This is a genomic window from Marinilactibacillus psychrotolerans (assembly GCF_900101525.1).
GTDB lineage: Bacteria > Bacillota > Bacilli > Lactobacillales > Carnobacteriaceae_A > Marinilactibacillus > Marinilactibacillus psychrotolerans.
Window position 1 is genome coordinate 57672 of sequence record NZ_FMZD01000002.1, and the last position, 57671, is coordinate 115342.

General features: G+C 35.8%; 53 protein-coding genes, 1 pseudogene and 1 other annotated feature (2 of these 55 cut by a window edge). Of the genes and pseudogenes, 38 read left to right on the plus strand and 16 right to left on the minus strand.

What is annotated here, in order from left to right; genetic code table 11:
• Window positions 1-418, minus strand: partial view of a metal-dependent transcriptional regulator gene (locus BLT22_RS01365; RefSeq protein WP_087059443.1) — the 5' portion only. 236 nt of this gene lie to the left of the window's left edge; the window shows 418 of its 654 coding nt (coding positions 1-418); the start codon lies at window positions 416-418; the stop codon falls past the left edge of the window.
• A gap of 317 nt (window positions 419-735) precedes the next feature.
• Between BLT22_RS01365 and BLT22_RS01370 the strand changes: the two genes are divergently transcribed.
• Genes BLT22_RS01370 through BLT22_RS01385 form a run of 4 tightly spaced genes read left to right on the plus strand, consistent with a single transcriptional unit; the run spans window position 736 to window position 4303 of the window.
• Window positions 736-1677, plus strand: a complete 942-nt coding sequence (locus tag BLT22_RS01370) for a metal ABC transporter solute-binding protein, Zn/Mn family (RefSeq protein WP_091759835.1) — start codon at window positions 736-738, stop codon at window positions 1675-1677.
• Window positions 1678-1713: 36 nt separating this feature from the next.
• A complete protein-coding gene (locus tag BLT22_RS01375) occupies window positions 1714-2469 on the plus strand; it encodes a metal ABC transporter ATP-binding protein (RefSeq protein WP_087059439.1) in 756 nt (251 codons plus the stop codon).
• Complete coding sequence (locus tag BLT22_RS01380; protein WP_091759837.1) at window positions 2469-3398, plus strand: metal ABC transporter permease; 930 nt, start codon at window positions 2469-2471, stop codon at window positions 3396-3398. Before BLT22_RS01375 ends, BLT22_RS01380 begins: the two co-directional genes overlap by 1 nt.
• The gene (locus BLT22_RS01385) at window positions 3395-4303 is read left to right on the plus strand and encodes a metal ABC transporter permease (RefSeq protein WP_091759839.1); all 909 of its coding nucleotides are present in this window, start codon (window positions 3395-3397) and stop codon (window positions 4301-4303) included. The genes BLT22_RS01380 and BLT22_RS01385 overlap by 4 nt, the downstream gene beginning before the upstream one ends.
• Before the next feature lie 58 nt (window positions 4304-4361).
• Here the strand turns inward: BLT22_RS01385 and BLT22_RS01390 are convergent, their stop codons facing one another.
• The 3 genes from BLT22_RS01390 to BLT22_RS01400 all read right to left on the minus strand — a co-directional run bounded on the left by BLT22_RS01390 (window position 4362) and on the right by BLT22_RS01400 (window position 9083).
• Window positions 4362-5336 (minus strand): LacI family DNA-binding transcriptional regulator, encoded by a 975-nt coding sequence (locus BLT22_RS01390; RefSeq protein WP_091759842.1) that lies wholly within the window; start codon window positions 5334-5336, stop codon window positions 4362-4364.
• Between the two features lie 102 nt (window positions 5337-5438).
• Window positions 5439-7499 carry an RNA degradosome polyphosphate kinase gene (locus tag BLT22_RS01395; protein WP_091759846.1) on the minus strand — a complete coding sequence of 687 codons (2061 nt, stop codon included), beginning with the start codon at window positions 7497-7499 and terminating at the stop codon, window positions 5439-5441.
• A 33-nt stretch (window positions 7500-7532) separates the two neighbouring features.
• Window positions 7533-9083, minus strand: coding sequence for a Ppx/GppA family phosphatase (locus BLT22_RS01400; protein WP_091759849.1), 1551 nt, complete (start codon window positions 9081-9083; stop codon window positions 7533-7535).
• 314 nt (window positions 9084-9397) lie between these two features.
• Between BLT22_RS01400 and BLT22_RS01405 the strand changes: the two genes are divergently transcribed.
• From BLT22_RS01405 to BLT22_RS01420, 4 genes are all read left to right on the plus strand, one after another.
• A complete protein-coding gene (locus tag BLT22_RS01405; RefSeq protein WP_091759853.1) occupies window positions 9398-10537 on the plus strand; it encodes a 3D domain-containing protein in 1140 nt (379 codons plus the stop codon).
• A 242-nt stretch (window positions 10538-10779) separates the two neighbouring features.
• Window positions 10780-11034 (plus strand): hypothetical protein, encoded by a 255-nt coding sequence (locus tag BLT22_RS01410; protein WP_091759856.1) that lies wholly within the window; start codon window positions 10780-10782, stop codon window positions 11032-11034.
• Between the two features lie 28 nt (window positions 11035-11062).
• Complete coding sequence (uvrC, locus tag BLT22_RS01415; protein WP_091759859.1) at window positions 11063-12850, plus strand: excinuclease ABC subunit UvrC; 1788 nt, start codon at window positions 11063-11065, stop codon at window positions 12848-12850.
• A gap of 24 nt (window positions 12851-12874) precedes the next feature.
• Entirely contained in the window at window positions 12875-13435 is a 561-nt protein-coding gene (locus BLT22_RS01420) for a GNAT family N-acetyltransferase (RefSeq protein WP_091759862.1), read from the plus strand.
• A gap of 38 nt (window positions 13436-13473) precedes the next feature.
• On the opposite strand, the gene BLT22_RS01425 is transcribed toward BLT22_RS01420, so the two are convergent.
• From BLT22_RS01425 to BLT22_RS01445, 5 genes are all read right to left on the minus strand, one after another.
• The gene (locus BLT22_RS01425; protein ID WP_091759865.1) at window positions 13474-13818 is read right to left on the minus strand and encodes an iron-sulfur cluster biosynthesis family protein; all 345 of its coding nucleotides are present in this window, start codon (window positions 13816-13818) and stop codon (window positions 13474-13476) included.
• A 68-nt stretch (window positions 13819-13886) separates the two neighbouring features.
• Window positions 13887-14447 carry an LURP-one-related/scramblase family protein gene (locus tag BLT22_RS01430; RefSeq protein WP_087059417.1) on the minus strand — a complete coding sequence of 187 codons (561 nt, stop codon included), beginning with the start codon at window positions 14445-14447 and terminating at the stop codon, window positions 13887-13889.
• A gap of 162 nt (window positions 14448-14609) precedes the next feature.
• Window positions 14610-14795, minus strand: a complete 186-nt coding sequence (locus BLT22_RS01435; RefSeq protein WP_091759867.1) for a YvrJ family protein — start codon at window positions 14793-14795, stop codon at window positions 14610-14612.
• 111 nt (window positions 14796-14906) lie between these two features.
• Window positions 14907-15734: a bifunctional hydroxymethylpyrimidine kinase/phosphomethylpyrimidine kinase gene (gene thiD / locus BLT22_RS01440; protein WP_091759870.1), complete on the minus strand. Its 828-nt coding sequence runs from the start codon at window positions 15732-15734 to the stop codon at window positions 14907-14909.
• A gap of 174 nt (window positions 15735-15908) precedes the next feature.
• Window positions 15909-16793, minus strand: a complete 885-nt coding sequence (locus BLT22_RS01445) for a Cof-type HAD-IIB family hydrolase (protein ID WP_091759873.1) — start codon at window positions 16791-16793, stop codon at window positions 15909-15911.
• A gap of 171 nt (window positions 16794-16964) precedes the next feature.
• Here BLT22_RS01445 and BLT22_RS01450 point away from each other — a divergent pair, with 171 nt between their 5' ends.
• From BLT22_RS01450 to BLT22_RS01475, 6 genes are all read left to right on the plus strand, one after another.
• Window positions 16965-17648 (plus strand): uracil-DNA glycosylase, encoded by a 684-nt coding sequence (locus BLT22_RS01450; protein ID WP_256333875.1) that lies wholly within the window; start codon window positions 16965-16967, stop codon window positions 17646-17648.
• Between the two features lie 74 nt (window positions 17649-17722).
• Window positions 17723-18703, plus strand: a complete 981-nt coding sequence (pta, locus tag BLT22_RS01455; RefSeq protein ID WP_087059405.1) for a phosphate acetyltransferase — start codon at window positions 17723-17725, stop codon at window positions 18701-18703.
• Window positions 18704-18924: 221 nt separating this feature from the next.
• Window positions 18925-20445 carry a glycerol kinase GlpK gene (glpK, locus tag BLT22_RS01460; RefSeq protein WP_091759880.1) on the plus strand — a complete coding sequence of 507 codons (1521 nt, stop codon included), beginning with the start codon at window positions 18925-18927 and terminating at the stop codon, window positions 20443-20445.
• A 29-nt stretch (window positions 20446-20474) separates the two neighbouring features.
• On the plus strand, window positions 20475-22136 hold the full coding sequence (locus tag BLT22_RS01465; RefSeq protein WP_091759883.1) for an FAD-dependent oxidoreductase: 1662 nt from the start codon (window positions 20475-20477) through the stop codon (window positions 22134-22136).
• 179 nt (window positions 22137-22315) lie between these two features.
• Window positions 22316-23038, plus strand: coding sequence for an MIP/aquaporin family protein (locus tag BLT22_RS01470; protein WP_091759886.1), 723 nt, complete (start codon window positions 22316-22318; stop codon window positions 23036-23038).
• 173 nt (window positions 23039-23211) lie between these two features.
• Entirely contained in the window at window positions 23212-24456 is a 1245-nt protein-coding gene (locus BLT22_RS01475) for a dicarboxylate/amino acid:cation symporter (protein ID WP_091759888.1), read from the plus strand.
• 71 nt (window positions 24457-24527) lie between these two features.
• On the opposite strand, the gene BLT22_RS01480 is transcribed toward BLT22_RS01475, so the two are convergent.
• On the minus strand, window positions 24528-25565 hold the full coding sequence (locus tag BLT22_RS01480; RefSeq protein WP_091759890.1) for a LacI family DNA-binding transcriptional regulator: 1038 nt from the start codon (window positions 25563-25565) through the stop codon (window positions 24528-24530).
• A gap of 240 nt (window positions 25566-25805) precedes the next feature.
• Here BLT22_RS01480 and BLT22_RS01485 point away from each other — a divergent pair, with 240 nt between their 5' ends.
• The 7 genes from BLT22_RS01485 (at window position 25806) to BLT22_RS01515 (ending at window position 33854) form a co-directional block, all read left to right on the plus strand.
• On the plus strand, window positions 25806-27191 hold the full coding sequence (locus tag BLT22_RS01485; RefSeq protein ID WP_091759892.1) for a PTS transporter subunit EIIC: 1386 nt from the start codon (window positions 25806-25808) through the stop codon (window positions 27189-27191).
• Between the two features lie 30 nt (window positions 27192-27221).
• The gene (locus BLT22_RS01490) at window positions 27222-28490 is read left to right on the plus strand and encodes a glycoside hydrolase family 140 protein (RefSeq protein ID WP_091759894.1); all 1269 of its coding nucleotides are present in this window, start codon (window positions 27222-27224) and stop codon (window positions 28488-28490) included.
• Between the two features lie 8 nt (window positions 28491-28498).
• Entirely contained in the window at window positions 28499-29920 is a 1422-nt protein-coding gene (locus BLT22_RS01495; RefSeq protein WP_091760088.1) for an L-fucose/L-arabinose isomerase family protein, read from the plus strand.
• A gap of 2 nt (window positions 29921-29922) precedes the next feature.
• The gene (locus BLT22_RS01500) at window positions 29923-30768 is read left to right on the plus strand and encodes a transketolase (protein WP_091759896.1); all 846 of its coding nucleotides are present in this window, start codon (window positions 29923-29925) and stop codon (window positions 30766-30768) included.
• Entirely contained in the window at window positions 30758-31708 is a 951-nt protein-coding gene (locus BLT22_RS01505) for a transketolase family protein (RefSeq protein WP_091759899.1), read from the plus strand. The genes BLT22_RS01500 and BLT22_RS01505 overlap by 11 nt, the downstream gene beginning before the upstream one ends.
• A gap of 118 nt (window positions 31709-31826) precedes the next feature.
• On the plus strand, window positions 31827-33260 hold the full coding sequence (locus BLT22_RS01510; protein ID WP_091759902.1) for an FGGY-family carbohydrate kinase: 1434 nt from the start codon (window positions 31827-31829) through the stop codon (window positions 33258-33260).
• A gap of 177 nt (window positions 33261-33437) precedes the next feature.
• Entirely contained in the window at window positions 33438-33854 is a 417-nt protein-coding gene (locus BLT22_RS01515) for an acyl-CoA thioesterase (protein ID WP_091759904.1), read from the plus strand.
• Window positions 33855-33915: 61 nt separating this feature from the next.
• Here BLT22_RS01515 and dhaM read toward each other — a convergent pair whose 3' ends face one another.
• Genes dhaM through dhaK form a run of 3 tightly spaced genes read right to left on the minus strand, consistent with a single transcriptional unit; the run spans window position 33916 to window position 35896 of the window.
• Window positions 33916-34293, minus strand: a complete 378-nt coding sequence (gene dhaM, locus BLT22_RS01520; RefSeq protein ID WP_091759906.1) for a dihydroxyacetone kinase phosphoryl donor subunit DhaM — start codon at window positions 34291-34293, stop codon at window positions 33916-33918.
• Entirely contained in the window at window positions 34286-34873 is a 588-nt protein-coding gene (gene dhaL / locus BLT22_RS01525; protein ID WP_087059389.1) for a dihydroxyacetone kinase subunit DhaL, read from the minus strand. The genes dhaM and dhaL overlap by 8 nt, the downstream gene beginning before the upstream one ends.
• A gap of 30 nt (window positions 34874-34903) precedes the next feature.
• Window positions 34904-35896, minus strand: a complete 993-nt coding sequence (gene dhaK, locus BLT22_RS01530; RefSeq protein ID WP_091760091.1) for a dihydroxyacetone kinase subunit DhaK — start codon at window positions 35894-35896, stop codon at window positions 34904-34906.
• A 172-nt stretch (window positions 35897-36068) separates the two neighbouring features.
• On the opposite strand from dhaK, the gene BLT22_RS01535 reads away from it, so the two are divergent.
• The 8 genes from BLT22_RS01535 to BLT22_RS01570 all read left to right on the plus strand — a co-directional run bounded on the left by BLT22_RS01535 (window position 36069) and on the right by BLT22_RS01570 (window position 43466).
• Window positions 36069-36767: an NAD(P)H-dependent oxidoreductase gene (locus BLT22_RS01535; protein ID WP_091759909.1), complete on the plus strand. Its 699-nt coding sequence runs from the start codon at window positions 36069-36071 to the stop codon at window positions 36765-36767.
• A 13-nt stretch (window positions 36768-36780) separates the two neighbouring features.
• On the plus strand, window positions 36781-36963 hold the full coding sequence (locus BLT22_RS01540) for a hypothetical protein (protein ID WP_091759912.1): 183 nt from the start codon (window positions 36781-36783) through the stop codon (window positions 36961-36963).
• A 129-nt stretch (window positions 36964-37092) separates the two neighbouring features.
• Window positions 37093-38805 carry a DUF2207 domain-containing protein gene (locus BLT22_RS12280; RefSeq protein WP_091759916.1) on the plus strand — a complete coding sequence of 571 codons (1713 nt, stop codon included), beginning with the start codon at window positions 37093-37095 and terminating at the stop codon, window positions 38803-38805.
• A 153-nt stretch (window positions 38806-38958) separates the two neighbouring features.
• Complete coding sequence (locus BLT22_RS01550) at window positions 38959-39255, plus strand: DUF2089 family protein (protein WP_091759919.1); 297 nt, start codon at window positions 38959-38961, stop codon at window positions 39253-39255.
• Window positions 39252-39707, plus strand: a complete 456-nt coding sequence (locus tag BLT22_RS01555) for a hypothetical protein (protein ID WP_091759921.1) — start codon at window positions 39252-39254, stop codon at window positions 39705-39707. The genes BLT22_RS01550 and BLT22_RS01555 overlap by 4 nt, the downstream gene beginning before the upstream one ends.
• A 113-nt stretch (window positions 39708-39820) precedes the next feature.
• Window positions 39821-41752 (plus strand): fructose-1,6-bisphosphatase, encoded by a 1932-nt coding sequence (locus BLT22_RS01560; protein ID WP_091759924.1) that lies wholly within the window; start codon window positions 39821-39823, stop codon window positions 41750-41752.
• 112 nt (window positions 41753-41864) lie between these two features.
• Window positions 41865-42506 carry a bifunctional 2-keto-4-hydroxyglutarate aldolase/2-keto-3-deoxy-6-phosphogluconate aldolase gene (locus BLT22_RS01565; protein WP_091759927.1) on the plus strand — a complete coding sequence of 214 codons (642 nt, stop codon included), beginning with the start codon at window positions 41865-41867 and terminating at the stop codon, window positions 42504-42506.
• Window positions 42507-42518: 12 nt separating this feature from the next.
• Window positions 42519-43466 (plus strand): sugar kinase, encoded by a 948-nt coding sequence (locus BLT22_RS01570; RefSeq protein WP_091759930.1) that lies wholly within the window; start codon window positions 42519-42521, stop codon window positions 43464-43466.
• 132 nt (window positions 43467-43598) lie between these two features.
• Here BLT22_RS01570 and BLT22_RS01575 read toward each other — a convergent pair.
• Window positions 43599-44948 (minus strand): annotated as a pseudogene (locus tag BLT22_RS01575) (PTS transporter subunit EIIC); the annotation flags it as partial.
• A gap of 259 nt (window positions 44949-45207) precedes the next feature.
• Between BLT22_RS01575 and BLT22_RS01580 the strand changes: the two are divergent.
• Window positions 45208-46407, plus strand: coding sequence for an enolase C-terminal domain-like protein (locus BLT22_RS01580; protein WP_087058276.1), 1200 nt, complete (start codon window positions 45208-45210; stop codon window positions 46405-46407).
• A gap of 2 nt (window positions 46408-46409) precedes the next feature.
• On the opposite strand, the gene BLT22_RS01585 is transcribed toward BLT22_RS01580, so the two are convergent.
• Window positions 46410-47123, minus strand: coding sequence for a GntR family transcriptional regulator (locus BLT22_RS01585; protein ID WP_091759937.1), 714 nt, complete (start codon window positions 47121-47123; stop codon window positions 46410-46412).
• Between the two features lie 212 nt (window positions 47124-47335).
• Here BLT22_RS01585 and BLT22_RS01590 point away from each other — a divergent pair, with 212 nt between their 5' ends.
• From BLT22_RS01590 to BLT22_RS01620, 7 genes are all read left to right on the plus strand, one after another.
• Complete coding sequence (locus BLT22_RS01590; protein WP_091759940.1) at window positions 47336-48364, plus strand: NAD(P)/FAD-dependent oxidoreductase; 1029 nt, start codon at window positions 47336-47338, stop codon at window positions 48362-48364.
• A gap of 52 nt (window positions 48365-48416) precedes the next feature.
• On the plus strand, window positions 48417-49478 hold the full coding sequence (locus BLT22_RS01595; protein WP_091759943.1) for a FecCD family ABC transporter permease: 1062 nt from the start codon (window positions 48417-48419) through the stop codon (window positions 49476-49478).
• Window positions 49475-50497 (plus strand): FecCD family ABC transporter permease, encoded by a 1023-nt coding sequence (locus BLT22_RS01600; RefSeq protein ID WP_091759945.1) that lies wholly within the window; start codon window positions 49475-49477, stop codon window positions 50495-50497. Before BLT22_RS01595 ends, BLT22_RS01600 begins: the two co-directional genes overlap by 4 nt.
• A 35-nt stretch (window positions 50498-50532) precedes the next feature.
• Entirely contained in the window at window positions 50533-51483 is a 951-nt protein-coding gene (locus BLT22_RS01605) for an ABC transporter substrate-binding protein (RefSeq protein ID WP_236048747.1), read from the plus strand.
• 34 nt (window positions 51484-51517) lie between these two features.
• On the plus strand, window positions 51518-52303 hold the full coding sequence (locus BLT22_RS01610) for an ABC transporter ATP-binding protein (protein WP_091759951.1): 786 nt from the start codon (window positions 51518-51520) through the stop codon (window positions 52301-52303).
• Window positions 52304-52460: 157 nt separating this feature from the next.
• Window positions 52461-53117 carry an SDR family oxidoreductase gene (locus BLT22_RS01615; protein WP_091759954.1) on the plus strand — a complete coding sequence of 219 codons (657 nt, stop codon included), beginning with the start codon at window positions 52461-52463 and terminating at the stop codon, window positions 53115-53117.
• Between the two features lie 369 nt (window positions 53118-53486).
• Window positions 53487-54461, plus strand: coding sequence for a DUF1002 domain-containing protein (locus BLT22_RS01620; RefSeq protein WP_091759957.1), 975 nt, complete (start codon window positions 53487-53489; stop codon window positions 54459-54461).
• A 47-nt stretch (window positions 54462-54508) separates the two neighbouring features.
• Here BLT22_RS01620 and tyrS read toward each other — a convergent pair whose 3' ends face one another.
• On the minus strand, window positions 54509-55777 hold the full coding sequence (gene tyrS / locus BLT22_RS01625) for a tyrosine--tRNA ligase (protein ID WP_091759959.1): 1269 nt from the start codon (window positions 55775-55777) through the stop codon (window positions 54509-54511).
• Between the two features lie 246 nt (window positions 55778-56023).
• Window positions 56024-56228 (minus strand) — a binding site (T-box leader).
• A 203-nt stretch (window positions 56229-56431) separates the two neighbouring features.
• On the opposite strand from tyrS, the gene BLT22_RS01630 reads away from it, so the two are divergent.
• On the plus strand, window positions 56432-57671 hold the 5' portion of the coding sequence (locus BLT22_RS01630; protein WP_091759962.1) for a glycoside hydrolase family 31 protein. The gene runs 1172 nt beyond the window's last position; 1240 of the gene's 2412 nt are visible here — the first part of the coding sequence; the start codon lies at window positions 56432-56434; its stop codon lies off the right edge, out of view.

Here is a 57671-nt window from a genome sequence, read left to right on the forward strand (position 1 = left end):
TTACCTTCTCAATTGTACCATCTTTATTTGGGATGACTCCTCCGTGAGGATCAAACTTAGGCTCGCCTAAAAAGAAATCTAAGCGTTCAATCAAGGCATCGGAAGAAACGTGTTCTAGCAAATCAGCATCTGCATGCACTTCATTCCAGTCATAACCCAGTTTTTCAGATAAAAAAACTTCCCATAGGCGATGTTTACGAATCAATTTATTAGCGATACGCAAACCTTCTTCGGTTAGTTTGACTCCTTGATAAGGTGTATGGGTCAATAAATTTTCTTTCAGTAATCTACCGTTCATCTCAGTCACAGATGCAGCGGACACAGATAAGGCCTTAACTAAATTTTTATTGCTTACGACATTCTGTTCGCCGCCTAATTCATAAATAGCTTTAATGTAGTCTTCTTTATTTGGTGTCATGGATGTTACTCCTTATACAGTCTTTGTTTAATCAATGAACGATACATGCTTAGTTAATAATTGATCTAATTTATTAATTGTCGGTCATAGAAGAAATAATTTACAATTTTTTTAGTTCTTTCACAAGAGTGTCAAACTATTAAGTACGATCATTATAACGCACTAAGGTCAAAACAAACAAATTTCTTTAAAAATTTCTTAGTATTAGAAAAACAAGGGGAATACAAACTGATTACATAGTTGACTTAAATTAATTTTTAGGTTAGGCTAAAAATAATTAAAGATAAAATTTACATTTAGAGAGAGTGCAGATAATTATGAAAAAAATATTAGGGTTAATTATTTTACTCGGAATTATAGCTTTGACAGGGTGCGCCAATACAAACAAAACGGATTCTCTAACTTTTGATAAAGAAGAGCCGATCAATGTCGTAGCTACAACTACTATGATTACTGATTTAGTCAACAATATCGGTGGAGAACATGTTCAAGTGACAGGACTTATGGGACCAGGGGTAGATCCCCATACTTATAAACCTGCTGCTTCAGATGTTTATACACTTGATAAAGCTGACATGATTGTTTACAACGGACTTCATCTAGAAGTACAGTTTATTGAAATGTTTGAACAGTTTTCGAAAAGAGGAATTCCAACAACAGTAATTGCTGAAGGTATACCTGAAAATCAGTATTTAAAAGTTGGAGGAGAAGGCAGTTCGGAATTTGATCCTCACATTTGGTTTAGTGTAGAAAACTGGATAAATGCTTCCAGACATGTGACAGATGAGTTGAAAAGGTATGATCCTGATCATGCAGCTGAATATGAAGAGAATGCTCAAGCGTATATCAAGCAACTGGTAAACTTGTCTGAATACATTAAAGACAGAATCAAAGAAGTACCTGAAGAGTCCCGCTATCTTGTGACAGCACATGATGCATTTCAGTATTTTGGTAGAGAGTTCAATTTCGAAGTAGTGGGACTTCAGGGAGTCAATACCCAGACAGAAGCTGGAACTGGAGATATCAGCGGATTGGCAGAGTTTATGGTTAATCAGAAGATCAGAGCGGTCTTCGTAGAAAGCTCAGTTTCGTCTCGAAATATTGAAGCTTTGATAGAAGCGGTCAATAGCAGAGGTCAAACATTGGAGAACGCAGGAGAATTATACTCTGATGCTTTAGGTGATAAAGAACAAGATGCAGATACGTATATTAAAATGTACAAAGCAAATATCGATACCATTGTAGATGCTCTCAAATAAAAATATAGCTCACTAGAACGAAAGAAGGTAACAGATATGGAAGAACAAAAAGCAATTAAGATTCATCAACTTACAGTAGCATATGATGCAAAACCAGTATTATGGAACGCTTCAGTAACTTTCAAAAAAGGAAAATTAACGGCTATTGTCGGTCCAAATGGAGCAGGGAAATCTACACTCCTCAAAACGATACTGGATTTCATTAAACCAGTAACAGGTCAGATAGAATATTTTGTGGGCAAGCAGTCATCAGAATATAAAGAGATCAAAAATCACATTGCTTATGTCCCGCAGAATAGTACCGTAGATTGGGATTTTCCAGCAACTGTACTTGATGTAGTGCTGATGGGACGTTATGGACATTTAGGTTGGTTTAAACGCCCAAGGAAAAAAGACAAAGATATAGCAAAAGAAATGTTAGCTAAAGTTGGGATGACTACTTTTTTTAATAGGCAGATTAGTCAGCTGTCTGGTGGACAACGTCAGCGTGTATTTCTGGCACGAGCATTAGCTCAGGAAGCAGATATCTATATATTAGATGAACCGTTGGCTGGAGTAGATATGAAAACAGAACGCATTATTATGGATTTGTTAAAAGAGTTAACAAAGGAAAATAAAACAGTCATTGTCGTTCATCATGACTTGCAGACTGTCGAAGCATATTTTGATGAAGTTGTTTTTATAAATCAGGAAGTGTTAAATAACGGACCCGTTTCATCTACTTTTACGAAAGGAAATATTGATGAAACCTATCGACAAGACCGTAACCTTGGAGAAGAGGAGGGGGAATGATGTGGAATCAAATGACTTTATTGTTCAATGACTATACTTTTCAGATCGTAGCATTGGGAACCGGATTCTTAGGTTTTTTGAGTGGAGTGATTGGCACGTATGCTACTCTAAAGAAAGAGAGCTTACTGGGAGACGCCTTGAGTCACTCGGCATTGCCAGGGATTGGGATTGGGTTTTTGATTATTCAAAGTAAAGAATTAGTTGGATTGTTAATCGGTGCAACAATTTCTGGACTTGTAGCCACAGCGATCATTCAATTAATGAGTAAAAAGAGTTCTGTAAAATTTGATAGTGCACTGTCATTAGTTTTATCTAGCTTTTTTGGATTAGGTTTAGTCATTATGACGCATATTCAAGGGAGGCCGAATGCACAACAAGCAGGTTTGGATAGTTTTATATTTGGTCAAGCTAGTGCAATGCTAGTACGAGACGTACGTTTGATTGCAATTATCGGAATGATTATATTATTAATAGTGATAGTCTTCTGGAAGGAGTTCAAATTATTTTCTTTTGATCCGGATTTTGGAAGAACACTAGGTTTTTCAGGGAAATTTATTGAATTTATCATGTCTACGGTGATTGTGCTTACAATTATTTTGGGACTGGAGTCGGTTGGGGTTATTCTAGTCAGTGCGTTATTGATTGGTCCTTCTGTTGCAGCTCGTCAATGGTCTAATAAACTAGGGATAGTCTTACCATTAGCAGGAGCTATAGGATTTATCTCTGGGATATTAGGAACAATAATCAGTTCAGTTGGGAATAGAATTCCTACTGGTCCATCTATTGTGGTCGTACTCAGTATCTTTGTGATAGGGAGTTTGTTTTTTTCACCAGAAAGAGGCATCATAGCCAAACGATCAACCTATAAAAAACAGCGAAAATATTTTAGGAAGCAGATTGAATTATTAGAAGAGGAGCATGAAAAATGAGTATTATAGCTGAAATCACACTGATTGCAGTGGTTGTTTCCGTTGCCTGTTCGCTTCCAGGAGTATTTCTAGTTTTAAGAGGAACAACGATGGTATCAGATGCAATCACACATACCGTATTACTTGGAATTGTCTTAGCCTTTTTCATTACTCAAGATTTAAACTCTCCCTTTCTGATAATTGGAGCAACTTTTATGGGGGTTTTTACAGTTTGGGTAATAGAAGCACTGCAACGCACCAAATTACTTGGAGATGATGCAGCAATCGGTATAGTTTTTCCATTATTTTTTAGTGTTGCCATCATTTTAATTACCCGTTATACGGGAGATATTCATTTGGATCAGGATACTGTTTTAATGGGAGAATTAGCCTTTGCTCCTTTTAGAAGGCTAACTTTTTTTGGAGTAGATATAGGTGCAAGAGCATTTATAACTATGGTGATCATTTTATTGATCAATGCCGGATTTATAGCGCTGTTCTATAAAGAACTAAAAGTTACAACTTTTGATGCTGCTTTTGCAGCGGCTGTTGGATTTTCTCCAATTCTAATTTATTATGGTTTGATGACGCTTGTATCATTAACAGCGGTAGGGGCCTATGATTCAGTAGGGTCTATTCTTGTAGTAGGTTTTATGGTAGGACCAGGGTTGACTGCTTATCTTTTGACCAATGAACTGAAGAAAATGATTGGGGTAACCGTTCTTATTGCTGTAATAAATAGTATAGTAGGAGTGCGGCTTGCATTTATATTGGATAGCTCTATAGCGGGCATGATCGCGGTTATAACTGGAATAGTCTGTTTTTTGGCTTTTACTTTTTCGCCTACAAAAGGATTAATCCGAAATTTACTGAACAGACGAAAAAGACAGAAAAAATTTGATGAAAAAGTAAAAAATGTTTATTAATAAAACAAGGGGTCACTGCAGGGATTAAACCAGCCCAGTGACCCTAATTTTAATGGGGCTATTTCTTGGTCGTTTCGCGCTCTACTAGTTTGAATTCTAAGTGAAATAAAGGTTCATGTCTTTTTTCTAATACGTTTAGTAATAGTCGGCAAGCATTTTTTCCTTGCTCAACAATTGCATAATCGATTGTGGTGATATTCATCAAGTCACTGATTTGAAGATTATCAAAACCTACAATTGCAACATCTTCAGGTATGCGATATCCCAGCAATTTCAGTTTTGAAACCACTATGGCTGCAACCGTATCCGAGTGGGCTACAATAGCATCGGGTTTAACTTCTTGCTCATGAAACCACTTTACTACGTTTTCAGCTTGTTCAGTTCGTATAATATTTAAAAAAGGTTCTGATGCATGTGGTGTCAGATTATGTTCATGACAGAAGTCTTCATAGGCTTTAATTCTTCTTTTTGTGTTAAGACCGTTAGTAGAACTATACAAATTGAGAATATTGCTGCATCCAATACTCCAAAGGTAATCAAGAGTCATTTTGTAACCTTCATAGTGATCAATAAAAACAGAAGAAATCATTTTAGAATCGATACTATGTAGCGTTACTACGGGCCCATAAGCGGCATATTCTTCTAGGATCTCCCATTCGTTTACTCGATAGATTAAAAAGATGCCATCAAGCTGTTTAGATTTTAGCATATCAAAAGCTTCTAATTCTCGCTGTTTATCACCATTGGTTGCAAATAGAGTAGAAGTATAACCTGCATCGTGGGCGAGCTCAATAAAAGGATTTATACGTGCAACAGCTGTTTCGTTGAATTGAGTACTAATAATGCCAAGATTCTTTGTAGTCCCTCTTCTCAAATATTGAGCATTACGGTTAGGAGTATAGTTTAATTCTTTTATAGCTTGCTCAACTCTAGTGCGAGTTTCTTCACCTACATAACCATTTGAATTGATTACACGTGAAACCGTAGCTGAAGACACACCAGCAAGCTTTGCAATATCTTGAATCGTGGGCATTCTAATCCCTCCTTTATTTTCAAGTATAACAGATTTTAAAAAAGGAAATAACAGATGAAAAAGTCATCTGAAAATAAATAGTTAAGTTAAAATATATAGGACTTAAAAATGATTCATTAATAACTGTTGAGAACCAACTGGGTTATCACTGTTTGCTAGTTTCTTAGTATAGCGACCGTTTGGTTCTAATTCCCAAGCTTTTGTGTTGTCATACATATAGAGTTTTAGAATATTAATTACATATTTTTTCCACGGGCCATCTAAAATCGGAAATGCTAGTTCTACGCGCTTGATCATATTTCTGGTCATCATATCTGCTGAAGAAAGATAAAGTTCTTCATTGCCATTTTGATAAAAATAATAAACTCGACTGTGTTCCAAGAAACGACCAATAATGCTATGAACTTGTATATTTTCACTAACGCCTGGTATTCCTGGGATCAAACAGCAGATTCCTCTGATAATCAAGTCTACTTTTACCCCTGCTTGGCTTGCTTCAAATAATTTGATAATCATTTTTTTGTCAGTTAATGAATTCATTTTAGCAATTATATGACCATTTCCATATTGTTTGTGTAAAGTGATCTCCATTTCGATATTATCTATAAACGAATCTCTCATTTCAAATGGAGAAACATGTAAATAATTGTAAGTGGGTTGTTCTGAATACCCACTTAAATAATTAAAGAAAGCAGCAACATCTTGTGTTAGTTTTTTGTTTGTTGTAATAACGCCCATATCTGTATAGAGTTTTGCTGTTTGTTCATTATAATTTCCTGTTCCTAAATGCGCATATCTTTTAAATCCTCTATGGTCTTTTTTTACAATTAAAGTGGCTTTACTATGCGTTTTTAAATTTTTAATGCCATAAAGGATATGAGCCCCGGATTCTTCAAGTTCTCTTGCCCAGTGAACATTATTAGCTTCATCAAATCGGGCCTTTAATTCGACTAAGACAGTTACTTGAATATCTTTTCTAGCAGCTTTTTTTAAGGCTTCGATAAAAGGAGATGTATCACTTACCCTATAAAGAGTCTGTTTAATGGCGATGGTATTTGGATCTTCTACAGCTTGTCTGACTAGGTCGATCACAGGTTGAAATGAATCAAAAGGATGATGCAAAAAAATATCTTGTTTTTCAGAAAGTTCAAATATATTTTGTCTATTTAAAATATTTGGATATTTAGGCGTAAAGTTCTGAAATGCTTCTGTTGTAATAAATGTCTTTAATTCTGAAGCAATATTAGACAGAACAGTTAAGTCAAGAGGTCCACTGATTTCATAAACATCACGTTCTAACAAGTCAAGTTCTTCCATTAAATAGGTAACATCTTCTTTAAATGTAGAGGAAGCTGTTCTGACATCAACCTCAAGCCGGACAGCTCTTCCGTTTTTTCGTTTCAAAAGATAATCTTCAATGACAGAAAGCAAGTCTTCTGCTCCTTCTTCTTGTAGTTCTAAATCAGCATTTCGAGTAATACGAAAAGTAAAGGAATACTCGACCTCATAACCTATAAATAGTTCATTTAGAAATTTGAAAAGAATTTCTTCAGTAAATAAAACAACTTTTGTATCGTTCCCTTCAAGAATATGAAACCTTTCTATAAGTAAAGGAACAGGTAGAATAGCAATAAAGGGACTACCTGATTTTTTTAAACGAACAAACAAATGGATAACCTCATCGTTTAAATGAGGGAATGGCCGATAAGCATCTACTCCGAAGGGCGTAATTGCAGGTTTAATATGATTTCGAAAAATATTTTTTGCTTGACGCAACGCTGATTCGTCCAAATCTTCAATGTGTTTGAATAGAACATTTTTCTTTGCTAGCTCTTTTAGATTCTGATCGTATAAGTCATATTGATAACGTACGATAGTTTTATTTTTTTTAGAAATTTTGTCTAATTGTTTTTCTGGACTCCATTGTTTTTTTGAATCAGGGTCCTTTACACCGAGCCGAAGCTGATCTTGCAGGCCAGCTACTCGTACTTTGAAAAACTCATCCGAATTTGAACTGCCGATAGACAGAAATTTTAATTTTTCAAGTAAAGGATTGGCTGAATCTTCTGCCTCAGCAAGCACTCGCTCGTTAAAATCTAACCATGATAATTCTCTATTCTGATAATATATTGGGTTGTGTAAATCAATTGACTGATGCTGCATGAAATTCCCTCCGAATAACTTAGTCGATCAATTCTACTGTGATTCACTTTTAAATATAATGTGGACAGTACCACCAAGTACACGTTCCAAATGATTTTTATGTTTGTTCGCACGATATTTCTCCGAGACGACATCTCCATTATAGGTTACAGTCAGTTCAAATTCATCTTCAGAATTTTTTCGTTTCGTTAACTGAATATCCGTAACCATATTAACGTGGGAATCATTTAACGCCTCTGCAAACTTAATAATACTTCCCAAATAAAGTAAAGTTTCACTTTCTTCTTCGCTGAACCAGCCTTCAACAGCTTGACTATATTGATTAAATAACGAACGGTTTTTGTAGCTTGCCATCAAAGCTAACCGTACGCGGTCTTTATGATTAAACCCTTGAAGATTACTGTTAGAAATAATGTAAAACGTATGCTGCGACTTTGAGTCATCCTCAACATAGCTGCCCAGATTATAAAGAGAAGCAGCATAGTGGACAAGAATGAGCTGATCTTCATTTATAGAAATAATATTTTTTTCTTGTAGAAGGTTTATTAGACGATCAGCCAGTAAAATTCGCTGATGGGCTCCGATAGCCCGTATATTATAACGTTTCGACATTCTTTCTACTGTTTGGCGTTTGACACCATAAAGGTCATAAGGCGTGTTATGTGTTCGGTTGATATAATCGATTACTAGTCCTTCTCGCAGTCCGCGAGTACTTAGAGCAAATTCAGAAGAATCCATATAATGAAATAATTGAACAAAAACGATCCCAGCTGGAATAATAATATCTTTTCTATCTTCGCTTAAACCGTCAAGTTTAGATAATTGCTTCATAGAACTATCGGCTAAAAGTTGAAACGTATCTACTAATTCTGATTCTTTCATAGTATATTCATGAATACCGGCGATTGGATAATTTGATTGACGCTGGAAAACGTCGGCTATATTACGAGCAGAACCTCCAATGCCTATTAGAGGCACATTAACTTCAGAAAGCCAATCTAGCGTAGCCATCTGCTCACGTACCCAGTTTTCAGCTTTTTTAATCGCTTTAGGATCATTGTGTTCTTTTCCATCAAAAAATTGAGTTTTTAAGCTCACCACTCCAAATGGGAAACTATGGGATTTTACAACTTGTTTATCTTTAAAGAGGGTTAACTCAGTACTACCTCCGCCAATATCGATGGTTACACCATCTCTTAAGCCCATTGTATGGCGTACGGCATAGTTTCCAAAGAAAGCTTCTTCTTCTTCATTCAGTATCTTTAAATCTAAATCAGTTTTGTCTTTTACAAGTTTTAATATAGACTGGGCGTTCTTAGAACGACGAATAGCAGCTGTCGCGACCGATATCATTGTTTCGATATGATAACGATGCGCAATTTCTGTAAAACTTTCTAGCGCTTCAAGTAGAACTTCTATTCCTGCTTTTTTCATTATTTGGTCTTCATCTAGGTATTGTACTAGCCTTGCAGGAGTTTTAATATTCTGTAATTCTGTAATGGTCTGATTGGCATCAATTTCAAATATAACTAGTCGTATCGTATTTGAACCAACATCAATTAACCCTATTCTTTGGTTAGGCATTAAATAGTCTCCTTCATTCAAGATAGATTTCTTTACATCTATATCATACTTGAAAGAAAGGGAAAATGTCGAAAATAACAGACAAATATTACAAAAACATTACATTGAAAGTGAATTTGGTAGAATCCAGTCATATCATTACGTAATCGACTCTTCTTAAATCAAAAAGAAGCCCAATTAAAAATGTTTTGTAATAAATTGTAAGAATATAGAAATGTACAGCGTTGTTTTTATATGTATAATAGCAAAGCAATACGCAATCATATCATATTTATAAATGAAATTAATTAAAGAAAGGGTTGTTCTTAAAAGCCATGAAGAAATGGATAACAGGATTTGCTGTACTTATACTAGGAGTCGTAAATATATTTAGTGCTCAAGTTGCTTCAGCTGATTCACTGGATGACATTCGTCAGCAGCAAGAACAAAAAAAAGAAGCGATCGGTTCACTGCAAGATAAAGTCGCTAACGCACTGGAAGAAACTAGTGCAATGAATGAAAAAATTGATGCTTTAAATTCAGAAATTTCTGATACAGAAGCAAACATTGATGATAAAGAAGTAGAGATCACAGAACAAGAAAAAATTGTAGAAGCTAGATTAGAACAAGCTAGTCAGAGATTACAAGCACTGCAAACGAATGGTATGAATAATGACATCATTATGACGATTCTTGAAGCAGAGGACTTGAGTGATTTATTCAGTCGTACACTAACGGTATTACAATTAACGGATGCAGGTAATCAACTGATTGAAGAAGCGCAAGCAGAAGCGGATAAATTAGCAGAGCTAAAAGAAGAATTAGTTACAGAAAAAGAAGATTTAAAAGCAGATCTTGCATTAGTTTCAGAAGAGAAAGCTACTTATGATGAAAAAGTTTCTTCACTACAAGCTTTAGTAAAAGAAAATCAATCCGAATTGACTCAGCTGGAAACACGTGAAGCGGATGAAACAGCTCGTATCGAAACATCCCGTCAAGCAGCTCGTGCCGAAGCAATCAAAGCAGCTGAAGAGCAACGCGCAGCAAATGAGGCAGTTGTCTCAACTTCTTCTAGCTCTGATAATTCAAATAGTTCTTCTAAGGTAGAAGCAGCAACAAATAAAGGTACTAAGCAATCTTCACCAGCAAAACAAAGTGCTAAACCGGCTCAAAGTAACTCAAGTGCGAGTGGACGTACGGTTCAAGTAAGTGCGACTGGATACTCAACGCAACAAGCTAACTTGAGTACACATACTGCAACTGGAATAGATTTGAGAGTGAACCCGAGAGTCATTGCGGTAGACCCTTCAGTTATTCCATTAGGATCTACAGTTGAAATTCCTGGAAAAGGGGTTTATATTGCTGGAGATACAGGTGGAGCTATCAAAGGAAACAAAATCGATATTCATTTCTCTACAGTATCTGAAGCATTTGCATGGGGAAGAAAAACAATTACCGTGAAAATTCTTAATTAGTTATTAAATGTAAAATGTATCAAACTAAATATTTGGGAGCAGTCGCTGTTATAAGTGACCGCTCTTTTTTTATGCTAGAAAGATTGCTGATAGGATAATTTAAGTGAAACAAGAAACAGGAGCTAATTTCCTATACCTGACAAGCGTTCCCGTTTTTGGTAGAATAACCGTATTGATTTAAATAAAGAAAGATAAGCATTCGAAAAACTACTAAGAAAATAAACAGGATTGAGGGAAGAATAATGCCTAATAAGGATATGGAATTCTTTAAAGGAAAAGACGAAGATAGTTTTTTAACTGCTTGGCAAGCCCAGTATGGTGTGTTATCAGAAGAAGGAATTGATGAATTGTATGTGAATATTACAGAAGAAATTGATCGTCAGGTAGAAAGCGGAGAACATGAACTGGGAGACATTTTTGAATACAAAGGAATTCAAGTTGGGAAATCTGATTATAATCAGTTTCACCAAATCTATTTATTTGAACAAGAAAACTAATTAACGTAATTTAAAAGGAGGTGTTTCTTTGTCTATAGAGTTGATTGATAACAAATTGAGTTTACTGCCGGATCTACCAGGCTGTTATATTATGAAAGATAAAAATGATCAAATCATTTATATTGGAAAAGCAAAAAATCTTAAAAACCGAGTTCGATCTTATTTTAGGGGTACGCATGACGGCAAGACAGCACGACTTGTTCAAGATATCAGAAATTTTGAAACCATCGTCACTGGATCAGATAAAGAAGCCCTTTTATTAGAAGTGACCCTGATTCAAAAACATCAACCGAAATACAATATTCGTCTGAAAAGAGGGACTAGTTACCCCTATCTGAAAATTACAAATGAAAAAGATCCAAAGTTGATCATTACATCTGAAGTTGTAAAAGATGGAGCACAATATTTTGGTCCTTATCCAGATGTATATGCTGCCTCAGAAACACAGCAGCTGATCCAGAAAATATATCCACTTAGGAAGTGTAATGGCTATCAGAAACGGGCTTGTTTATACTACCATATTGGTCAATGTATTGGACCATGTGATCATGAGGTTCCTAAAGAGGAATACGATAAGCAAATTAGAAAGATTCGTAGCTTTTTAAATGGAAATGTCCACGATATCAAACGAGATCTTAAGCAGAAAATGGATGAAGCTGCTAAAGAAATGAACTATGAGAGTGCAGCTGAATTTCGTGATCAAATTGCATATATTGAAAAAACGGTAGAAAAACAATCGATTATTTCAAATAGTTTTATGCCTCGTGATTTCTTCAACTTCTATATGGATAAAGGATGGATTTCGATTCAAGTTTTCTTTGTTCGTCAAGCAACTCTGATCAAGAGAGATGCAACCATGTTTCCTTGTTATGATCCACCCGAAGAAGAACTGATGAGTTTTATCCTGCAGTACTATAATAATGAAAATAATATTCTGCCTAGTGAAATTTATGTGCCTGAAACAGTAGATAAAGAAGTTTTGGCAGAAGCAGTAGAAGCTAAAGTGATCAATCCTAAAATGGGAAGAAAAAAGGAACTGTTAGATTTAACTGGTAAAAATAGTGAGCTCGCTTTAAAAGAGAAATTTAGATTAATTGAAATGAACCAGCGTAAAACAACAGGAGCTATTCAAGAGCTTTCTCAAGCAATGGGATTACCTTATATTGAACGGATAGAATCATTTGACCATTCGAACATTCAAGGAACCAATCCTGTTTCTGCCATGATTTCTTTTAAAGATGGAAAACCGGACAAAAATAATTATCGGAAATATAAAATCAAGACGGTGGTTGGAAGCAACGAAGCCGCTACTACTCAAGAAGTAATCAGAAGGCGATATAGTCGGCTTCTCAAAGAGGGAAAGCCATTACCTGACCTTATCTTAATGGATGGAGGCAAGGTTCAAGTAAATGCGGCAGTAGATGTGTTAACGAATGAACTCTCTTTGGATATTCCTGTAGCTGGAATGGTGAAAGATAATAAACACCGTACAGCTAGTCTGATATTTGGAGAAAACCTAGAAATAGTAGTGCTGGATCCTCGTAGTCAAGCTTTCCATCTTGTACAGCGAATACAGGAAGAAGTTCATAGATTTGCGATTACATTCCATCGTAATGTACGAAGTAAAAACAGCTTCACTTCTAAATTAGATGAAGTGGAAGGTGTGGGACCTAAAACAAAGACGAAAGTACTCAGACATTTCAAATCTATGAAACGATTAAAAGATGCAGATATAGAGGAAATAAAAAAACTAGGAATTTCAGAAACGGTAGCAATACGGATAAAAGAAACCCTTGCGGAATATCAGTCAAATTAATTTAGATAGAAAGTTGGAAGTACAGTGATTCGCGATGCAGAACCAAAGGATATAGAAGAAATCGTGGAATTATTTAAAGTGATTTTGGAAGAATTAGACTTACCTGTTTTGCAAAATGTCTCATGGTTGCAGTTAAAGCCCGCTTTAATGGAGGCAGCAAATAGTAGTGAATATCGCTATAGTTATAAGAATGCAATTGTTAAAGAAATAGATAAAAAAGTGGTTGGATTTAGTTATGGGTATCGTGGAGAAACAGATAAAAAACGAGATAAAGTCCTATTAGAAATATTAACTAAGCATGACTTACCACATTTTGTGATTTTTCAAGAGGATGAAACAGAAGCTGGGGAATGGTATATAGATTCTTTAGTAGTCAATGAATTATTTAGAGGTTTCGGAATTGGTAGAGAACTGCTACATGCAGTATATCAGCAGGCAAAATCTTCTGGTATAGATAAAGTTGGATTAAATGTAAATCAGTCAAATCCTAAAGCACGTAAACTTTATGAAAAAGAAGGATTTCGCAAAAGTAGAGAAATTGAATTAATGGGACATTTATATACTCATATGCAAAAGCAAGTCTAAAAAAAGATCGCCTAGGAATATTCCTAGGTGATCTTTTTTTATAAGCTTTTACTCTGATCATTGACTACACGTAAATTATCAACAATCATTCCTGAACGGCCTTTTAGTTGGAGAGTATTCATCTTTTCCTGATAATCTATTAATGGATCATCGTCTAAGTGTGTTACTTTAGTAGGATCGATATAAACGGGTCCTAGAGGAGAATTCAATGTTTCGCAAGATTCACTGATATTATCGGAAACTTTTAGTTCAAATACTCCAGTAATACTACAAGCGTATGAACCTTGGAATTTTTCGTTATAGTAAAGTTCTAATTTTCCAGAATGATCTTCTAAGATATTAGAGATTCTTTTTTGTGCGAGAGCGGTCATTGCAATTTCCATTTAGACACATCCTTAATTTGAAAGTAATCTTATTTTCTAATAAATAAGTGAAAGGAGAAAAGGACTGATTATTTTGAAGATTTGGGAAAAATAAATGGATGCATAAAGCCTAGGCTATATTTTTCTTTTTTATATTGTTGCCAGATACTATCCTTTTCTGATGAATAGTGATCAATAATAACGGCTAATACACAACAAATAGGAGCGTATTCTTCTTTTTCAATTTCAAGAACATAGAAATCTCCCTGAAAAGAATAATGTTTTTCTACACGCATAATAACTTCTGTGTGGTGACTGACGATATACTGTCGTTCAACAAAATTACCTGAGACAAGCCAGTTTAAATGGCTTACAAGATAGTAGGGTTGTTTCAATCCTTGAAATCCGGGAATTTTTTTAACGGTACCCAACTTTTGATCATCCACATAAAAGTCAAACTTAGGAAAAATCGATAATACAGTTTGTCGGGCTTCTACTAAGCGCTCACCATTCATTGCATACAATGAAAGAGCGTCACGAGCTCTACCCCATTTTCCAACAATTAGATATTTATCTTTTCCAGAAGGTGTTTTAACAATCATACGATTCTGCATAGACATATACGCATCGTTTATATATAGACGAACCATTACTTTCACCTCTTAGTTCGTAAAGTCTGACGTATTTAATCTGTTTTCTATATTATAACACCCAAAATTGAAATGTCGAACGAACTAAAAAGCTTGTGCTATAAAAAGAATAATAGGGAAGATACAAAAAAGCCGAAACAAAATATGCTTCGGCTAGATAAACTAATGATATTTTTGAGACAATACAGCAGTTAATTGATTGACTGCTTCTACCACAGCGTTCAACTTTGCTTCCATGCGGTAAAGTAGAAAGAGTGAGATAAATATTGGGAAACCCACATTCTCGATCATTTCAATTACGGCACTAACGAAATCAGCACTTTGTTCCATTGCACTTGTCCTTTCCATTACCCCTTACTGATAATAACGATTGGAAAAGGTAAAATGTTACCTGATTCAGAAAAAAGCAAGTACATCTTGTTAATTGATGTGCTTGCTTTTCATTAGTAAGGATGGAGATCAGATTCCTTTATTTTGTTCTAAACGATAACCACTATGGAAAACAGATCCAACAAACTGGTTATATTCAAAACCATTTTTGATAGCTGCAGTTACAAAGTCTTTTGCTTTGAGTACTGCCTCTTTAGGTTCTAAACCTTGAGCTAATCCAGAAGTAATGGCAGCAGCAAAGGTACATCCAGCCCCGTGGTTTGTGGCACTTTCGATTTTGTCTACTTCCAAAATAGTAAAGTCAGACCCATCATAGAACAAATCAATAGCTTTATCGCCTTCTAGTGCTTTTCCACCTTTGACAACTACATATTTAGTCCCTTTTTGCTGAATTAATTTAGCGGCTTCTTTCATGTCATCAAGCGTCTTTAATGTTCCTAATCCAGATAGTTGACCAGCTTCAAATAAATTTGGAGTGGTGATTGTTGCAAGAGGAACGAGTAAATCTCTTAATGCTTCAGCGTTTTCAGGATTCAATACCTCTGTTTCACCTTTGCAGACCATGACTGGATCTACTACAAGGTTCGTTAAGTTTTTTTCTTTGATTGTTTCTGCAATGACTTCGATTACAGGAACGTTGGGAAGCATACCTGTTTTTAAGGCGTCGATTTTTGGACCTGCAGTTGCAGTGACCAGCTGATCTTTTACAATTTGTGCATCAATAGGAGTAACACCGTGGCTCCAATTGTTGTTAGGATCCATAGTAGCAATAACCGTTAAAGCAGCAATTCCATAAGTTCCAAATTCTGCAAAAGTTTTTAGATCGGCTCCAATTCCAGCGCCACCGCTCGCATCATTACCGGCAATGGTTAAAGTGATTTTTGGTTGAGTCACAATTTATTCCTCCAATTTAAATTAATAAGGTTCGCTCTTTATTCATTTCATTTTATCACAAGTGAAAAAAAAAGAAACTATATGAAAGGGAAACCATATTTATTTCTAGTAAAGAGTGACTTGCATAATAAAAAAAGTCGACAAAATACATATTCTGTATTTTGTCGAGCAAATTGATTAATCTTTATAAATTTTTCCGTTCAATACTCGAGAAATAGCCTCAGCTACGCCATTTTGAGAATTGCTGGAAGTGGAGTAACTCGCAGCTTCTTTTGCTTCGGGGACTGCATTAGCTACAGCGGTTCCATATTTAGCCCACGTTAGCATAGATAAATCATTGATATTATCTCCGATTGTCATAACTTCTTCTGCTTTGATCCCTAGCTTTTTGGCATACTGAGCAATGGCAATACCTTTCTGAGCAGATTCATGATTGATTTCGATATTCTTTTTACTAGAAGCGGTAATGGCTAATTTAGGAACTTCGTTTGCTAATTGTTCTTTTAAAGGCTTTAATATTGCTGGCCCTTCTTCCGAATGAGCAGATACTTTTAATATGACGATGTGATTATCTTCCACAACAGAATCAAGGCTATCTACAAATTTAACGTTCATTTCTTCAACATGAGCAGTAGCACTTTCCATAGCGTCTTCAAAAGTTAAATCTGGATTTAAATCTGCTAACATAGAAGCTACAGTTTTTAAACGTTCTTCTCGATTGCTGGAATAGATTCCATCAGATGTCATTAGTTCCTCGTGTACATCAGAATACTGAGAAATAATTGATCTAATTTTTTTCACGACATTTTTTTCTAAGCCTTTATTATATAGATTTTTGCCCTCTTTATCGAAAAGTTGTGCACCATTCAACGTGATAATGGGACACTCAATGTTGTGATCTTTCAAAGGGTGGGTAGCTAAGGGATAGTCTCTTCCGGTTGCGATTAGAAAATGAAGTCCCTTTGCTTGTGCTAGTTTGATTGCTTGAGCATTTGATAGTGAAACATCGATATGGTCGTTTAGTAAGGTTCCGTCCATATCTGAAGCGATTAGTTTAATCATAGTTTAATTCCTCCATTATTAGATTCATATACAAGTCTAACAGATTAGTGTAAAAAATAAACTGTTTTACAGTGTATACTTAGAAAAGATAGAGACAAATTTGTTACAATCAATTCAAGAAGACCATAGAAAATTATGAAAATACCATAAAAGGAGTGTTGGATTGTGCCAATACCAGTAGAAAATGATTGGAAACCGATACTACAGAAGTTAGAAAAAACAGAATCATATCAGCAGCTTAGAGAATTTTTGGTTAAAGAATATAACACGGAAACGATTTATCCCAAAAAAGAAAATATCTGGCAAGCATTCGAATGGACGCCCTATAATGAAGTTAAGGCAGTTATTCTAGGACAAGATCCTTATCATGGAATTAATCAAGCACACGGATTAGCCTTTTCAGTCAAACCCGAAGTAAAACTGCCACCTTCTCTAAAAAATATATACAAAGAATTACAAGATGATTTAAATATAACTCCAGTTGAACATGGTTATTTAAAAAGTTGGGCTAAGCAAGGCGTATTAATGCTGAATACGATATTGACTGTTAGAGCAGGGCAAGCTCATTCACATAAAAATGTGGGTTGGGAATTATTGACAGATGAAGTGATTAAAGCTCTAAATGAAAGAGAAAAACCGATTGTCTTTATTCTGTGGGGAACACCGGCACAGAAAAAACGAGCCATGATTGATGAAGCTAAACACAAGGTTATTACTTCGGTCCATCCTAGTCCATTAGCTGCTTATAGGGGCTTCTTTGGATCTAAACCTTTTTCAAAAACAAATGAATTTTTGATTAAAAGTGGTCAGAAACCAATTGACTGGGAACTACCGAAAGATCCAATGAAAGAATAAGACTTTTTCTGTGAAAATTTACTGATAAGTGTTATGATATATTAGTGAAAACAAATCATTGGAGGGAATAAATAGTGGAATTATTTGAAAGTCTAAAACAGAAAATTCATGGGAAAGAGTTGAAAATCGTTTTTCCGGAGGCAACTGATGAACGTATCTTAGGAGCGGCAGTCCGTTTGCAGTCTGAAAAGATTTTAAACCCTATTCTTTTAGGAAACAAAGATGAAGTGATGAAAGCCGCAAAAGATCACGGATTCGATTTAGGAACTATTGAAATCGTTGACCCTCAAACTTATGATAAGTATGATGAAATGGTGACGGCTTTTGTTGAACGCCGTAAAGGTAAAGCAACCCAAGAACAAGCTCAAGAACAATTGAGAGATGTTAATTATTTTGGAACAATGCTAGTCTATATGGATCTTGCAGATGGTCTAGTATCTGGAGCAATTCATTCAACAGGAGAAACTGTTCGTCCAGCATTGCAAATTATCAAAACTCGTCCAGGTGTAAGCCGTACTTCAGGAGCATTCATCATGTTACGTGCTAGAGAGCAAGAGAAATACTTATTCGCTGACTGTGCAATTAACCCGAATCCAGATGAAAAAGTTCTTGCAGAAATAGCGGTTGAAAGTGCTCGTACAGCTAAGATGTTTGATATTGATCCTAAAGTGGCAATGTTAAGCTTTTCTTCAAAAGGATCAGCTAAAGCACCGGAAGTTGAAAAAGTTCAAAGAGCAACTAAACTTGCACAAGAGATGGCCCCTGAATTTGAAATTGATGGAGAATTGCAATTTGATTCTGCTTTTGTTCCAGCGGTAGCGCAACAAAAAGCTCCTGGTTCAAATGTTGCTGGAGCAGCAACTGTATTTGTATTCCCAGAACTACAATCAGGAAATATTGGTTATAAAATGGCACAACGTTTGGGTGGATTTGAAGCAGTTGGACCAATCTTACAAGGATTGAACAAACCAGTATCAGATTTATCACGTGGTTGTGTAGAAGAAGACGTCTATAAGACAGCGATCATCACGGCTAACCAATCAATTTTAGGCTAAAACTAATATAACTAAATAAATATATTTAAGCTCTCCTATTTTGCTTGTATCAAGCAGAATAGGAGAGCTTTTTTATTGAAAAACCTGCTTGTCGTAACTCGTTCGTGAATACATTCACTTACATATAGTAATGCATATAGTTAGAAAGTTGGAATTATGAATGTTATAATTATTACAGTTGGTAAGCCTTTTCAGTCGTTTTTATAAAGGAGAGTGCACAAATGAAAAAGTATATTATGTCAATAGATCAAGGAACCACAAGTACAAGAGCAATTATTTTCGATGAAGAAGGAGAACCGAGATGGAGTTCTCAAAAAGATATTGAACAGTTTTTTCCGGAACCAGGTTGGGTAGAACATGATGCAAATGAAATCTGGCTTAAAACCTTACAAGTGATCGCAAGCGTTATGATCGAATCAGGATTAGAACCTGAAGATCTCGATAGTATCGGGATAACGAATCAACGGGAAACAACAGTAATCTGGGATAAGGAAACAGGTACACCTATCTATCATGCAGTCGTGTGGCAGTCCACGCAAACTTCAAAGATTGCTGATCAATTAAAAGCAGATGGACATAAAGAGAGTGTTCATAAAAAAACTGGATTAATTATAGATTCATACTTTTCAGCTACAAAGATCAAATGGATATTTGATAAGGTCGAAGGTTCAAGAGAAAGAGCTGAAAATGGAGAGTTACTATTTGGTACGATTGATACGTGGCTATTATGGAAATTGACAGGTGGAAAGGTCCATGCTACAGATTATTCTAATGCGAGTCGTACAATGCTTTATAATATTTACGATTTAGAGTGGGATATAGATATTCTTGAATTATTAGAGATTCCCGAAAAAATGCTGCCGGAAGTATTGCCATCTTCAGGTGTATTTGGAGAAACAATGGATGCTGTTTTCCATGGAGTAAGTGTCCCAATAGCAGGAATTGCTGGTGACCAGCAAGCAGCATTATTCGGTCAAACAGCTTTTGATAAAGGTATGGTGAAAAACACTTACGGAACAGGTTCATTTATTATTATGAATACTGGAAAAGAGCCTATTCAATCTAAAAACGGATTACTGACTACTTTAGCATATGGATTGAATGATGAAGTCTATTATGCATTAGAAGGTTCTATATTTGTAGCTGGATCAGCTTTACAATGGCTAAGAGATGGAATGGATATGTTCCGGGAGTCCCCAGAGTCTGAAGATCTTGCTAACAAAGTAGACACTACGGATGGTGTCTATGTTGTTCCGGCATTTACAGGATTAGGCGCTCCGTATTGGGACCAAGATGCGAGGGGTTCTGTATTTGGCTTAACAAGAGGAACAACTAAAAGTCATTTTGTGCGTGCTACACTTGAATCTTTAGCTTATAGAACAAGAGATGTTGTAGACGCAATGAATGAAGATGCTGGATTGAAAACCGAAACAATGCGAGTCGATGGTGGAGCAAGTATGAATGACTTTTTAATGCAGTTTCAGGCAGATATTTCAAATGTGAAAATTGAACGCTCCAAGGTTATGGAGACCACAGCCCTAGGTGCTGCCTATTTGGCTGGACTAGCTACCGGATTTTTCAACGATCAGGAAGAAATTAAAGCTAAATGGGAAAAAGCAAGTTCATTTGAACCGAAAATGGGCGCAGAAAAGAGAGAAGATTTATATGCTGGATGGCAGGCAGCAGTAAAATCTACTCAGACATTTAAATTCAAACCAAAAAAAGTCAATCAAGAAGATTAACCTATATTAAAGAAAGGGCTGAGTGCAGCATGAGTTTTTCGGCTCAAACGCGAAAAAAAAATATTGAAGAATTAAAAAATACTGAATTAGATTTACTGATTATCGGTGGAGGTATTACCGGAGCTGGAATTGCGTTACAAGCCGGTGCTAGAAACATAAAAGCTGGTATGATTGAGATGCAGGATTTTGCAGCCGGAACTTCTAGTCGCTCAACAAAATTAGTTCACGGAGGATTGAGATATTTAAAACAGTTCGATGTTGAACTTGTTGCAGATGTGGCACAAGAGCGAGCAGTTATTGGAAAGAATGTTCCTCATGTCGTACAACCTAGTTATATGCTTATGCCGATATATGATGAACCAGGAGCCTCATTTAATGAGTTTTCTGCAGAAGTTGTACTACATCTATACGACTATCTAGCAAAAGTAGATGATGAATGGTCACACTATATGATCGATAAAGACAAAGTAGAAGCAGAAGAACCCGATCTAAGAACAGAAGGATTATTGGGAGGTGGGTTTTACCTTGATTATACGAATGATGACTCTAGACTAACAACTGAAATTATCAAAAGAGCCCACGAATTCGGCACTTTAATTACTAATTATGTAAAAGCTATTGATTTTATCTATAATGATGAAAATAAAATTATTGGTGTCAAAGCTGAAGACACGTTAACAGACCAAATTTTTGAAATTCACGCTTCTGTTGTCGTGAATGCAACGGGTCCATGGTCCGATACTGTTCGCAAACAATTAAAAGGAAATATGAAGAAAAAATTATTTCCAACAAAAGGTGTTCACTTTGTAGTTGATCATAGTAAAATTCCGATTGACCGTACTATTTATACAGATACAGGTATGGATGATAACAGAATGATCTTTTTTATTCCTAGAAGTGGAAAAACATATTTTGGGACAACAGACACCCCTTTTGAAGGTGAATATGATGATCCAAATATTACTCAAGACGATATAGATTATCTGTTAAAAGCAGCAAATTATCGTTTCCCTGATGCTCATATCACATTGGATGACATTGAAGCAAGTTGGGCTGGACTGAGACCATTGATCCAGGATGAAGATAATTCGGATCCATCAGGAATTTCTCGTGGCCACGATATATTTGTCTCTGAAGGCGGGCTGATCAGTATAGCAGGTGGAAAACTGACAGATTATAGAAGAATGGCAAATGATACATTTGAAATGATCGATAAAGAACTAGCTCAATTCGATAAATCTTTTAATCAGGTGGATACTGCTGATATTCGTTTATCAGGTGGAGATATTCCTGAACATCAGACATTCAGTGAATATGCGGATGAACAGACTCAAAAAGGTATAGCTATCGGCCTTAAAGAAGATGAAGCTCGAGCATTAGTTAACTGGTATGGTACCAATGTAGAATTAGTTTACAATTTAAAAGATCGGGTAACAGGTAGCGAGCTGCCTCTAAAAGATGCTTTGCAATTAGAATACGCAGTTGAATATGAAATGACTTTACTACCAGAAGATTTTTTGGCTCGCCGCACAGAAACATTATTATTTGATACACCTCGTATACAAGAATTAAAACAACCATTAGTTGAATACTTTGCGACTCGTTTTAACTGGACTGACGAAGAAATGAAAAAGCGAGCAAATGAACTGGATGAAAAAGTTGCAGAAACCACATTAAGTCAATTTAGGTAGTAAATAAGAACAAGAAAAGAAGGATTAGCTCTTTCTTTCCTTTCTTGTTATGAAAAATTCTAGCCATTTTTACGTGATTATGCTAAAAGAAAATTCTTGTAAGATATTCAGTGTCATATAATGAAATTTTTCATAGATGAGCATGTTAACCAAGAAAGCGTAAGAGAGGAGAAAAGTAATTGGATACTACTTTATGGCAACAATTGATCGGAGAATTTTTTGGAACAATGATTTTGGTGCTTTTAGGAGATGGAGTGGTTGCGGCAAATGTCTTGAAAAAAACAAAATCTGCTGATACTGGCTGGCTGCTGATTACAATTGGCTGGGGACTTGGAGTAACTATGGCTGTCTATGCAGTAGGCTGGTTATCTCCTGCACATATTAATCCTGCTGTGACTTTAGGTATGGCGATAGCAGGAGAGATTGCATGGGCATCAGTTATTCCTTATATGATTGCCCAAGTAGCAGGAGGTATAGTAGGCGCTACACTAGTATGGCTACATTATATGCCGCATTTTGCTGCGACAGATGACCAAGAAGCAATCCTCGCTGTATTTTCAACTGGACCAGCTATTCGTCACAGTGTATGGAACTTAGTTTCTGAGACGATTGCTACTACTGTATTAGTTTATGGCTTGCTGGCTTTCACACAAGGACAGTTCACCGATGGATTAAATCCAGTAGTTGTTGGGCTATTGATTGTGGCTATTGGGATTTCCTTAGGTGGAACAACTGGCTATGCGATCAATCCCGCTCGTGACTTAGGCCCTCGTATTGCGCATCAAATTCTGCCGATTGCCAATAAAGGGACGTCTGATTGGGGGTATGCGTGGATTCCAATAGTCGGACCATTCTTAGGAGCAATTGTAGGCGCATTAATATTTATTCTAATTAGTAGCTGAACTTAAGATTGTAAACCAATTTTGAACAATGAACCGTCTTCATACAGGTTCATTGTTCTTTTTTGTAGGAATAATTAATGAATAATAAATAAATAATGTATTTGAATATAATGTGTTATAAAATGATGAGAATACTTTTAGAATTATAAAATCTAACTAATGGAGTGAAAAATATGGAAAAAAAGAAAGTGAATTTAGGATTAGTACCTAAGCTGCTTTTGGCAATTGTATTAGGTATTATTGTAGGACAGTTATCATTTATTCCAACAGTATTATTAAGAATTCCTGTGACATTTTCTAATCTATTCAGCAGTTTGCTATCATTTATTATACCGTTAATGATCATAGGGTTCATTGTGAAAGGTATTTCAGATTTAACTGAAGGTGCTGGAAAGCTATTAGGTGTAGCGACGATTATTTCATATGCTTCAACTATTGTAGGAGGCCTTGTAGCTTATTTTGTAGCTTCCACTGTTTTTCCCTTATTCATCACTTCTCAAATCAATACCAATGTGCAAGAAACAACCACGGAACTAACAACCTTGTTTGAAATACCTTTAGAGCCGATGTTAGATGTAACGGCTGCAATTGCATTTTCTTTTATAATGGGCATGAGTATTTCCTGGTTAAGAGCAAAACATAAAAGCAATACTCTATACAACGTATTTAATGAGTTCAATTTGATTATTATAAAAGTATTGAATACTGCAATTATTCCGTTACTTCCTTTTTTTATATTTGGTAACTTTGTCAGTTTGAGTTATACAGGTCAGGTATTTGATATTTTATCTGTATTTTGGAGAGTCTTCCTGATTGTTATCGTGCTCCACCTGACATTAATTGTTTTATGGTTTACTTTTGCGGGTATATATCGTAAGAAAAATCCAATTCACTTAATTAAAAATCAAATTCCTGGATATTTTACAGCAATTGGAACACAGTCATCTGCTGCGACAATTCCAATTAATATAGAATGTGCACAAAAAAATGGGGTTTCAAGAAAAATTCGAGAATTTATGATTCCGCTTTGTGCAACAATCCATTTATTAGGTAGTATGGTAACGATTATTTCATGTGTATATGCAGTATTGTATTTATATGATATGCCCATAAATTTTGGAATGATGGCTAGTTTTATTGGAACGTTAGGGATTGCTATGGTTGCCGCGCCGGGAGCGCCTGGCGGAGCAATTATGTCAGCATTACCATTCTTGACAATCGTAGGAATCGATCCCACAGGGACGTTAGGAAATTTGCTGATCACATTGTATCTTACACAGGATAGTTTTGGAACAGCGGCAAATGTATCTTGTGATAACGCAATTACTTTAGTAGTAGAAAAAATCTACTTTAAATATATTGCAAAAGAAGAGCCCACTGAATTAACAGGTCCAGTTCCAGAAATTACAGTTGAATAAGGGATTAATTAATTTTGTTTCAAGCTTTACTTGACGAAAAAGTTAAAGAAAGAACTACAAAGTGGTTAGAATTATTTCCACTTTGTAGTTCTTTCTATTTGTTGAGAACTTCCTCTTTCAATTAAAGAAGTATTGACTTGAATATGTTTATGCGTAGTGTGTTTTTGTATTTGTTTTTCTAAAAGTACAAGCGTCTGGATAGCCATTTCTTTTTTGTCTACTTGTATAGTAGTTAGTTCGGGAGTTGTGACTCTACTTTCAGGAATATCATCGAATCCGACTACTGAAATTTGTTCAGGAACTTTAATATTAGAATTTTTTAAGTGTCTAATTAAACTAATGGCCATGTAGTCATTCTCACAAAAAATAGCTGTAGGTAAATCATCATTATTTAATAAGAATTCGTTTAATTCTGATCCTTCTTGAATTTTCATTGCAGGTAATTTAAAAATATGATTTTCAGAAATGGATAAACCATCATTTTTTATTTTTGAAAAGAACCCTTTCTTTCTCTCTTTAAAATTGGCAATTCTTGGAATGCCCATTACATATCCAATTTTATTATGTCCATTATCTATAAGATACTCTGCAGCTAAATATCCCCCTAAAAAGTTATTGATTGCGACAAAGTTTGCATCAACATCAGGATAATGAGTGTCTATTATTACAAGATTTTTAAAATTCTTTCTTATAAGATTGATATTAGATTTATCAATATTTGTTCCTAAAAGTATGATTCCTTTTGATTTCTGCACTTTTTCTGCTGCTTCTAATTCCTCTAAAAGTGTTCTTTCATCAAAAGTTGAAATGACTAAATCATAAGGGTAATCACTAATACTTGAAGATAAATGGCCTATTAATTCATTGAAGAAGGGCAAATTATAATATTGTTCTGTTATAAGATCTGGACTTTTGGAAATAATAAACCTAATAGTAGATTTATTGTTAATACGGTTAGGTGTACTTCGTAGTGGTTTATAGTTATTTTCTTTTGCAATAGCTAATATTTTTTCACGTGTTTCATCGCTTACACCAGGTTTTCCATTTATAGCTAAGGAAACAGCTGATTTAGAAACATTGGCTAGTTGAGCTATATCTTCAATTTTCATCTTCATTTCTCCTACCAACTAAAATAACTTACTAAAATTATATCATTTTTAGTAAAATTAACAAGTGAAAGTAGCATATCTCATAAAAAAACAACGTTTTATGTAAAAAAAACTAAAATTTATATAAAAAACTATTTTAGTTTATATAAAAACATTGACTTATTTTAGTTGTTGGTTTATTCTTTTGTTAAAGAAAGCGATTTAAAAATATTGATTTTCAAATAGAGAGGAAAGATGAAAATGGATTATGATAAATTAGCCGCTGTAATAATAGATAAGGTGGGTGGGGAAAATAACGTAAATGATGTTATTCACTGTGCCACTAGACTAAGATTTAACCTGAAGGATCGTAGTAAAGCGGATACAGAAGAAATAAAGAATTTAGAAGATGTTATAACAGTAATAGAGAGTGGTGGTCAATATCAGGTAGTCATCGGAGATCAAGTTTCTGAAGTGTATAAATATATTGTCGATATATTAGGGATTAATTTCAAAGATGAAGTGGACGCAAATGATTTCGATCAACAAGAGGATCAATCTATTTTTGATAAAATATTAGGAATTGTTTCAGGGATTTTTACACCTGTTATTGGAATATTAGCAGCTTCAGGGATTTTGAAAGGGCTTTTAACTGCTTTGATAGTAGTGGGAGTAATTGATGATACAAGTGGCGTATATCGAGTTTTATTTGCTGCTAGTGACGCATTCTACTACTTTTTACCAATATTTTTAGGCTTTACAGCTGCTAAAGTTTTCAAAACAAATCAGTTTATGGGAGCTGCGATGGGAGCGGCACTGGTTTATCCGACTCTAGTAGAAATGGCAACCAGTGGAGCACAGCTATCATTCTTAAATATACCTATTGTTCTAATGAACTATACCCAATCTGTTGTGCCGGTCATTGTATCTGTATATTTCTTGAGTGTTGTAGAGAAATTTTTAAACAAGGTTATACCTAAAACATTGAAAATGATATTTGTACCTTTATTAATATTAATCATTGTGGTACCCATTTCATTAATGGTTGTAGGGCCAGTCACGCAAACATTAAGTAATCTCTTGGCTGAGGGAGCATTGGCACTTTATGGATTAAGTCCATTAGTAGCGGGCTTACTGTTAGCTTCGATTTGGCAAGTAACTGTTATATTCGGCTTACATTGGGCATTTATTCCCATTTTCATCAATAACATAGCTGTTTATGGGTTTGATCCAATCAATGCGATGCTATACTGTACAGTATTTGCGCAAACTGGAGCAGCTATGGCTGTAATGTTAAAAACAAAAGATGCTAAATTGAAAGGACTTGCAACTACTGCAACGATTTCAGGATTTTTGGGAATAACTGAACCAGCTATTTACGGAGTTAATCTCCCTACGAAAAAACCATTCATTATGGCTTGTATTGGATCTGGTGTTGGAGGAGCGATTGCAGGAGCGTTCGGTGCTAATATGTTTGGAGGATTTGCATCAGGGGGAATCTTCGGGATTCCAATGTTTATAGACCCCTCAGCTGGAGTTACAGCTGGCTTTATAGGTTTTGTAATATCTCTTGGCACTGCGTTTGTACTTTCAGCATTGTTAACATATTTTATTGGATTTGAAGAGGATAAAGTTTTAACTAAATAAAAAAGAGTAAAAAGGACAGGTGGTATTTTGTTGTTAAGAGTAAGTGCTAATAAAAAAAGTTTACAACTAGACAATAAACCTTTTTTCTATTTAGCGGATACGGTTTGGAGTGCATTTACTAATATTGAGTTAAATGATTGGGCATACTATTTAGATAAGCGGAAAGAACAAGGATTTAACGTTCTGCAAATCAATATCATGCCACAATGGGATCGTAGTGTAACCAAAGAAGTGGTGTATCCATTTGAAGTAGAAGGTCAGTATTTTAATATTGATAAAATGGATGAACGTTACTTTGATCATGCTGAAAAAATGCTTGAAGTAGCTCAAGAAAAAGGTTTCATTCCTGCATTGGTCCTTCTTTGGAGTAACTATTTACCCGAAACTTGGGCTGGAAATATGGAAAAAACCCCTTACTTTCGAAAGCAGGATGTAAGAAAATATACTGAAAAAATGGTTAATCGATTTAAAAAATATAATCCTATTTATTTAATCAGTGGGGACACAGATTTCCTTACTGAAAACGTAGTAGATTATTATCTAAGGTGTTTAGAAGCTACGCAAGAAAATGATGCGAAAAGTATAAAAGTATTGCATATAAAAAGAGGATTGAAAAACATTCCAGAAAAACTTCTTAATCACCCAGATCTAGATATGTATTTTTATCAATCTGGCCATAATCTACAATATCAAAATGTAGCATATGAATTTGCTGATTACTTTTATAATGAATCACCTACTCGTCCTACGATCAATTCTGAACCTTGTTATGAATTAATATCTTATAGTAGGAATTTGTATGGTCGTTTTAGTAGAGAAGATGTAAGAAAAGTAGCTTGGCAGAGTGTTTTGTCGGGAGCTTTTGCAGGTATATCCTATGGAGCTCATGGAATCTGGAGTTGGCATGATGTAGATAGCACATTTGGTTCTGATCTTGGTGAAGGGTTTGCTCCGCCTTACAATTGGAGAACCGCTCTCAACTTTGAAGGAGCAAACGATTATGGGTTTTTGAAAGAATTTTTCACTAAAGAAAATTTAATAGAATTAACGCCAAATCAGCAGTATCTCATAAATGATATAGCAGATATTAGAATTTCTGAAAGTGAAGATAAAATTTATATTTATTTACCAGTCAATATTCCTCTGTCGATAAAAGGAGTGTTTGAGTCGTCTGATGATTTTGCTATTGATTTGGAAAACAGAGTCAATATTCCAATTAAGAAAAAAACCTCTGAAGGAATAACAAAAATCGAAATGACTTCCATTATTAAAGATAGCGTTATTGTATTAAAAAAATGACTAAAGGAATGACTATAGTGAAAAAAGATAAAGTGAAAATTGGCTTTGCCCCAACGAGAAGAAATTTATTTAGTGCAGAAACGGCAATGGAATATGCTGATCTGACAAGAAATAAACTTGATCAACTGGATATAGATTATATCGATATAAAAGATATTAATGACGATGGTCTATTATACGATGACGAAGGTGTTGAAAGAATCTATAAAAAATTTAGAGATGAAGGAATAGATGGTTTATTTGTTGCTAATGAAAACTTTGGTAATGAATGGGCAGTAGCAAGACTAGCAAAAAAATTAAATGTTCCAGTTTTATTATGGGGACCAAGAGACGAGCATCCAGCAGAGGATGGGTCGCGATTACGAGACAGTCAATGTGGTTTGTTTGCTATAGGAAAAGTCCTCAGACGTTTTCAAGTACCTTTCACATACATTCCAAACTGTGAGTTAGAAGACGAAACATTTTCTCGTGGGGTTAAAGTTTTTGAAAAAGTATGTAACGTAATTAAAGTTTTTAAAAATACTAGAATTTTGCAAATTGGAACTAGACCTTTTGATTTCTGGTCAACAATGACAAATGAGGGAGAGCTACTGGAAAGATTTAATATTCAGTTGTCTCCTATTCCATTGCAAGAATTGACAAAAGAAATTGATCGAGTTTTGGTGGAAGAAAAAAGTAAATTAGCAGAAGGAATTGAAAATCTTCGCAATATTGCTATTGTTGAAATTGCTGATGATAAAGTTGAGATGGTTATAGCATTGAAAATTGCAATCAGGAATTTAACTGAAAAATATGGATGTAATTCAGGTGTTATACAATGCTGGACAGCTTTACAAGATGAAATTGGCATCTTACCTTATGCAACGGAATCACTTCTACAAGATGAAGGGTTGCCAGTAACTTGTGAAACGGATATACATGGTGTAATTTCAGAATTGCTTATAGAAGCAGCAACTTTAGGAGAGCATAGAGCGATGTTTGCAGACGTTAATAATCGTCATCCTCACAATGATAATGGAGAATTGCTGCAACACTTAGGGGTATTCCCTTTCTCTACTGCTAAAGACAAACCTGTACTACCTGAAAGTCACTTTGTATTTGACTATCCTGGCTCTGTTGCATTCGAAGCTAAACCTGGAACTTTAACACTTTGTCGTTTTGATGGAGACAATGGAGAATATTCTTTACTAATGGGGAATGCCGAAGTGATCGATGGACCTTATACGCAGGGAACTTATTCATGGGTTGAATTTGATAACCTAGCAAGATTAGAAACAAAATTAGTATACGGTCGTTATATCCATCATGTGGCAGCCGTTCATGCAGAAGTTGTGCCTGTACTATATGAAGCTTGTAAATATCTTGGGATTACTCCAGATTTTTATGATCCAATTGAAGAAAAGGTTCAAGGATATCTAAGAGGAGAGTAAATATGGATAAAACTGTAAAAACATTAGAAATTAAAGCTATTGAAGTTCGCAAATCAATTATGGAAATTATTGAATATGGACAGAGTGGGCATACTGGATCGGACATGTCTTGTACAGATATTCTGACCACACTTTATTTCCAAGTGATGAATAATATAGATCCTAACACACCAGATAATCCAGACCGAGATCGTTATATTCAAAGTAAGGGACATGCGGCTGAAGCTTTGTGGGCTGTTTTGGCTGAAAAAGGATTTTTTCCGAAAGAAGAACTAAAAACATTCTATTCATTTGGATCTCGTTTAATCGGACATCCGAATAATAAAGTAGAAGGAATAGAAATGAATACAGGGTCATTAGGACATGGGCTCTCACTTTCTGTCGGCATTGCATTAGCTGCTAAGAAAGATAATAAATCATACCATACGTATACATTAATGGGTGATGGAGAACTAGCAGAAGGCTCAGTCTGGGAAGGTGCAATGGCTGCAGCTCATTATAAATTAGATAATCTGACTGCAGTTATTGACAGAAATGGACTTCAGATTACCGGTAAAAGCGAAGAGGTAATGGGAGTAGATCCGCTAAAAGAGAAATTTGAAGCATTTGGATGGCAAGTTATTGAAATTGATGATGGGAACTCGATTGAACAGTTGTTGACTTCATTTAATACTGCTCACGAAAAAGGGAAACCTAAAATGATTATTGCGCATACTACAAAAGGAAGAGGATTATCCTTTGCTGAAAATCAAATTAATTGGCATCACAAGGTTGCTACTGAAGAAGAATTTACAGGAGCAATGAAGTCGTTCGATAACCAATTGGAGGTGCTGAATAATGAAATTTAAAGAAAAAAATAGCATTCCCAACAGAGAAGTTATGTGTAAAGTTCTCCTGAAAGAGGGAAAAGAAAATAGAGATATTACTGTCTTGACAAGCGATTCAAGAGGATCTGCTAAATTGGCCGACTTTGCAGAAGCGTTACCTGATCAGTTAGTAGAGGTTGGAATTTCTGAACAGAATATTGTGAGTATTGCAGCAGGCATGGCTCATAGTGGTAAGAGATCTTTTGCAGTTTCACCTGCAGCCTTTCTGAGCATGAGAAGTATAGAACAAGTGAAAGTCGACGTAGCTTATTCTGATACCAATGTTAAACTTGTTGGAATAAGTGGAGGCGTTGCATATGGACAATTAGGCATGAGCCATCATTCGCTACAAGATCTTGCAGTGACACGAGCAATTCCAAATTTACAAGTGATGATGCCAGCTGACCGCTTTGAGACTGAAAAAATGTTTGAAGCATTGTGTCACTCAGATCAACCAGCGTATATTCGTATTGGACGTAATCCAGTAGAAGATACGTATGATTCAACAGATTATGATTTTGAGATTGGGAAAGCAGTTACTTTGAAAGATGGCAATGATATAACGATTATTGCCTCAGGAGAAACTGTGCGACCAGCGTTAGATACTGCTGAACGATTAGAAAAAGAAGGGATTACTGCTAGAGTAATCAATATGCACACAATCAAACCATTAGATAGAGAAGTGATTATAAAAGCTGCAGAAGAAACGAAAGCCATTATTTCTGTGGAAGAACACAGTATTTATGGAGGACTCGGAGGAGCAATTGCAGAAACTTTAAGTGATCAACACTCAGTTCCTCATAAAATTGTTGGAATAGCAGATGAACCAGCTATTACTGGTAATAGTCAAGAGGTGTTCAAACATTACGGGCTACATCCTGATTATCTAACAAAAGTAGCAAAAAATCTATTAGGAAAATAATAGTATATATAACACAATCTGATTGATTCTGTAAACTTCGGTTTTGCTTTATAGACTGAGTTTGCAGAATTAATTTTTTAAAGATTTATAGTATTTAATATCTAGGAAGGTGAACTGTATGCATAAGAAAGAAGATTATAGAGTGATTATTGATCAAAGTACTTCAGGAACTAAGCTTCTTTTGGTGTCAATAAATGAAGAAGGCGTTCCGCTGATTAAAAAAAGAATTGATAGAAGTCATAAGCAAATTTATCCCCAAAAAGGATGGGTTGAACATGATCCGTTAGAAATTTTAGAAAATGTAAAATCTTTGTTTAGTCAGTTACTTGACGAAACGGTATTACAAAAAGAAGATATTAAGAGCATCTCATTGACGAATCAGCGAGAAACAATTATTCTCTGGGATAAAAATACGGGGAAGCCATTACACAATGCTATGGTATGGCAATGTAACAGAAGTTTAGATATTTGTAAGCAACTTATCAATAGAGGAAAAGAAGCAATTGTACAAAAGAAAACGGGATTAAAAATAGATACATATTTTTCAGCTCCTAAATTAAGCTGGTTGTTTCAATCTTTTCCAGCAATTAGACAAGATCAGAACCTAGCAGTAGGTACAATGGATTCGTGGTTGATTTGGAATTTGACCAATAGAAAAATATTTGCAACAGATAGCAGTAATGCATCTCGCACATTACTCTATAATATCCATACAGAAAGCTGGGATAAAGAACTTTGCGAATTGTTTGATACTCCAATTGAATCATTACCTGAAGTTTATTCTTCTGATAGTCAGTTTGGCAGTTTTGAAGGTATTCCTATTGTCGGAGTGATAGCTGATTCACAGGGCGCTCTATATGGACAAGGATTAACAGAAAAAGGAGATGTGAAAGCCACTTTAGGCACAGGATGTTCTGTCTTGATGCAAATAGAAAGTGATTTAGATTCAGGAAATGAAACAATTCTAAAGACGATTGGATGGAAAACTCATAATAAGACTTCCTACGCTTTAGAAGGAATTATCCGATCATGCACAGATACTTTGAACTGGATGTCAAATGAATTAGGATTATTTGAAACAGTTTCAGAAGGATCAGAAAAAGCTTTTTCAATTCCAGATAGTGATGGTGTCTATATTGTGCCAGCTCAGTTAGGGTTAGGAGCCCCTTTTTGGGAACCAGAACCCAATGGAGCTATATTGGGATTGGGCCGTAATAGTACAAAAAATCATATTATTCGAGCTGGTTTTGATACGATAGTTTATCAAATAAAAGCAGTTATTGACGTAATGGAAGTAACGAGTCAGATAGAAGTTAAAAAAATTAATGTGGATGGTGGAGCTATCAAAAACAATCACTTAATGCAGCTACTGGCCGATGTATTACAAAAGAACATTGTACTAAATACTAAAGAAGAGATGTCAGCATTAGGGGCATTAAATCTTGCAGTCAAATTAAAGACGGAAAATGAAAAACCAACTATTTTTTATCCAACAACCGATAAATCAAATGACTACAAACAATGGTTTGACGTAGTGAATAAGTATTTATAGTGTTTTTTTCAATGTAAATTGAGTATATGAAAATCTCAGTACATTAAAGTATAGTAAATGAATAATCTTCATCTACTGGGTTTATATATTTAGTTTATAATTCAAAAAAATGTTCTTATCTCAATTATATGCTAGAATTATAGTATTGAATAGCATAAGTATTGTGAGGGAATAATCGTGGGAAATTGGCAGCATAAAGTACAGTATTATGAAACAGACCAGATGGGAATCGTTCATCATTCTAACTCTATTCGTTGGTTTGAAGAAGCTAGAACATGGATGATGGATGAGATGCAGTTTGGATACGAAAAAATGGAAGCTTTAAATATTTTAGTTCCTGTTTTAGAAGCTTCAGCTAAATATATCAGCATGGTGAAGTTTGGAGAAACAGTAGAAATCACTACTCATATTAGCCAATTTACAGGAGTGAAAATGGTTATAGAGTATGAAATAAGGGATTTAGTAAGTGGGGAACTTAGAACAACGGGGCAGACAAAACATGCCTTTTTAGATAAAAACTCTTACAGACCAATCTCATTAAAAAGAAACCATAAAGAGATTTATGATTTATTCCATGAAGTACTGGAAAGGTAAGGAATCTATAACAAAAACAGCCACCCAATTTTAGATGGGTGGCTGTTATGCATTGCATGAATTACTCTTTGATTTTCAATTCATCCAGTTGAGTTACGATAGCATCTTCTCCAACATCTGCTTGAATAAGAGAAGCTGCTGTATATGCACTTTCGATAAAGGCAGTATCAAACAGTCTGACTTCTTTGTCTGATGATTCCATTGCCATTTCTAGGTTCATCTTCGCACTGCCCAGATCATAGAACGCCCACACTTTATCTTCCTCAAATGAATCCATCGCTTCTTGGATACGCGCATAGTCTGTTCCAACTTCGCCATCCTCTGTTCCGCCTATTGCTTTGATCGTTACATCTTGGGCAACTTGATCCAATAATTTGGACAAACCGTTTGCAATGTCATTAACATGAGAAACGACTAACATTCCAATTTCTTTACCCATTTAAAACACCTGCTTCCAGTAAACTTTCGAAGAGGTAAGCGCTGGATTGAGCACCGGGATCAATATGACCAATTGAGCGATCCCCTAGATAAGAAGCACGCCCTTTGGTAGCTTTCATATCTTTTGTTTTTTGCAAACTATCTTCTATTACCTTATTAGTTAAATTATTTTCTTTTAAAGCTTCTACAACGGGAATCCACTCATCTACCATTGTTTTTTCACCAGCTTCAGCTTTTCCGCGTTTTTGAATTCCATCTAATCCAGCTTCTAACAATACTGCTAAGTCATCTGATTCTTTGGCTTGCTTAGCCATTGAAATAAAGGCTGAACCATACAAAGGACCAGAAGCGCCCCCAACTTTACTCACTAAAGTCATTCCAATATCTTTGAAGAAGTCAGAAAGATTCTCATATTCTGATTCAGAAACTTTTTCTTTTACTGCAGCAGCACCACGTGTTAGATTACTTCCGTGATCTCCGTCACCAATATCAGAATCTAGTTGGTTTAAATGTTCTTTATTTTCTGTAACTTTTTCACCATATAATTCGATCCATTTTTTTAAACTTTCTATTTCAACCATTTAAGTCTTCCTTTCCTTTCTTTTATTTAATTACCAGCCAATTACATCCACTGGTGCATTCAGATATTCAATCCATTTAGGATCTTCCAATTTTAATAAAGTAACAGAGACGCCTGCCATATCAATTGAAGTCATATAGTCTCCGACTTTTCTGAACGAGAGCTCAAGTCCTTCTTTTTCAGAGAGTAATTTTTTCACATCATTCATAAATACAAATTGTTCCATCAATGGTGTTGCGCCCATTCCATTGACTAATAGAGCATAAGAGTCACCCGCAGACCAATTCTGTTCTTTTTTCAATTGGTTCACTAGCTCAGCAGCTAAGTCTTTTGAAGGCTGTAATTTTTCTCTTCGATATCCAGGTTCACCGTGTATTCCGATACCGAATTCGATTTCATCTGCAGCCAACTCAAATCCGGGTTTACCGACTTCGGGGTTTGTTGCTGGTTTTAAAGCTAATCCAATTGAAGCAAGGTTAGCAATAACTTTATCAGCTAATTCTTTAAGCTCTTTCAAGGAATAGCCTTCTTCAGCAGCAGCACCAAGTATTTTATGCACTAACACTGTCCCAGCTACACCACGTTTACCAGCAGTAAACGTACTATCTTCTACAGCAATATCATCGTCTACTACGACTGATTCTACTTCAATATCTTCTAGCTCAGCTAAGTCTTTCGCCATGTCAAAATTCAAAACGTCCCCAGTATAATTCTTAATGACTAAGAAAACGCCTTCGCCTTCATCGGCAGCTTTGATTCCTTCTAGCACTTGGTCAGGAGTTGGAGAGGTAAAGACTTGTCCTGCAACCGCGGATGATAACATACCTTTTCCTACGAATCCTGCATGCGCTGGTTCGTGACCGCTGCCGCCTCCGCTGACTAGTCCAACTTTTCCGTTTTTTTCATGTTTCCGATGGATCACTTTTGTTTCTGGAATCCGTTCTACAATTGAATCATATGCAAAAGCCATTCCATCTAGCATTTCATCTACTATCTGGTCTGGATTATTCATGATTTTTTTCATTGTCATTTATACTTCCTCCTTCTTCATGATCAACTTCATTGTAATTCATTTTTAATGGTAATTCTAATGATAAGGTATTATAAAAAAGAATTTGTTATACTAATGAATGAAACAAACACAATACTTATCATATATGTATGAAGCTAGCGTTTTTATAGAAAGGAGCCTTTTATTGAAAACTCTTGTAATTATTTCTCATCCTAATATAAATGAATCCAGTAGTCAGCAGTTCTTAGTTCAGTCTTTCCCAGATTCAAGGGAAGTTTCTATGCACTATTTAGAAGGGACGTATCCAAATGGAAAAATTGACGTAAAGAAAGAGCAAGCATTACTGAAAGAGTATGATCGAGTTCTTTTTCAATTTCCGTTTTATTGGTATTCTTCTCCACCATTGCTAAAGCAGTGGTTTGATGAAGTTCTTGAAGAGCACTTTGCGTTTGGATACCGAGGGAACAAACTGCAGGGAAAAGAATTCGGATTGATCCTAATAATAGGTGTAGGAGAAAAAGAATATCAGACTGGTGGTCAGGAAGGATTTAGTATTAGTGAATTGACGAAACCTTATCAGGCCATTGCTAAAAAAATCGGAATGCACTATTTGAAACCACTCACCATCTTTCAGTTTCCTTATATGACAGAAGCGGATAGAATGAAGCTGCTGATCAGATACCAGCAGTGGCTTATGATTGAAAAACCGGATTCTTTAAAGGCTAGAGAAGCTTGGATGGTTAATCAACTGGAAGAAACCAGTCGCGAAACGCTTGATATAGCTGAAAGTTCTTTTATATTGGAGCAAGCGATTGAGAAGATTGAAGATAATCGTATAGAATTAGATGAATTAAGGATGCACATTGATAACAATGATCAATAAAAGGTGGGAGACTATGGAAGACGAACAATGGCTAATCAATCGACTTGAAGAATTGTTGAAGAAAAGTCGCGACTATAAACAAAAAGCCCTACTCCAAGCCGCTATCAATCTTATTTTGGAACAAGAAGAAAGAAAAGAACAATTACAAGGAGAATTAGATGGTAGATTGTGGAACCCTGGTAATTGGGGAAGTTGAATTTTCGGTTTAAATAAACGAAATATATAGAATAAAGTTAATTTCATCAGATAAATCAGACTTTAGACCGTATTTTATTCCATACTCTTTTGTTATGATAAATTCATAAGATAAAGAAAGGAAAAAGAGATGAAAAAAATAGTTAGCTGTTTAATGCTTTTGATGGGGATAGGTTGGATTGTTGGAGGGCAAACGGTCTATGCGGAGGATAATTCGATGTCATTAATTGAATATGATGTCAAATTATTAGAGAATGGAACAGGTATTGTAACAGAACATAGAAAAATGAACATGACTGATGGAACAGAGCTATATATTGAAATGAATAATTTACAAGGTTCAGAAGTAACTGATTTTTCTGTACAAGGGTTTTCTAATAACCCTGATTGGGATTCTAATGATAGCCGTGAGGAAAAAGCTGAAGAATATGGAATTTTAGAGGCAGATGATGGTGTAGAACTAGTGTGGGGTATCGGTGAATATGGTGAAAAGGAATATGAATTAACTTACACCATCACTAATATGGTACGCCAATTAGAAGATGGACAAGCATTGAACTGGAATTTCAATACTTATGGTGAGATTGCGCCAGAAGCTATGAATATTAAGATTAATGGTCCCTTTGATTTTACTCAGAAAAATGTTGATATATGGGGATTTGGATATGAAGGAATTGTTGAACTGGCTAATGGTGGATTAACTTCTGAAGCACAATCACAGTTAGAAGCAGACGGACGGTTAGTTATTTTAATGCAATTTCCAGACTCGCCATTCGACGTGACTGTGCAAGCTAATCAAACATTAGAAGAACAGCTTGATAAATCACAAGATGGTGCTACTTATAATGGTGACGGAAAATTAAGTGGTTGGCTTCTGTCCTTGATTTTAGGAATTGTATTAGGAATTCCATCGCTTTTGGGAATCGTATTTTGGAGAATCGAAGTACGAAAAAAAGATGCTGGGAAGATGCGTTCAGGTTATGCGCTAAAAAAACGGAACAAAGGACAAACCTATGGAGATATTCCCTATACTGATGGAAACATATTTGATGTTTCGTATTTGCTTCAGCAGATTCAGCATGGTACCTTTGAAGATTATTTCTTTGCCTATCTTTTAAAATGGTCAAAAGAAGAACGAATCAAGATCCATACTAAAGAAACAGATGGCTGGTTCGATAAAGAGGATACTGTGATAGAACTGTTGCAAAGACAAAACTACTCATTTAATAATTTTGATAATGAAGATATGAACTTTGAAGATAAGGTCTGGAGCATTCTTGAAGAGGTAGCGGATTTGAGTGGAAAAGTATCAGAAAAAGATATGAAAAAATGGTCTAAAAAGCATGCAAAAGAATTAAGTGAATTAGCAACGAGCATGAAAGACGAATCCAAAGATATATTAGAGACAAAAGGTTATATCAGACAGGAAACAACCACTTATCTTGGCATGAAACTTCCGTTTATTTCAGCTACGCGGGAAGGAGAACGTCTATTTGACCGAATCGCTCAGTTTGAAAATCATTTAAATGATTTGGAGTTGGACGAATCACTGTCTTACAAACAAACTTTACCTTGGGAAGAATTCATTATCTGGGCAACTCTATATGGTAAAGGGTCAGATGTCGTAGAAAGCCTAGAAAAATTCTATCCAGAACAGTGGAATGATTGGGTCGTTCAATATCCGTATTTTTATGGTGGATATCATGGACTATATGGGTTCTCTCATAGTATGTCTTCCGGAATGGAAAGCGGTGGCTACAATGCGGCTACTGGTGCCGGAGGTTCAACATCCATTGGTGGTGGAGGTGGCGCTATCGGAGGCGGTGGCGGCGGAGCGCGATAAAAAATAATCAAATAATTCCAAACTGGTCCAAAGTTCTAAAGAAGAGCTTTGGGCCAGTTTTTTGGTTTATACTTTAATAAAGTTAAAAAATACTTTAACATTGTTAAGTTAGTGGTTGGATGATATAGTAGATCCTAAAAGGAGGAAGTAGGGATGGAGAAATTACCTAAATGGATAAAAGGACTAGATGATGAAGACATTCGATTTATCAAACGATTTCTCATGGCTTCTGGTTCGCTAAAACAAATTGCAGCTGAATACAGCGTTACTTATCCCACAGTTCGATTGAGATTAGATCGATTGATTCAGAAGATACAAATTAATGAGGATATACAAAATGATGCATACATAAGCACAATCAAACAATTGGCTTTAGAGGGAAAGCTTGATTTTAATACAGCTAAATTATTGATTACAGAGTATCGAAAATCAAAAGGAGAGCTAGAATGATTATTTTCAGTAATTTATTTATTATGTTGTTATTAATAGGAGGTATAGTTTTATTCCAAATCTTTTTATCAAAAACAGAGAGTAAAATACCAGGGTTAATTCTACCTATTCTGAGTTTTGGATTTTCGTTCATTATGTTGCTTGGCATATTGACTTGGGTCTCATACGATAGTCATACTGAGGTATCCTATCCAAACGAGGACGAATCTGATGAAATAGTAGAATTTGAAGAAACAGAAGACATAGAAGAAACGGAAGGTATTTCAATCTTTGGTTCAGGAGATGAAGAACTTGAAGAAGATACAAGTATTGCTCAAGGGATTATAGGAACGATAACAATATTTTTATGTTCCAACATTCCAACGGGGATCTTTCTTGTGATTTATTATGTAACAAGAAAAGATAGGAATAAAAACAAGCATATAGATCATACAAGAATCCAAGACTTATAAAAGACCCAGGTAAGAAGCTTTTAATTCAACTGAAATGTGTTGAGTTGAAGCTTCTTTTTTTTAAGTGGTATAATAAAAAAGTATAAAAACGAAGGTTAGGACTGAAGTAAAGTATGAAAGAGAATAAATATTTAGAATTATTAAAAGAAAAATTTGAGACGCCAGAAGCAATCTATACAGAACTAATTAATCTTGAAGCCATACAGAATCTTCCTAAAGGAACTGAATTGTATTTATCAGACGTTCATGGTGCGGATAGAGCATTTGATCATATTCTAAGGACAGGAGCAGGAAATTTACGAGAAAAAATCAATAACTTTTTTGGAGAGGGATGGTCCACCGAAGAGATGGACTGGTTTAATCTTTTTATCAGTTATCCTAGGGAAGCAATGGAAATGCATGACCAATCTCAATCAAAAGATAAAGAATGGTCTATGCAGATGATTAGAAACCTAATTGATTTTATGCAATTCTGTGCAGTTAAATATACACGGTCTAAATTAAGAAAAGCATTACCTAAAGAATATATTTATGTAATTGAGGAATTGTTATACACAGATCTTTCTCAAAATGAAAAAGATTTATATTATAAAAATATCTTATATCGCTTAATTAGTTTAGGACAAGCTGAAGAATTTATGATCAAGCTTTGTAAGGTAATCCAACGTTTAGTCATTGACCATTTACATCTTGTTGGAGACATATTTGACCGTGCGAGCGGTGAAAAAGTCGTGATGGAGAAATTGATGGCTCATCATTCTGTTGATATCCAATGGGGAAACCATGATTTACTATGGATGGGGGCAATGTATGGCTCTAAAGCGAATCTGATTACTATGTTGCGAATTGCAGCAAGATACGGCTATTTATTTGAACTGGAAAAAACATATGGATTAAATTTGCGGCCACTATTTTTATTTGCAGAAGAACGATATGGTATTCATCCTAATTTTGAACCAAAAGTTGTAGAACCAACGAATACCTTTCAGGAAGAAAGTGAAGAGCTGTTGACTAAAGTTCATCAAGCTTTAGCAGTTATTCAGTTTAAATTAGAAGGTCAGATTATTAAGCGACGACCTGAGTTTGAAATGGATGATCGTTTACTTTTAGATAAAATTAATTTTGATGATGAAACGATAACAATTGATAATAAACAATTTCAGTTAAATGGTTTTCCTGTAAAGCAATTTCAGAAAGATGATCCATATAAACTATGCCCTGAAGAAGAACATATTGTAAATACATTGTTGGAAAGTTTTCAACAATCGGAAAAATTAGTGCGCTATATTGATTTTCTGTTAAAAAAGGGAAGTATGTACTTAGTTTACAACGGGCAACTACTTTATCACGGATGTATACCCTTAACAGAACAGGGAGCATTTGATTCATTTAGTTTTGAAGGTGAACAGTTAAAAGGTAGGAAAATGCTTGATAAATTCGAAGAATATATTAGAAATGCTGCTTCAGACAAGCATGAAACAGAAGATTATGCTACGGATCTTCTTTGGTATTCCTGGACAGGAAAAAAATCACCTCTTTTTGGTAGAGATCGCATGACAACATTTGAAAGATATTATATTGAAGACGATGAAATTTCTCAAGAAAATCGTAATCCATACTTCAAATTGAGAGATAACGAAGAGATAATGCTGAACATCTTGAAAGAGTTTAATTTGAAATCTGAGGATGCAAAAGTTATTAATGGACATACGCCTGTTAAAGCGAAAAAAGGAGAACTACCGGTTAAAGCGAATGGACGCTTGATTGTCATTGATGGCGGAATGAGTGCAGCCTATCAGAAATCAACCGGAATAGCAGGATACTCACTGATTAATAATTCTTACGGCTTCCAGATCGTAACGCATCAGCCATTTGATTCTATTGATGCGCTTTTTGATAAGCAAAAGGATGAAACAAGCCTAAAACAAATCATTGATGGCAAACTAGAGAGGAAATTGATTAAAGATACAACGATTGGGGATAGTCTGCAAGAACAGATCAACGATTTACAAGAATTACTTTATTATTTGAAAAGGAAAAAGTAATAATTGAATTGGACTGTTTTTTTAATAGTTTAATGACCCAATTTGTATTGAGTCAAAGTAAACAGTAGGGTATACTATAAATTGAGAAAACGCTAACTATTAGGAGGCAATTATGACTAAGAAACAAATGATTTTGTCCAATTTAAAAGAAAACTATTTATTCGCTGTAATCAGAGGAAACTCAGCTGCAGAAGCAACAGAGATATCAGAAGCTGTTTATAAGGGTGGGATAAAAAATATCGAAGTAACTTTTACGACACCTCAAGCGGATGAGTCGATCAAAGAACTTTCTAGAAAATATGTTGATACTGATATGGTAGTAGGTGCAGGAACAGTAATGGATGATGTAACAGCTCGGATTGCGATTATTGCAGGTGCTGAATTTATCGTAAGCCCAAATTTCATTCCAGAAATTTCCAAAGTTTGTAATACCTATGCAGTACCTTATCTTCCTGGATGTGCTACAGTTACAGAAATTACAAGTGCAATGGCAACTGGTGTGGAAGTGGTTAAAGTCTTCCCGGGAGGGATTTTAGGACCGTCCTTCATCAAAAATGTTCACGGACCAATTCCGCATGTTGAAATGATGCCTTCAGGTGGCGTAAGCTTAGAAAACATGCATGAATGGGTTGATAATGGAGCGTGGGCTGTAGGAATCGGAAGCGCACTGACTAAAAAGCTTACCGAAAATGGACTGAACAGTGTGACAGAAATTTCTAAACAATTTGTAGATAAATATAAAGAGCTACATTAAGGGGGTGGAATAATGACAGATGTACTATTGTTGGGAGAACCGATGGGGTTATTCTCTGCAACAGGATATGGATCATTGAAAGAAGCAATGACATTTAATAAATCCGTCGCAGGGGCAGAAATCAATGTTGGAATAGGACTTTCTAGGTTAGGTCATCAAGTAGAGTACATAACAAAGCTTGGTAAAGATCCAATCGGAGAATTTATTTTTGAAGCACTGCAAAAAGAAGCTATAGGGACAAATTTTGTGACTTTTGACGAAGACCACAATACAGGTCTTATGTTGAAGAATAAAGTGAAAAACGATGATCCAGATACGGCCTACTATAGAAAATCTAGTGCATTTTCCACGCTTTCTAAAAAGGATGTAGAAAATATTGACTTTAATAATATAAAAGTGTTGCATGTGACAGGTATCCCACCAGCTTTGAGTCCTTCAGTAAGAGAAGCGGTTGAATATCTGATGCAGAAAGCAAAAAAAGCCGGAACGTTTATTACTTTCGATCCTAATTTAAGACCAGCATTATGGGAATCGACACAGGAAATGCTAGAAGTCTTAAATGCTTTAGCAAAGTATGCAGACGTAGTATTGCCTGGTATATCAGAAGGAGAGACTTTAGTCGGTTCTTCTGATGTTGAAGCGATTGCTCAATTTTATATAAAAAATGGCGCTGATGTGGTGATAACGAAAAGTGGTAGCCAAGGAGCTTATGTAACGGAAAAAAGCAAAGAGACTATCAATGTCTCAGGGTTTAAAGTAGAAAAAGTAATTGATACAGTTGGTGCTGGAGATGGGTTTGCAGTAGGTATTTTACATGCCTATCTTGAAGGTTTAAACTGGAAAGAAGCAGCGACATATGCCAATGCTATTGGTTCCTTACAAGTCCAACATGCCGGAGATAATGAAGGATTGCCTACAAAAGAAGTGTTGAATCAATACGTGGAACAGAATAAAAAATAAAAAAAGGTTCTTAACTACTATGACTAAGTCGGGTAGTTAAGAACCTTTTTTTGATGAAAACTATACAACTTCAGCCTCTCAAATGAAGAAGCATGTTTTAAAGGAAGATTATTTTGCTTTACTTGTTCCAGTTTCATTAGGTACTAGGATGTACGTAATGATAAACGAAGTAGCGAAAGCAATGATAATTCCTAAAATAATAAAGATGAAATATTCGCCAACATAGGCTGGTAAGCTGAATACACTTGATAAGATATATCCATAAATTCTTACCCCGAAGAAACTAATGAATGCAGAGGCAATTGAACTACCGACAGTTGCTGCAATAAATGCTTTAGCATTTTTAGTTAATACCCCAAATAATGCTGGTTCTGTTATTCCTAAGAATCCGGAAACAACTGCAGAGATTGCAATGCTTTTCTCTTCTTTAGTGTTCACTTTCAAGTACATTGCTGCTGTTGCACCAGTAATTGAAATGTTAGCCATGAACATCATTGGCATTAACATATCGTACCCTTGGTTAGCAAAGTTTTGCAGAGCAATTGGTGTCATAGCATGATGTAATCCGGTAAATACAGCAATTGGACGAATACCACCAACGACAATACCAGCTAGAATTGGAGAAACTCCGAATAGCCATTCAACTCCGGCAGCTAGCCAGTTGCCGAGATAAATTCCTGCAGGTCCAATGACCACTAATGTAAGAATACCGGCGATAAATAATGAAAGTGTAGGAGTGAAAACTGTTCTTAATACTTCAGGTAGTATTTTATCAATGAACCGATGAATGTGGCTCAATGCCCAGACGGCGATAATGATTGGAATAACTGTTCCAGCGTAACTAAATACAGGTACTGGTAAGAATCCAAATAAATTGAACTGATCAATCACACCTTCTGCCACTGCATTAGTCATAGCAGGTACTTGAAGACTTGCAGCAATTGCGATAGCAAGATACTGATTTGTCTTGAATATTCTGGCAGCAGATGCCGCTACGAAGAATGGCAAGAAAGTAAATACGCCTTTAGAGATCATATCAATTACAATATAAGTGTGAGATTCATTGCTTATAATATTTAATGCGCTTAATCCTGACATCAATCCCATAATCATACCTGCACCAGCAATCGCTGGTACGATTGGTCCGAAGACTCCGGATACAATATCCATAAATGTAGAAATAATACCTTTACGTTCAGTTGGTTCGTTTGACTCTGTCGAAGCATCTTGAGTGTCCATTCCAAGCAAAGAAGCGACAGTTTCATAATATTCATTTACATTTGTTCCAATAACAATCTGTAACTGTTCATTTTTATGATTAGTCCCAACAACTGCTTGTTCTTTCATCAAGGCTTCGTGATTGACTAGCTCATAATTCTTCAATTTGAATCTCAGTCTAGTCATGCAATGCCAGACATTTTGAATATTGTCTGCTCCTCCTACGTTTTCAATGATGAGTTTCGCAACATCATGATGTTTCATATACCTCTTCCTTTCCCCAATTAGATGTGTCCGTTTACAAATAAAATCATAACAAATATATTTATTATAGTAAACCAGTCCTAAAATGAATAATAATTACTGTTTTCCTTTATAAATAAAGGTTTTTAAATAAATACATAAGTAATTGGACTGGTATTAATACAGTTAATGAATGTTTATCAGTCCAAATTGACAGCGTTCTATTCTTCGTGTTCTAATATTAATAGAGTAAAGATAAGATAGGAGAGGAAGTAGAGAATTGATTCCTACTATAATAACGAATATTGAGAGTTATGGCATAAAACCTGACAGACACAACTTGGTAGTTGTGAAAGTGGAGACAAATAAGGGGATAGTTGGATATGGGTGTGCGACTTTTCAGTTTAGACCCAAAGCAGTGCAGTCAATTGTTGATGAATATTTAAAACCATTATTGGTTGGAAAAGATGCGAATGAAATCGAAGATCTATGGCAGTTAATGTATGTGAATGCATACTGGCGCAATGGTCCAGTATTAAATAATGCAATTTCTGGAATAGATATGGCTTTATGGGATATTAAAGGGAAACTAGCTGATATGCCATTGTATCAACTTTTAGGAGGGAAATCTAGAACAGCTATACCTGCCTATACCCACGCGGTAGCGGACAATATGAAAGATCTAACTAATCAGATTGATCAATATATGGATGAAGGATATCGTTATATTCGCTGTCAATTAGGTTTTTATGGGGGAACAGCTGACAGTATTCAAGCACCTGCTGATCCTATAGAAGGCAGCTATTTTGACCAGCAGGAATACATGGATACTACACTTAAGATGTTTAAAGAAATTGACGAAAAGTATGGTCATTCCTTCCAGATGCTGCATGATGTTCACGAAAGATTGCATCCTAATCAGGCTGTTCAGTTTGCCAAAAAATCTGAGCCGTATAATTTATATTTTTTAGAGGATATTTTACCTCCCGACCAAACAGAATGGCTGAGTCAAGTCAGAAGCCAGACGGCAACGCCTATTGCTATCGGAGAGTTGTTTAATAATCCGATGGAATGGAAATCGATCATTAAAAATCAACAATTGGATTATCTTCGTGTCCACATTTCTCAAATTGGCGGAATCACACCAGCTATTAAATTAGCTCACTTGTGTGCTGCATTTGGTGTGCGTGTAGCATGGCATACGCCATCAGATATTTCACCTATTGGTTTAGCGGTAAATACTCATTTAAATATTCATCTGCATAATGCAGCAATTCAAGAAAATATTGATTTGAAAGAAAATACAAAAGCACTATTTAAAAATGCGCCAACACCTGAAAAAGGCTATTTCTACCCAATCGATCAACCAGGTATTGGGGTAGGGTTTGATGAAGAGATGGCTAAACAGTTTCCGGTAGTCTATCGCCCACATGATTGGACGCAAAGTCGTTTACCAGATGGAACATTATTTACACCATAAGTTTAAATAGTGGTTCTTCGAGCTTGATGCCCTTTCTTGTTAAATGGCGTGATGTAAGTACACGTATAATCAATTGCGGTTAATTCGCTATATTCATATACTTTACCGTTTTTTAGCAAGCATCTATTTTCAATTCGCATAGCGGGGGTATTGCGCTTGGACATCAACAATTCTGATTGTTTCTTGGTTAGTAGAGTAGGACTGTAACTTGTAATGTAATGGGAAATAGAGTATTTCTTGCTCAATACGTACTCCTGAATAGACTGTTCGATAATCTTTTCATTTAAGTCTGGAAACATAGAAACAGGCATTTTAGAGCACTCAATCTGTTCGATTTTGTAATCAACGATTCTGACGCGTTCGAATGTCCAAATATCTTCTGGGCTATCTAGCTGGAAAATCTGCTCCTCTTCTGGAGTGGATTTTTTCTTTTCAAGGCTTAAAAATTTTGAGGATATCCTTTCGTAAGGTGTACGAGTTAAAGTATTGAAAATCAATGGATTCATTTGGAATTGTTTTTTGACATACATGCCTGAACCTTGGATAGTCTCGATAATCCCAATTTCCTCCAAAGTTTTAATAGCTTCTTGAATGGTATATCTCGAAACTTGATAAGATTGCGCCATCGTTCGCTGATTAGGTAATTTACCTTCTTTAAATTGTTCTTGATAAATTTTACTGAGTAAATCCTGGATCACAAATTCTCTCTTTTTCATGTTTACTCCTTAATCTACGTTATTTTAATGAGAATGATCATCTCTTTCAAATTATATAAGTAGAATATATAAATTGGAAGGGCATGAATGAATTTTGTTCAACAACAAAAAAGTTTCTTGTCTTGACACTGTTGATTGTGAATGATATAACTAAAGCTGCAAGTGATAATCGTTCTCAATTGTGATAGTATAAAAAGGGAGGGCTTACATCAATGATAGTAAAAGATATCAATATTATCGGTGGCGGACCTGCCGGGTTGTATGCAGCTTTTTACGCGGGTATGCGAGACTTGAACGTCAGAATCATTGAGACACAAAAATCACTAGGAGGAAAAGTCCACTTTTACCCTGAAAAACTGATTTGGGATGTTGGGGGGATCCCGGGTATCAGAGGAGCGAAGTTCATTGATCAAATGATTGAACAAGGACTGACATTTAATCCAGAAGTAATCACTAATCAGAAAATCAGTAAATTTAAACAAACCGACGAAGGTCTTTTTGTTGCAACCAGTGAATCGGGCGAACAGTATTTGAGTAAACGGATAATTGTAGCAACCGGTGGCGGAATATTCAATCCTAAAAAATTACCTCTACAGTATAATGTGAAATTTGAAGAGACTAATCTGCATCATCATATTTATCACTTAAAGGATTTCAAAAATAAAAATGTTGTGATTGTGGGCGGTGGAAATTCGGCTATCGATTGGGCGAATGATTTGATTGGTGTAGCTAAAGAAGTTCATTTAATTCACCGCAACGATACCTTCAAAGCTCATGAATATAACGCTCGTAAATTAAAGGAATCATTGGTAAAGATACATACACACACATTAGTTAAAGAACTTGTGCCTAATAGCGCGGGGACTAGTGTTCAGTCAATTAAGGTTAGAAATAGCCAATCTGACCAGGATTATTTTCTGGAACTAGATGAATTGCTTGTGAATATTGGCTTTGATAATGAGTTAAATTTTCACCATGACCCATCTTTGAAATTTAAATTGAAAGACGACTATTATATCGAAGGTTCTTCAATAGCACAAACTTCAGTAAAAGGTGTTTATGCTATTGGAGATATTCTGGAATTTGAAGGAAAAGTAAGGTTGATTGCTGGAGCCTATAACGATGCAGCGAATGCGGTTAACCAGATTAAATTATCCTTGGATCCGGATGCAGAAGAAAAAGCGCGTGTGTCTTCACACAATAACCGATTTGATAAGATGAATCAGGAAAAGAAAGACTGAGATTATTTTTGACGAGTTTTTCAGTGAATAAAAGGACAGAAATGAGAATGATATGGAGCAGCTCAGAAAGCAACAATTGAATAAAGAAGAAACAAAGAAGAGAATTCTTAAGAGATTTGAATCTCGTTCTGCACTGTTTTATTTTTTTCTTGGTGTTGTAGCTTTAATAGCTACGATGATACTATCGATTTCTTTTGGAGCGGCCGATATTAATTGGACAACGATCCGAGAATCGATATTGCATTTTGACGAGTATGATACAAACCATTTGATTTTATATGACCTTAGGTTTCCGAGAGTAATCGCAGCTGCTTTGGTAGGAGCTTTTTTAGCAATTTCAGGGGTAATTATGCAAGGGCTGACTCGTAATCCGTTAGCTTCTCCTTCTATTATGGGTGTGAGTTCAGGCGCTGGGTTTATGGTAGCTGTTGCTTTTGCCTTATTCCCCGAAACGAGCCAAGGTGGATTGATGATATGGTCGTTTCTAGGGGCTGGATTAGGAGCTGGACTAGTTTTTTCAATTGGTCTAATTTCTAAAAGAGGATTGACACCAGTTAAATTAGCTCTTGGAGGAGCCGCTGTTAGTATTTTACTGCAGTCAGCTTCCACTATGTTGGCAATGTATTTTAATGTTACCCGAGACATTAGTTTCTGGTATGCGGGAGGAGTAGCAGGGGTCTCGCCAGCAAGTGTTCAATTGGCAGTTATTGTAGCATTTGTAGGGATTGTTTTTTCTGTTGGTCTGTCTAGATCTTTGACATTGATGAGCTTAGGAGATGAAGTTGCAAAAGGACTGGGTCAGAAAATTGGATTGATAAGATTAATAGGCGTTCTGATCGTTTTATTGCTTACAGGGACAGCCGTTTCAATTTCTGGAACAATTGGATTTATAGGACTGGTCATCCCTCATATTACTAAAAAGTTAATAGGAATGGATTACCGTTGGATTATACCATTTTCTGCTATTTTCGGTGCGTGGCTTTTAGTTACTGCGGACATCGCGGCGAGAATAATTAATCCGCCTTATGAAACGCCTGTAGGAGCACTTACTGCACTAATCGGGGTGCCGTTCTTTCTCGTTTTAGCAAGAAGAGATGGGAGAGGCTGGAAATGAATCTTAGAATGGTTTTAACTAAAAATTATAAAAGTTTCCTATTTTTTCTTCTTCTCTTAATCGTAATAATCAGCCTTTTTAGTTTAGTTACCGGATATTTATCGATCTCATTAAGTGATATTTGGTCGACGATAACTGGAGAAGGGACGAAAAGAAATCAGCTTTTACTTATAGAATTTCGATTACCTAGATTATTGGTTGCAATACTGGCTGGTGCTAGTCTAGGAGTAGCGGGCACTCTATTTCAAGGTGTTACGCAAAATGAACTTGCAGATCCAGGGATTATAGGAATTAATTCAGGAGCAGGTTTAGCAGTTGTATTATTTTTGACAGTTCGTTCTAGTCAGGTAAGCTCATCTACTCTAATCAATGCAATCAGTTTACCTGTTGCAGCTTTTATTGGAGGCCTTATGGCAGCTGTTTGCATATATATGATTGCTTGGAAAAAAGGTATTACGCCTATTCGTATGTTACTAGTGGGAATAGGCATAAATGCAGGATTTGGAGCTTTGCTGACCATGCTGCAGCTTAGGATGAATGAGCGTGATTTTAATCAAGTAGCGATCTGGCTTTCAGGATCTATATGGAATGCTCATTGGCCTGCTGTTTTCAGCTTATTACCATGGACACTGCTCTTGATTCCAATCAGTATGTACAAAGCCCGTACACTGAATATACTGCAGCTTGGAGATCAAATGGCAGTTGGATTAGGTGTATCTCTTGAACTGGAAAGAGCCAAGTTAGTCACCATTGGAGTAGCACTAGCAGGAGTCAGCGTGTCAGTTGCTGGAGGAATTTCCTTTTTAGGATTAGGAGCACCTCATATTGCGAGGAAATTAATAGGAAATAAGCATGAAAGATTACTGCCAGTTGCAGCTTGTATTGGGGCTTTGATTTTGCTTATTTCAGATATTCTAGCAAGAAACTTGTTAGCTCCCGCAGAAGTTCCTGTGGGAATAATTGTTTCAATATTAGGAGCGCCCTACTTTTTATATTTACTAGTCAATAGTGAGAATTGAATCATCGCTTTATAAAGTAAATGGAGGAGAATAAAATGAAAAAGATTTGGTCAAGTAGTATACTGCTAATGTTAGGGCTAATGTTAGCCGGTTGTGGAAATGAGCAATCAAATTCTGGAGAAACAGCAGAAAAGAAAACATCCAACAATACAGAACCTGAAATCATGACGGATAATTTAGGGAATGAAGTTGAAATTCCTGATAATCCTGAAAAAGTATTAGCTTCTTATTTAGAAGATTATTTAGTTGCATTAGATGTTACGCCGGTAGCGCAATGGTCAATATATGACGGAGAAAGTATTCAAGAATATCTCCAAGCTGATTTAGAGGGCATTCCGCTAATTCCTCATGATCTACCATATGAGTCGGTATTAGAATATGAGCCGGATTTAATAGTTATAAGGGATCCTATTGAACAAGATATGTATGATCAATATGCTCAGATTGCCCCGACTTATGTACTAAATTCTAGCCCGACAGAATGGCGAGCAACTTTGGAAGAAATTGGAGAAGTGTTGGGAAAGGAAGAAAAAGCGCAGTCGGTTTTAGAGAGTTATAAGGAAAAAGCAAAAGAAAAAGCAGAGGAATTAGCTGAAGTAGTAAAAGGAGAATCAGCTGCAGCTATATGGATGGTTAATAATAGTTTGTTTGTTGTCCACCCTGAGCGCTCAAGCGGAGCAGTTTTATATGAAGATTTAGGTCTTGAAATTCCGGAAGTAGTTTCAGAATTGTCTAGTGATGCAGACTGGGCAGCGATTTCTTTAGAAGAATTAGCAAAAATGAATGTTGATCATTTATTTTTTATAAACAGCGATGGACCTAATGCTGAAATGTTGGAAGACCGTCTCTGGCAAAATATTCCGGCTGTTCAAAATGAGCAAGTCTATGAGTTTGGACCGGAAACTTCTTGGTTATATTATGGACCGATAGCAAGTGAACAAGTAATGGACAATGTAGTAGAGAGTATAACAAATAGAGTTCAGTAATAAACTTAACTGAGTTATAGGGGAAGCTGAGAGTATGACGAAGATTGAAACACATACAATGTCGATTGGATATGGAAAGCGTAAAGTATTGAAAAATCTATCGTTGAAAATCCCAGAATCAAAAATCACATGTATCATTGGGCCTAATGGCTGTGGAAAATCCACTTTATTGAAAACTATTGCTCGGCTTCTGAAACCAACTCATGGAAGTGTCACTTTAGATGGGAAGTCTATTCATAAAGAATCTACAAAAGAAATTGCCCAACAGATAGCTATATTGACCCAAGCGCCGCAAATGCCAGAGGATATAACGGTCAAAGAATTAGTATCATATGGAAGAGCGCCTTATCAAAAAGGTTTTGGACAACTACAAGCTAAGGATTGGGAAAAAATCCATTGGGCATTAGATCAGTCCCAGCTGCTTAGCCAAGCAGATCGATCAGTCAGTGCCTTATCAGGTGGTCAAAAACAACGTGTCTGGATTGCGATGGCGCTTGCGCAAGATACAGACTGTCTTCTATTGGACGAACCAACCACTTATCTAGATATGGCACATCAACTGGAAGTCTTGCAGGTCTTAGAGACACTCAACAAGAAATATAAGCGAACGATTGTAATGGTTTTACATGATTTAAACCATGCTTCAAGATTTGCAGATCATCTGATCGCAATTCGTGAAGGGAAAGTGATGAAGTCCGGTACGCCAGAAGAAGTCATGCAACCGGATATTTTACGAACAGTCTTTGATATTGAAGCAAACATTGTAAAAGATCCGTATACAGGAAAGCCAACACTTCTGAGCTATCAATTAATAGAATAATAGAAAATAGTATTGAAAGAACGATAGAGGTAGTTATCGTTCTTTTTATTGTGTAAATAAATATTGAATCAATAGACTCTCAAGCATACTCTTTGGTATTCTGATACAACTTTGTTAAAGTAAGTTTAGAATAAAAGATGAAAGGAAGCGTTAAATAATGAATATACTAGTTGTTGGAGCAAATGGACAAATTGGAACCCATCTTGTAGAAAAATTAAAAAATACGGAAACGTATAAACCAGTTGCTTTTGTAAGAAAAGAGGAACAAGTGACTAAGTTTGAAGATAAAGGTATAGAAGCAAGACTTGGTAACTTAGAAAACTCAGTATCAGATCTTAAGAAGAGCATGAAAGATATTGATGCTATCGTCTTTACTGCAGGATCTGGGGGAAGTACTGGAACAGATAAAACCATGTTGATTGACCTTGATGGAGCTGTAAAAGTAATGGAAGCAGCTGAAGATATGAATATCAAGCGTTTTATCATGGTTAGTGCATTCCAAGCTGATGTACGAGAAAATTGGAGCGAAGAAATGAAACCATACTTTGCTGCTAAACATTATGCAGATAAATTCTTGATGAATAGTGACTTAAACTATACAATCATTCGTCCGGGAATGCTTGAAAATAAACCAGCAATTGGGAAAATAGCATTAACTAGAGCGCTAACTGAAGCATCTGATCCTATGACGATACCAAGAGAAGATGTTGCACAATTAATTTTAGAAGCACTGGAAAATGACCGCACGTTTCTGCAGTCTTTTGATGTAACAACTGGTGACCAAGAAATTACAGAAGCATTAAAAGGATTATAAAATATAGACACCCACTTTCTCAGGCGAGTATAATCGCTTGGGAAAGTGTTTTTTTGTGTGATGAGGAGAAGCTCTTGATTTTAGCATATGGAAAAGGAAATAAAATGAACAATAAAACCCGTTAAGTTGAATCTGAATAAAAATCTAATTAAATATAGAAATGGAGATACTCAATTAGAAAAATCAATATGAAAGAGCAACAATGCCTAGACAATAAAATAATTTACACAAATAAAATGTTGATATGATAACCCCAAAATTTAAGAATCAGTTTAGATTTTCTCAAATGAGTGCAAAGAGTAGGTAGAATGATATAATAGAAATAGATTAAGAAAATTAAAACCATGATTTTTGAAGGGAAGTTTAATAATGAAACAGTTCAAAATAAAAATAATTAAAACATTAACTATTATCACTACAATGACATCAGTAGCATTTTTAGGAGATGCAAATGTTGAAGCAGCAGAAGGAATCGACACAAGTGTCGTGAATGAAGCTTGGGGTCTGCCTACATATGTGTATGGTGGGGGGTTGAGTGACGAGCAGATTCAAGAAACAGCAGATATTCTTAAGATAGATAGCATGGAAAATGTTGCCAGCGTAGGTGTTACCGGGGAGGATTTACAGAATTACTTAAATACCGGTTCTGGTAATACAGCAAGTATGATTTCGTCTGTATTGGTACAACGAGAAGACGAAGGAGAAGGCGTCGATGTATTGATTGAAACGCCGGATGATATTACAGAGATTACTCAGGAACAATATGCAAATGCTGCTATCACAGCTGGTGTTGAAGATGTAACGATTATGGTGGCAAGTATTCGTCCCGTAACAGGAGAAAGTGCACTGACGGGTATCTATAAAGCTTTTGATGTGAATGGGGAAGATTTGGATCAGGACCGTATGGAAGTAGCTCAAGAAGAATTAGAGACTACTAACCAGATTGCACAGGAAAATAGTGGAGATTCAGAGTTTGATACTTCTAGATTTGATCAGGCTATTGTTGAAATTAAACAACAGCTCGCAGAGTTGAAAGAACAACAAGGTGAATTGGCAACAAGAGAAGATATTGAACAGATTATAAATGATGCATTAGAAAATAATAACTTGCAAAATGTGATTACTCAAGAACAATTGGACCGCTTGCTGTCATTCTTTGAAACGTATCAACAAACAGGCGCGATTGATTCGGATCAAGTGAAAGAACAGTTAGGAAAATTATCAAGTGATATCCGTTCAAAATTTGGTGATGCTATTCAAGAAGCTGAAGATAGTGGTCTATTTGACAAAATAGGGAATTTCTTTCGTTCAATCTGGGATGCTGTAGCAGGAATATTTAATTAAATAGATAAAAGCACGTTACTCTATATACGAGCAACGTGCTTTTTGGTTTAGTCTATTAAGTTAACTAAGAAGTATTTCTTTTTACCACGACGGACAATCACAAATCGATTCTCAAAACTATCTTTGTCTGATAAAACATAATCAGTATCTTGGATTTTTTCTCCTTTAATGGTAATCGCACCATTTTTGATATCTTCACGAGCTTGTCGACGAGAGGGTTCAATTCCGGTTACATCGACTAAAAACTCAACTAAATGGTGATTGCCTTTAGCAGCTTCTGAAGAAGGCACATCTTTAAACGTAGCTTCGATCTGTGCAGCTGTCAGGTCTTGTATCTCACCAGAAAATAAAGCTTTAGAAATTTGGATAGCTTCGTCCAAAGCGTCTTGACCATGAACAAATCGTGTCATTTCTTCGGCTAATGTTTTTTGAGCAGCACGCTTATGAGGTTCGGCTTCAACTTGCTCAGCTAAAGCATCCACTTCGTTTTTAGACAGGAAAGTAAAGTATTTCAGGTATTTCACAACATCACGATCATCTTGGTTAAACCAGAACTGGTAGAACTCGTAAGGTGTTGTTTTTTCAGGATCCAGCCATATAGCGCCATCAGCTGACTTACCGAACTTTGTTCCGTCTGCTTTGAGCAACAAAGGAATTGTCAGACCAAATGCTTTGGCTGCTGATCCAGATTTTTTACGAATCAGGTCAAGTCCCGCCGTGATGTTACCCCACTGGTCAGATCCACCGATTTGAAGTTGAACATTTTCATTCTGGAACAAATGTAAAAAGTCGACAGACTGAATGATCTGGTAACTAAATTCAGTAAATGAGATTCCTTTATCCATCCGATTCGCCACAACATCTTTTGCCAGCATCGTATTGATGTTGAATTCTTTACCATAATCTCTCAGGAAATCAAGAAAATTAAGATTGCTCAGCCAGTCGTAGTTATTGACTAATTTGATACCGGAATGCTCTGAACCTGCTTCAAATAAGTTACGCATCTGGTTGCCCAGTTTTTCAGCATTCAATACGATTTTATCCATTGTTTGTAAAATACGTTCAGAATTTCGTCCACTTGGGTCTCCGATTGAACCTGTTCCACCACCGATAAGAATAACAGGTTTGTGTCCAGCTAACTGAAATCTTTTCAGAATCATAAATGGAATCAAGTGTCCAACGTGCATGCTGTCACCAGAAGGATCTATCCCGCAGTATAAAGAAATACTCTTTTCTTCTGTTAGTTCCTTCAAGCCTTCTTCATCTGTCTGCTGGTTAATGGCTCCGCGCCATTCGAGTTCATCTAATATATTCATGGTCCATCTCCTTTGATTTAACTTATTTATTATTATTTATCTTGAACTACGTCTACGTCAAATTAATCTCCACTTATCCCTCATCTATTTATTAAGGTTTCTTAGAATAAGAGTAAGATGTTATTCGAGATATATAATACACCGAAGCACAAAATCCATTTAGTATCATCATTCAATAGAATCATCTCTTTCGATGAAATGTGATTTTTGAGCATAAAAAAATCCCCATAAAAAGTTTATACTTTTTACCGGGACGAACAGTGCCGTGGTACCACCCTGATTAAAATGGACGAAATAGACCATTTTCACTTATTCCCATAACGCTGGGTAGCGCCTTTACTAGGAAAGCTCCAGAGTGTAATTCATTTAATCTGTATATGCGAATTTCCAGCAGCCATTCGCTTTCTAAGACAGTGACAGATAAACTACTATGCCCATTCATCGCTTATTTGCATTATATATAAATTTCAGTATAATTTATTAAAAATCATTAGTCAACATTGGATATGGATTTTTTGAAAACAGTAAACTAATTATAAACAAAACTTAGTTAAAAAAGGATTTCATGTGTTAATCTGGGCAAAGCAGTTCTTTACTACTTCTAGGTATGCTAAAATAAATAATGATAGATATTCGCGGAAAGGAAGACGGTTAGTGGTAACGAAAAGACAAGAAACATTTAGATTAGAAGTAAAACCGAAAGCACCAGAAAATTCTCAAGTCATATGGGAACAGTACCGTTTTACAGTATTAACACCTGCGATGGTTAGAGTGGAGTATGATCCGAATGAAACATTTGAAGATGCTGCTACACAGACAGTTTTAAATAGAAATTTTGAGACGCCTGAATATAAGTTAAAAGAAACAGATGAATTTATTGAAATCATCACTACCCATGTTCATCTGAATTTCCATAAAGAATCAGGAGGATTTACAAAGAATAATTTAAATATTGAAGCATTAGGGAATTACAGTTTATACCATAGTACTTGGTACTTTGGAGATAAACCCGATACATTAAAAGGTACAGCCCGCACTTTGGATTTTTCGGATGGACCGATTGATTTGGAAGAAGGGTTGATGAGTAAGAACGGCTTTTCAATCATTGATGATAGCCATTCAATGAAGCTGCTTAATAATGGATGGGTAGAAAAACGAGAATCTAATATCATTGATATTTATTTCCTGGGATATGGTAGAGACTATTTAGGTACCTTAAGAGATTATCATCACCTTACAGGCAAGACACCTAAATTGCCTAGGTACGCTCTAGGGAACTGGTGGAGCAGATACTATCCGTATTCAGAAAATGGCTATAAAAAGCTGATCAGAAAATTTGGAGAGAAGCAAATTCCGTTTTCAGTAGCCGTATTAGATATGGATTGGCATGTTACAGAAGTTCCTTCAGAATACGGCTCTGGATGGACAGGATATACATGGAATAATGAATTGTTTCCTGATCCAGAAGAATTTTTGGGATGGTTGCATGAACAAGGTCTTAAAACGACATTGAATCTGCACCCCGCAAATGGCGTACAGCCTTTTGAAGAAATGTATGAACCAATGGCAAAAGAATTAGATGTTGATACAGAAAACGGAGAGCCGATTAACTTTGATATTGCTGATCCTGAATTTTTGAATGCGTACTTTGAATATTTACATCATCCCCATGAAGAAATTGGAGTCGACTTCTGGTGGATCGACTGGCAGCAAGGCAGTGTTACCAAAGTAGAAGGACTAGACCCGTTATGGATGTTGAATCATTATCATTATTTGGATTTAGGCAGAGGTGAAAACCGATCATTAATTTTTTCTAGATATGCGGGATTAGGTTCACATCGATATCCAATTGGATTTTCTGGGGATACGGCTTCGACTTGGGAAGCTTTGAATT

Bases quoted from the DNA above. Each gene is read 5' to 3' on its own strand.
- BLT22_RS01370 (WP_091759835.1), top strand. From the start codon at position 736: ATGAAAAAAATATTAGGGTTAATTATTTTACTCGGAATTATAGCTTTG.
- BLT22_RS01375 (WP_087059439.1), top strand. From the start codon at position 1,714: ATGGAAGAACAAAAAGCAATTAAGATTCATCAACTTACAGTAGCATAT.
- BLT22_RS01380 (WP_091759837.1), top strand. From the start codon at position 2,469: ATGTGGAATCAAATGACTTTATTGTTCAATGACTATACTTTTCAGATC.
- BLT22_RS01385 (WP_091759839.1), top strand. From the start codon at position 3,395: ATGAGTATTATAGCTGAAATCACACTGATTGCAGTGGTTGTTTCCGTT.
- BLT22_RS01390 (WP_091759842.1), bottom strand. From the start codon at position 5,336: ATGCCCACGATTCAAGATATTGCAAAGCTTGCTGGTGTGTCTTCAGCT.
- BLT22_RS01395 (WP_091759846.1), bottom strand. From the start codon at position 7,499: ATGCAGCATCAGTCAATTGATTTACACAACCCAATATATTATCAGAAT.
- BLT22_RS01400 (WP_091759849.1), bottom strand. From the start codon at position 9,083: ATGCCTAACCAAAGAATAGGGTTAATTGATGTTGGTTCAAATACGATA.
- BLT22_RS01405 (WP_091759853.1), top strand. From the start codon at position 9,398: ATGAAGAAATGGATAACAGGATTTGCTGTACTTATACTAGGAGTCGTA.
- BLT22_RS01410 (WP_091759856.1), top strand. From the start codon at position 10,780: ATGCCTAATAAGGATATGGAATTCTTTAAAGGAAAAGACGAAGATAGT.
- BLT22_RS01425 (WP_091759865.1), bottom strand. From the start codon at position 13,818: ATGGAAATTGCAATGACCGCTCTCGCACAAAAAAGAATCTCTAATATC.
- BLT22_RS01430 (WP_087059417.1), bottom strand. From the start codon at position 14,447: ATGGTTCGTCTATATATAAACGATGCGTATATGTCTATGCAGAATCGT.
- BLT22_RS01435 (WP_091759867.1), bottom strand. From the start codon at position 14,795: ATGGAAAGGACAAGTGCAATGGAACAAAGTGCTGATTTCGTTAGTGCC.
- BLT22_RS01445 (WP_091759873.1), bottom strand. From the start codon at position 16,793: ATGATTAAACTAATCGCTTCAGATATGGACGGAACCTTACTAAACGAC.
- glpK (WP_091759880.1), top strand. From the start codon at position 18,925: ATGAAAAAGTATATTATGTCAATAGATCAAGGAACCACAAGTACAAGA.
- BLT22_RS01465 (WP_091759883.1), top strand. From the start codon at position 20,475: ATGAGTTTTTCGGCTCAAACGCGAAAAAAAAATATTGAAGAATTAAAA.
- BLT22_RS01475 (WP_091759888.1), top strand. From the start codon at position 23,212: ATGGAAAAAAAGAAAGTGAATTTAGGATTAGTACCTAAGCTGCTTTTG.
- BLT22_RS01480 (WP_091759890.1), bottom strand. From the start codon at position 25,565: ATGAAAATTGAAGATATAGCTCAACTAGCCAATGTTTCTAAATCAGCT.
- BLT22_RS01485 (WP_091759892.1), top strand. From the start codon at position 25,806: ATGGATTATGATAAATTAGCCGCTGTAATAATAGATAAGGTGGGTGGG.
- BLT22_RS01495 (WP_091760088.1), top strand. From the start codon at position 28,499: ATGACTATAGTGAAAAAAGATAAAGTGAAAATTGGCTTTGCCCCAACG.
- BLT22_RS01500 (WP_091759896.1), top strand. From the start codon at position 29,923: ATGGATAAAACTGTAAAAACATTAGAAATTAAAGCTATTGAAGTTCGC.
- BLT22_RS01505 (WP_091759899.1), top strand. From the start codon at position 30,758: ATGAAATTTAAAGAAAAAAATAGCATTCCCAACAGAGAAGTTATGTGT.
- BLT22_RS01510 (WP_091759902.1), top strand. From the start codon at position 31,827: ATGCATAAGAAAGAAGATTATAGAGTGATTATTGATCAAAGTACTTCA.
- dhaM (WP_091759906.1), bottom strand. From the start codon at position 34,293: ATGGGTAAAGAAATTGGAATGTTAGTCGTTTCTCATGTTAATGACATT.
- dhaL (WP_087059389.1), bottom strand. From the start codon at position 34,873: ATGGTTGAAATAGAAAGTTTAAAAAAATGGATCGAATTATATGGTGAA.
- dhaK (WP_091760091.1), bottom strand. From the start codon at position 35,896: ATGAAAAAAATCATGAATAATCCAGACCAGATAGTAGATGAAATGCTA.
- BLT22_RS01540 (WP_091759912.1), top strand. From the start codon at position 36,781: ATGGAAGACGAACAATGGCTAATCAATCGACTTGAAGAATTGTTGAAG.
- BLT22_RS12280 (WP_091759916.1), top strand. From the start codon at position 37,093: ATGAAAAAAATAGTTAGCTGTTTAATGCTTTTGATGGGGATAGGTTGG.
- BLT22_RS01550 (WP_091759919.1), top strand. From the start codon at position 38,959: ATGGAGAAATTACCTAAATGGATAAAAGGACTAGATGATGAAGACATT.
- BLT22_RS01555 (WP_091759921.1), top strand. From the start codon at position 39,252: ATGATTATTTTCAGTAATTTATTTATTATGTTGTTATTAATAGGAGGT.
- BLT22_RS01560 (WP_091759924.1), top strand. From the start codon at position 39,821: ATGAAAGAGAATAAATATTTAGAATTATTAAAAGAAAAATTTGAGACG.
- BLT22_RS01565 (WP_091759927.1), top strand. From the start codon at position 41,865: ATGACTAAGAAACAAATGATTTTGTCCAATTTAAAAGAAAACTATTTA.
- BLT22_RS01570 (WP_091759930.1), top strand. From the start codon at position 42,519: ATGACAGATGTACTATTGTTGGGAGAACCGATGGGGTTATTCTCTGCA.
- BLT22_RS01585 (WP_091759937.1), bottom strand. From the start codon at position 47,123: ATGAAAAAGAGAGAATTTGTGATCCAGGATTTACTCAGTAAAATTTAT.
- BLT22_RS01590 (WP_091759940.1), top strand. From the start codon at position 47,336: ATGATAGTAAAAGATATCAATATTATCGGTGGCGGACCTGCCGGGTTG.
- BLT22_RS01595 (WP_091759943.1), top strand. From the start codon at position 48,417: ATGGAGCAGCTCAGAAAGCAACAATTGAATAAAGAAGAAACAAAGAAG.
- BLT22_RS01600 (WP_091759945.1), top strand. From the start codon at position 49,475: ATGAATCTTAGAATGGTTTTAACTAAAAATTATAAAAGTTTCCTATTT.
- BLT22_RS01605 (WP_236048747.1), top strand. From the start codon at position 50,533: ATGAAAAAGATTTGGTCAAGTAGTATACTGCTAATGTTAGGGCTAATG.
- BLT22_RS01610 (WP_091759951.1), top strand. From the start codon at position 51,518: ATGACGAAGATTGAAACACATACAATGTCGATTGGATATGGAAAGCGT.
- BLT22_RS01615 (WP_091759954.1), top strand. From the start codon at position 52,461: ATGAATATACTAGTTGTTGGAGCAAATGGACAAATTGGAACCCATCTT.
- BLT22_RS01620 (WP_091759957.1), top strand. From the start codon at position 53,487: ATGAAACAGTTCAAAATAAAAATAATTAAAACATTAACTATTATCACT.
- tyrS (WP_091759959.1), bottom strand. From the start codon at position 55,777: ATGAATATATTAGATGAACTCGAATGGCGCGGAGCCATTAACCAGCAG.